Annotated in this window: 53 protein-coding genes and 1 tRNA gene (1 of these 54 only partly in view); 34 read left to right on the top strand and 20 right to left on the bottom strand. The window is 68.0% G+C overall.

Annotation, left to right across the window (positions count from 1 at the left end; all coding sequences use genetic code 11):
- The first annotated feature begins 35 nt into the window (after positions 1–35).
- The 5 genes from V7Z97_RS07900 to V7Z97_RS07920 all read left to right on the top strand — a co-directional run bounded on the left by V7Z97_RS07900 (position 36) and on the right by V7Z97_RS07920 (position 3,881).
- A complete protein-coding gene (locus V7Z97_RS07900; protein WP_334162595.1) occupies positions 36–260 on the top strand; it encodes a hypothetical protein in 225 nt (74 codons plus the stop codon).
- A 51-nt stretch (positions 261–311) separates the two neighbouring features.
- A complete protein-coding gene (locus V7Z97_RS07905) occupies positions 312–719 on the top strand; it encodes a cupin domain-containing protein (protein ID WP_334162597.1) in 408 nt (135 codons plus the stop codon).
- Positions 720–808: 89 nt separating this feature from the next.
- A complete protein-coding gene (locus V7Z97_RS07910; RefSeq protein WP_334162599.1) occupies positions 809–1,357 on the top strand; it encodes a sigma-70 family RNA polymerase sigma factor in 549 nt (182 codons plus the stop codon).
- Positions 1,354–2,076: an anti-sigma factor gene (locus V7Z97_RS07915; protein ID WP_334162601.1), complete on the top strand. Its 723-nt coding sequence runs from the start codon at positions 1,354–1,356 to the stop codon at positions 2,074–2,076. The genes V7Z97_RS07910 and V7Z97_RS07915 overlap by 4 nt, the downstream gene beginning before the upstream one ends.
- Positions 2,077–2,126: 50 nt before the next feature.
- Positions 2,127–3,881, top strand: coding sequence for a DUF885 domain-containing protein (locus V7Z97_RS07920; RefSeq protein ID WP_334162602.1), 1,755 nt, complete (start codon positions 2,127–2,129; stop codon positions 3,879–3,881).
- 3 nt (positions 3,882–3,884) lie between these two features.
- Here V7Z97_RS07920 and carA read toward each other — a convergent pair whose 3' ends face one another.
- Positions 3,885–5,057, bottom strand: a complete 1,173-nt coding sequence (gene carA, locus V7Z97_RS07925) for a glutamine-hydrolyzing carbamoyl-phosphate synthase small subunit (RefSeq protein ID WP_334162604.1) — start codon at positions 5,055–5,057, stop codon at positions 3,885–3,887.
- Between the two features lie 74 nt (positions 5,058–5,131).
- Between carA and V7Z97_RS07930 the strand changes: the two genes are divergently transcribed.
- The 10 genes from V7Z97_RS07930 (at position 5,132) to V7Z97_RS07975 (ending at position 14,681) form a co-directional block, all read left to right on the top strand.
- Entirely contained in the window at positions 5,132–5,563 is a 432-nt protein-coding gene (locus V7Z97_RS07930) for a DUF1330 domain-containing protein (protein WP_334162605.1), read from the top strand.
- A gap of 76 nt (positions 5,564–5,639) precedes the next feature.
- Positions 5,640–5,885, top strand: a complete 246-nt coding sequence (locus V7Z97_RS07935; RefSeq protein WP_334162606.1) for a DUF1272 domain-containing protein — start codon at positions 5,640–5,642, stop codon at positions 5,883–5,885.
- A gap of 33 nt (positions 5,886–5,918) precedes the next feature.
- The gene (locus tag V7Z97_RS07940) at positions 5,919–6,614 is read left to right on the top strand and encodes an HAD family hydrolase (protein ID WP_334162607.1); all 696 of its coding nucleotides are present in this window, start codon (positions 5,919–5,921) and stop codon (positions 6,612–6,614) included.
- A gap of 58 nt (positions 6,615–6,672) precedes the next feature.
- Positions 6,673–7,062, top strand: coding sequence for a hypothetical protein (locus V7Z97_RS07945; RefSeq protein ID WP_334162609.1), 390 nt, complete (start codon positions 6,673–6,675; stop codon positions 7,060–7,062).
- Positions 7,056–7,607: a hypothetical protein gene (locus V7Z97_RS07950; RefSeq protein ID WP_334162610.1), complete on the top strand. Its 552-nt coding sequence runs from the start codon at positions 7,056–7,058 to the stop codon at positions 7,605–7,607. The genes V7Z97_RS07945 and V7Z97_RS07950 overlap by 7 nt, the downstream gene beginning before the upstream one ends.
- A 10-nt stretch (positions 7,608–7,617) precedes the next feature.
- Entirely contained in the window at positions 7,618–8,499 is an 882-nt protein-coding gene (gene sigJ, locus V7Z97_RS07955) for an RNA polymerase sigma factor SigJ (RefSeq protein WP_334162612.1), read from the top strand.
- 152 nt (positions 8,500–8,651) lie between these two features.
- Positions 8,652–10,547, top strand: coding sequence for a DNA primase (gene dnaG, locus V7Z97_RS07960; RefSeq protein ID WP_334162613.1), 1,896 nt, complete (start codon positions 8,652–8,654; stop codon positions 10,545–10,547).
- Positions 10,548–10,641: 94 nt separating this feature from the next.
- Complete coding sequence (gene rpoD, locus V7Z97_RS07965) at positions 10,642–12,579, top strand: RNA polymerase sigma factor RpoD (protein WP_334162614.1); 1,938 nt, start codon at positions 10,642–10,644, stop codon at positions 12,577–12,579.
- Positions 12,580–12,770: 191 nt separating this feature from the next.
- The gene (locus tag V7Z97_RS07970) at positions 12,771–13,022 is read left to right on the top strand and encodes a type II toxin-antitoxin system RelE/ParE family toxin (RefSeq protein ID WP_334162616.1); all 252 of its coding nucleotides are present in this window, start codon (positions 12,771–12,773) and stop codon (positions 13,020–13,022) included.
- Between the two features lie 12 nt (positions 13,023–13,034).
- A complete protein-coding gene (locus V7Z97_RS07975) occupies positions 13,035–14,681 on the top strand; it encodes a M28 family metallopeptidase (RefSeq protein WP_334162618.1) in 1,647 nt (548 codons plus the stop codon).
- A 92-nt stretch (positions 14,682–14,773) separates the two neighbouring features.
- On the opposite strand, the gene V7Z97_RS07980 is transcribed toward V7Z97_RS07975, so the two are convergent.
- Positions 14,774–15,394 (bottom strand): TIGR02466 family protein, encoded by a 621-nt coding sequence (locus tag V7Z97_RS07980; RefSeq protein WP_334162619.1) that lies wholly within the window; start codon positions 15,392–15,394, stop codon positions 14,774–14,776.
- A gap of 131 nt (positions 15,395–15,525) precedes the next feature.
- On the opposite strand from V7Z97_RS07980, the gene V7Z97_RS07985 reads away from it, so the two are divergent.
- Together V7Z97_RS07985 and V7Z97_RS07990 are read left to right on the top strand one after the other, a co-directional pair.
- Entirely contained in the window at positions 15,526–16,389 is an 864-nt protein-coding gene (locus V7Z97_RS07985; protein ID WP_334162621.1) for a hypothetical protein, read from the top strand.
- Between the two features lie 75 nt (positions 16,390–16,464).
- Entirely contained in the window at positions 16,465–16,923 is a 459-nt protein-coding gene (locus tag V7Z97_RS07990) for a DUF6152 family protein (protein ID WP_334162622.1), read from the top strand.
- A 59-nt stretch (positions 16,924–16,982) separates the two neighbouring features.
- Here V7Z97_RS07990 and V7Z97_RS07995 read toward each other — a convergent pair whose 3' ends face one another.
- On the bottom strand, positions 16,983–17,462 hold the full coding sequence (locus V7Z97_RS07995; protein ID WP_334162624.1) for a hypothetical protein: 480 nt from the start codon (positions 17,460–17,462) through the stop codon (positions 16,983–16,985).
- A gap of 79 nt (positions 17,463–17,541) precedes the next feature.
- On the bottom strand, positions 17,542–17,775 hold the full coding sequence (locus tag V7Z97_RS08000; RefSeq protein WP_334162626.1) for a flagellar basal body rod C-terminal domain-containing protein: 234 nt from the start codon (positions 17,773–17,775) through the stop codon (positions 17,542–17,544).
- Between the two features lie 105 nt (positions 17,776–17,880).
- Here V7Z97_RS08000 and V7Z97_RS08005 point away from each other — a divergent pair, with 105 nt between their 5' ends.
- On the top strand, positions 17,881–18,237 hold the full coding sequence (locus tag V7Z97_RS08005) for a hypothetical protein (RefSeq protein ID WP_334162627.1): 357 nt from the start codon (positions 17,881–17,883) through the stop codon (positions 18,235–18,237).
- 9 nt (positions 18,238–18,246) lie between these two features.
- Here the strand turns inward: V7Z97_RS08005 and V7Z97_RS08010 are convergent, their stop codons facing one another.
- Positions 18,247–19,491, bottom strand: coding sequence for a serine hydrolase domain-containing protein (locus V7Z97_RS08010; RefSeq protein ID WP_334162629.1), 1,245 nt, complete (start codon positions 19,489–19,491; stop codon positions 18,247–18,249).
- Positions 19,492–19,835: 344 nt separating this feature from the next.
- Here V7Z97_RS08010 and panD point away from each other — a divergent pair, with 344 nt between their 5' ends.
- Both panD and V7Z97_RS08020 read left to right on the top strand, forming a co-directional pair.
- Positions 19,836–20,192 carry an aspartate 1-decarboxylase gene (gene panD, locus V7Z97_RS08015; RefSeq protein ID WP_334162630.1) on the top strand — a complete coding sequence of 119 codons (357 nt, stop codon included), beginning with the start codon at positions 19,836–19,838 and terminating at the stop codon, positions 20,190–20,192.
- Entirely contained in the window at positions 20,164–20,670 is a 507-nt protein-coding gene (locus V7Z97_RS08020; protein ID WP_334162632.1) for a hypothetical protein, read from the top strand. The genes panD and V7Z97_RS08020 overlap by 29 nt, the downstream gene beginning before the upstream one ends.
- On the opposite strand, the gene V7Z97_RS08025 is transcribed toward V7Z97_RS08020, so the two are convergent.
- Positions 20,667–21,407, bottom strand: coding sequence for an SIMPL domain-containing protein (locus tag V7Z97_RS08025; RefSeq protein WP_334162634.1), 741 nt, complete (start codon positions 21,405–21,407; stop codon positions 20,667–20,669). The two genes, V7Z97_RS08020 and V7Z97_RS08025, sit on opposite strands and share 4 nt — an antisense overlap.
- Positions 21,408–21,512: 105 nt before the next feature.
- Here V7Z97_RS08025 and V7Z97_RS08030 point away from each other — a divergent pair.
- Both V7Z97_RS08030 and V7Z97_RS08035 read left to right on the top strand, forming a co-directional pair.
- Positions 21,513–21,588, top strand: a tRNA-Ile gene (locus V7Z97_RS08030).
- Between the two features lie 175 nt (positions 21,589–21,763).
- Positions 21,764–23,050: a tyrosine-type recombinase/integrase gene (locus V7Z97_RS08035; RefSeq protein ID WP_334162635.1), complete on the top strand. Its 1,287-nt coding sequence runs from the start codon at positions 21,764–21,766 to the stop codon at positions 23,048–23,050.
- 131 nt (positions 23,051–23,181) lie between these two features.
- Here V7Z97_RS08035 and V7Z97_RS08040 read toward each other — a convergent pair whose 3' ends face one another.
- From V7Z97_RS08040 to V7Z97_RS08050, 3 genes are all read right to left on the bottom strand, one after another.
- Entirely contained in the window at positions 23,182–24,081 is a 900-nt protein-coding gene (locus V7Z97_RS08040) for an amidohydrolase family protein (protein ID WP_334162636.1), read from the bottom strand.
- A complete protein-coding gene (locus tag V7Z97_RS08045) occupies positions 24,081–25,103 on the bottom strand; it encodes an amidohydrolase family protein (protein WP_334162566.1) in 1,023 nt (340 codons plus the stop codon). The genes V7Z97_RS08040 and V7Z97_RS08045 overlap by 1 nt, the downstream gene beginning before the upstream one ends.
- Before the next feature lie 197 nt (positions 25,104–25,300).
- Positions 25,301–26,524 carry a LysR substrate-binding domain-containing protein gene (locus tag V7Z97_RS08050; RefSeq protein ID WP_334162638.1) on the bottom strand — a complete coding sequence of 408 codons (1,224 nt, stop codon included), beginning with the start codon at positions 26,522–26,524 and terminating at the stop codon, positions 25,301–25,303.
- 98 nt (positions 26,525–26,622) lie between these two features.
- Here V7Z97_RS08050 and V7Z97_RS08055 point away from each other — a divergent pair, with 98 nt between their 5' ends.
- The 4 genes from V7Z97_RS08055 to fahA all read left to right on the top strand — a co-directional run bounded on the left by V7Z97_RS08055 (position 26,623) and on the right by fahA (position 33,021).
- Positions 26,623–27,294 carry a 4-carboxy-4-hydroxy-2-oxoadipate aldolase/oxaloacetate decarboxylase gene (locus V7Z97_RS08055; RefSeq protein ID WP_334162639.1) on the top strand — a complete coding sequence of 224 codons (672 nt, stop codon included), beginning with the start codon at positions 26,623–26,625 and terminating at the stop codon, positions 27,292–27,294.
- Positions 27,287–28,351 carry a 4-oxalomesaconate tautomerase gene (locus V7Z97_RS08060; protein ID WP_334162641.1) on the top strand — a complete coding sequence of 355 codons (1,065 nt, stop codon included), beginning with the start codon at positions 27,287–27,289 and terminating at the stop codon, positions 28,349–28,351. Before V7Z97_RS08055 ends, V7Z97_RS08060 begins: the two co-directional genes overlap by 8 nt.
- A gap of 250 nt (positions 28,352–28,601) precedes the next feature.
- Positions 28,602–31,544, top strand: a complete 2,943-nt coding sequence (locus tag V7Z97_RS08065) for a TonB-dependent receptor plug domain-containing protein (protein ID WP_334162642.1) — start codon at positions 28,602–28,604, stop codon at positions 31,542–31,544.
- Between the two features lie 166 nt (positions 31,545–31,710).
- Entirely contained in the window at positions 31,711–33,021 is a 1,311-nt protein-coding gene (gene fahA, locus V7Z97_RS08070) for a fumarylacetoacetase (protein WP_334162643.1), read from the top strand.
- A gap of 76 nt (positions 33,022–33,097) precedes the next feature.
- Here the strand turns inward: fahA and V7Z97_RS08075 are convergent, their stop codons facing one another.
- Positions 33,098–34,138, bottom strand: coding sequence for an alpha/beta hydrolase (locus V7Z97_RS08075; protein WP_334162644.1), 1,041 nt, complete (start codon positions 34,136–34,138; stop codon positions 33,098–33,100).
- 122 nt (positions 34,139–34,260) lie between these two features.
- The gene (locus V7Z97_RS08080) at positions 34,261–35,046 is read right to left on the bottom strand and encodes a helix-turn-helix transcriptional regulator (RefSeq protein WP_334162645.1); all 786 of its coding nucleotides are present in this window, start codon (positions 35,044–35,046) and stop codon (positions 34,261–34,263) included.
- Positions 35,047–35,188: 142 nt separating this feature from the next.
- On the opposite strand from V7Z97_RS08080, the gene V7Z97_RS08085 reads away from it, so the two are divergent.
- Together V7Z97_RS08085 and V7Z97_RS08090 are read left to right on the top strand one after the other, a co-directional pair.
- Positions 35,189–36,130 carry a 3-keto-5-aminohexanoate cleavage protein gene (locus V7Z97_RS08085; RefSeq protein WP_334162646.1) on the top strand — a complete coding sequence of 314 codons (942 nt, stop codon included), beginning with the start codon at positions 35,189–35,191 and terminating at the stop codon, positions 36,128–36,130.
- An 8-nt stretch (positions 36,131–36,138) separates the two neighbouring features.
- A complete protein-coding gene (locus V7Z97_RS08090) occupies positions 36,139–37,509 on the top strand; it encodes an MFS transporter (protein WP_334162647.1) in 1,371 nt (456 codons plus the stop codon).
- A gap of 328 nt (positions 37,510–37,837) precedes the next feature.
- Here the strand turns inward: V7Z97_RS08090 and V7Z97_RS08095 are convergent, their stop codons facing one another.
- Positions 37,838–38,809, bottom strand: a complete 972-nt coding sequence (locus tag V7Z97_RS08095) for an ABC transporter substrate-binding protein (protein WP_334162648.1) — start codon at positions 38,807–38,809, stop codon at positions 37,838–37,840.
- Between the two features lie 851 nt (positions 38,810–39,660).
- Here V7Z97_RS08095 and V7Z97_RS08100 point away from each other — a divergent pair.
- A complete protein-coding gene (locus tag V7Z97_RS08100) occupies positions 39,661–39,975 on the top strand; it encodes a DUF736 domain-containing protein (RefSeq protein ID WP_334162650.1) in 315 nt (104 codons plus the stop codon).
- Positions 39,976–40,070: 95 nt separating this feature from the next.
- Here the strand turns inward: V7Z97_RS08100 and V7Z97_RS08105 are convergent, their stop codons facing one another.
- Positions 40,071–41,846, bottom strand: coding sequence for a hypothetical protein (locus V7Z97_RS08105; protein WP_334162652.1), 1,776 nt, complete (start codon positions 41,844–41,846; stop codon positions 40,071–40,073).
- Positions 41,847–42,506: 660 nt separating this feature from the next.
- A complete protein-coding gene (locus tag V7Z97_RS08110) occupies positions 42,507–42,731 on the bottom strand; it encodes a helix-turn-helix domain-containing protein (RefSeq protein ID WP_334162653.1) in 225 nt (74 codons plus the stop codon).
- An 82-nt stretch (positions 42,732–42,813) separates the two neighbouring features.
- On the opposite strand from V7Z97_RS08110, the gene V7Z97_RS08115 reads away from it, so the two are divergent.
- The 4 genes from V7Z97_RS08115 to V7Z97_RS08130 all read left to right on the top strand — a co-directional run bounded on the left by V7Z97_RS08115 (position 42,814) and on the right by V7Z97_RS08130 (position 47,580).
- Positions 42,814–43,335: an RNA polymerase sigma factor gene (locus tag V7Z97_RS08115; RefSeq protein ID WP_334162655.1), complete on the top strand. Its 522-nt coding sequence runs from the start codon at positions 42,814–42,816 to the stop codon at positions 43,333–43,335.
- Positions 43,336–44,284: 949 nt separating this feature from the next.
- Positions 44,285–44,920: a hypothetical protein gene (locus tag V7Z97_RS08120; RefSeq protein ID WP_334162657.1), complete on the top strand. Its 636-nt coding sequence runs from the start codon at positions 44,285–44,287 to the stop codon at positions 44,918–44,920.
- A 105-nt stretch (positions 44,921–45,025) separates the two neighbouring features.
- Positions 45,026–46,945, top strand: a complete 1,920-nt coding sequence (locus V7Z97_RS08125; protein WP_334162659.1) for a DUF262 domain-containing protein — start codon at positions 45,026–45,028, stop codon at positions 46,943–46,945.
- A 140-nt stretch (positions 46,946–47,085) separates the two neighbouring features.
- Complete coding sequence (locus V7Z97_RS08130) at positions 47,086–47,580, top strand: hypothetical protein (RefSeq protein WP_334162660.1); 495 nt, start codon at positions 47,086–47,088, stop codon at positions 47,578–47,580.
- Between the two features lie 165 nt (positions 47,581–47,745).
- On the opposite strand, the gene V7Z97_RS08135 is transcribed toward V7Z97_RS08130, so the two are convergent.
- From V7Z97_RS08135 to V7Z97_RS08145, 3 genes are read right to left on the bottom strand one after another with little or no spacing between them, the layout of a single operon-like run.
- Complete coding sequence (locus V7Z97_RS08135; protein WP_334162663.1) at positions 47,746–48,258, bottom strand: hypothetical protein; 513 nt, start codon at positions 48,256–48,258, stop codon at positions 47,746–47,748.
- A 19-nt stretch (positions 48,259–48,277) separates the two neighbouring features.
- Positions 48,278–49,798 carry a DUF3883 domain-containing protein gene (locus V7Z97_RS08140; protein WP_334162664.1) on the bottom strand — a complete coding sequence of 507 codons (1,521 nt, stop codon included), beginning with the start codon at positions 49,796–49,798 and terminating at the stop codon, positions 48,278–48,280.
- Positions 49,799–50,365, bottom strand: coding sequence for a hypothetical protein (locus V7Z97_RS08145; protein WP_334162666.1), 567 nt, complete (start codon positions 50,363–50,365; stop codon positions 49,799–49,801).
- A 274-nt stretch (positions 50,366–50,639) separates the two neighbouring features.
- Here V7Z97_RS08145 and V7Z97_RS08150 point away from each other — a divergent pair, with 274 nt between their 5' ends.
- On the top strand, positions 50,640–52,589 hold the full coding sequence (locus V7Z97_RS08150) for a DNA phosphorothioation-associated putative methyltransferase (RefSeq protein ID WP_334162667.1): 1,950 nt from the start codon (positions 50,640–50,642) through the stop codon (positions 52,587–52,589).
- Here the strand turns inward: V7Z97_RS08150 and V7Z97_RS08155 are convergent.
- The 3 genes in view from V7Z97_RS08155 to dndD are tightly spaced (each overlapping or abutting the next) and all read right to left on the bottom strand, a layout consistent with a single transcriptional unit that may run on beyond the window.
- Positions 52,570–53,124 (bottom strand): hypothetical protein, encoded by a 555-nt coding sequence (locus V7Z97_RS08155; protein ID WP_334162668.1) that lies wholly within the window; start codon positions 53,122–53,124, stop codon positions 52,570–52,572. The two genes, V7Z97_RS08150 and V7Z97_RS08155, sit on opposite strands and share 20 nt — an antisense overlap.
- Positions 53,111–53,503, bottom strand: coding sequence for a DNA sulfur modification protein DndE (gene dndE, locus V7Z97_RS08160; RefSeq protein ID WP_334162669.1), 393 nt, complete (start codon positions 53,501–53,503; stop codon positions 53,111–53,113). The genes V7Z97_RS08155 and dndE overlap by 14 nt, the downstream gene beginning before the upstream one ends.
- A protein-coding gene (gene dndD / locus V7Z97_RS08165) for a DNA sulfur modification protein DndD (RefSeq protein WP_334162670.1) crosses the window boundary here: on the bottom strand, positions 53,503–55,500 show its 3' portion. 6 nt of this gene lie beyond the right edge of the window; 1,998 of the gene's 2,004 nt are visible here — the last part of the coding sequence; its start codon lies off the right edge, out of view; its stop codon occupies positions 53,503–53,505. Before dndD ends, dndE begins: the two co-directional genes overlap by 1 nt.

Raw genomic sequence — 55,500 nt, forward strand, 5'->3', positions numbered from 1 at the left:
CACGCCCCGTCCTCCAGTATGGAGAGCCAGCGTCCATGTCCCTGATCGAGAAACTGCCCCTGATGAGCGACGAGGAGGTGATGAACCTGCTCGCCAACGCCCGTCGCCTGCAAACCCAGGGGGACGACAAGCAGCAAGCCGCCGCGGCCGAGCTCCTTCCCGCGCTCGAGGAAGTCGCCGCTGAGCGCCGCGCCGCGCGCCAGGAGGCCATCCAGGCCAAACGCGCTGCCGCCCGCCGACCCAAGAAGGCCGCCGCCTGACGGCCCGCGCCGGGGCGTGACGGGCGGGCCAAGCTGCGCCATCGTCGGCGCATGAAGCCCGTTCTCATCATCGCCCTGGCGCTTGCGGCCGGTCCAGCCGCCGCCCAGCCTGCCGCCGTCTCCAAGCCGATCTCCGCCCAGCAGAAGACCTTGTCGGGCCAGCCGATCACCCTGCCCCAGGGGCCGGTGGAGGTGACCTTCTCCGAGACCATCGTGCCGGTGGGCGGAGCCATCGCGCCGCACAAGCACCCCTATCCACGCTACGCCTATGTCGTCTCGGGACGGCTGAAGGTCACCAACCTGGTCACCGGAACCGCGGCGGAGGTGAAGGCCGGCGACCTCGCGATCGACGCCATCGACCAGTGGCACGAGGCTGCCGTCGTGGGAGACGAGCCCGTCCGCATGCTGGTGATCGACCAGGCGCCGCCGGGGTTCGTGAACACAGTCAGGCGGGACTAGGTCCGCAGGACCCGTCGCGTTTCAGGCCTTGCCCCGGCGCAGCCGAGCAGGCAGCTTCGCCGTCCGTCCTCCGCATCTGCGAGATCTCCTTGGCCACCGCCTCAGACACGCTTGCGCCCCTGATGGCGCGGATCGCGGCGGGCGACCGGGCGGCCCTGCGACAACTTTACGACGCCACCTCCGCGAAGCTTTTGGGCGTCTGCCTGCGTATCCTCTCCGACCGGGAGGAGTCCGAGGACGTGCTGCAGGAGGTCTATGTCACGATCTGGCGCCGGGCCGACCGCTTCGAGGCGGCGCGGGCCAGCGTCATGACCTGGATCTCGACCATCGCCCGCAACCGCGCCATCGACCGCCTGCGCGCCCGCGGCCCCCTGGCCTACGCGGAGCCGGTAGAGGGCCTGGAACTCGCCGACGGCCAGGCCAGCGTCGAGGCCCTGCTGGAGGCCGGCGACGACGCCGCCCGGCTGCAGGGCTGTCTATCCGAACTCGACGACCGCACCCAGGGGGTGATCCGCACCGCCTTCTTCGAGGGCGTCACCTACGAGGCCCTGGCCCGCCGGATGGACGCGCCGCTGGGCACGGTGAAGAGCTGGATCCGCCGCGGTCTCGCCAGGCTCAAGGGGTGCCTCGAGCGATGAGCGACGCGCCGGACCTTTCCGAAGCCGAAGTCCTGGCCGCCGAGCATGCGCTGGGCGTCCTGGCCGGCCGCGAGCGCGCCGAGGCCGAGGCGCGCATGGCCCGCGAGTCCGAATTCGCGGCCCTGGTCGACGCCTGGCGCGAGCGCCTGCAGCCGCTGGTCGACGCCGTGCCCGAGGTGGCGCCCAGGCCGGCGGTCTGGGCCGCCATCGAGCGCAGCCTGCCGGCCAACGATGACAGCGCCGGCGCCGTCCGCCGCCTGCGGTTCTGGCGCGGGGCGACAGTGGGGTCCCTCGGGCTGGCGGCGGCCAGCCTGGCCGCGGTGGTGGTCCTCGCCAACCGGCCGCCCGCGGCCGCGCCGCCGGAGCCGATGGCGCCGATGCTCAACGCCAACCTGGCGGGCCAGCCGGGGGCCCAGCCGCTGTTCGTCGCGGCCTACGACCCCATGCGCAAGGCGCTGATCGTCACCTCCCTGGTGCCGCCGGGCGCCGATCCGCTGCACGTCCACCAGCTCTGGCTGATCCCGCAGGACGGCAAGCCGCGCTCGCTGGGGATGGTGGAGCCGGGGACGTCGAAGACCATGGCCATGCCCAAGCCGATAGAGGAGCTGGTGGCCGAGGGCGCCCAACTGGCCGTCTCCGTGGAGCCTCCCGGCGGCTCGACCAACCCCGAGGGCCCGTCGGGCCCGATCGCCGCGCGCGGCCTGCTCGCCAAGATCTGACGGCGCCGTCGGCCTTGGCGGCCTGGGCCGGCGCGTGATGAAGATGGGGCATGCAGACGCCCTCGCTCACCCGCCGCGCCCTGACCGCCGCCGGCTTCGCCCTTCTCGCGACCCCGGCCGCCGCGGCCAGCGCCGCCGACGCCCGCTTCGCCCGGCTCGCCGCCCGCTACATCGACGCCCTCGCAAGGCTCTCGCCGATCGGCGCGACCACGCTCGGCGACCACCGCTTCGACGCCGAGGTGGACGACGTCTCCGCCGCAGGGCGGGCCAGGCGGCGGGCGGCGACCCAGGAGCTCCTGCAGGCGGCCGAGGCGATTCCCGCGGCCGAACTCAGCCGCGACAACCAGGTGGACCTGGCCCTGCTGAAGAACCAACTGCGCTACGACCTCTGGACCGACGAGGTGCTGCAGCCCTGGGCCTGGGATCCGCTGATCTACAACAGCGCCGCTGGCGGGGCGCTCTATAGCCTGATGGCCCGCGAATTCGCCCCGCGGCCGCAGCGGCTGCGCTCGGCCATCGCCCGGATGGAGAAGCTGCCGGGCCTGCTGGCCCAGACCCGCGCCGAGCTTGTCCCGGCCCGCGTGCCGCTGATCCACGCCGAAACGGTGTCGCGTCAGAACCCCGGGGTGATCTCCATCGTGGAGACCATGATCGCTAGCGACCTCTCGGGCCTCACGCCGGCGGAGCAGGCGCGGTTCCGGGCGGCGGAGGCCGGCCTGCGGGCGGCGGTGTCCGAGCATCAGGCCTGGATCGACAAGGCGCTGGTCCCGCAGGCCAGGGGCGACTTCCGGCTGGGCGCGAAGCTCTACGACCAGAAGCTGGCCTTCGCCCTGATGTCCCCGATGTCGCGCGCCGAGATCCGGGCGGCGGGCGAGGCCGCGCTGAAGGCCGCGCGGGCGGAGATGTACGCGCTTTCGAAGACGATCCTCGGCGCGAACGCCCCGGCCGGCGACGAGCAGAAGGTGATCGAGGCGGCGCTGGAGCTCTCCTACCGCGACCACGCCCCGCGCAACGGGGTCGTCGAGATGGCCCGCGGCTCCATCGACCAGGCCACCCGCTTCGTGCGGGAGAAGGACCTGATCACCCTGCCGGACGCGCCGGTGGACATCATCCTCATGCCGGAGTTCCAGCAGGGCGTGGCGGTGGCCTACTGCGACAGCCCGGGGCCGCTGGAGCGGCATCTGAAGACCTTCTACGCCATCTCGCCGATCCCCAAGGACTGGAGCGAGGAGCGGGCGGAGAGCTTCCTGCGCGAATACAACCGCCGCATGATCCACGACATGAACGTGCACGAGGCCATGCCCGGGCACTTCGTGCAGATCTGGCACTCCAACCGGCACCCCTCGACCCTGCGGGCGGTGCTGGGCTCAGGTCCGTTCGTGGAGGGCTGGGGCGTCTACGCCGAGGACCTGATGGCCAGGGAGGGGTTCCTCGCCGACGACCCGCTGTTCCGGCTCACCCAGCTGAAGATGCGGGTGCGCTCGATCACCAACGCCATCCTCGACCAAATGGTCCACGTGGACGGGGCGGACGAGGGCGAGGTGATGCGGTTCCTCACCGTCACCGCCTTCCAGCAGGAGCGGGAGGCGGCCGGCAAGTGGACCCGCGCCCGGGTGAGCTCGGCCCAGCTGCCCAGCTACTTCGTGGGGGTGGTCGAGCACGACGCGCTGCGCGCCGAGGCCCAGCGCCGCGCGGGTTCAGGCTTCAGCCTGAAGCGCTACCACGATCAGGTGCTGTCGTACGGATCGCCGCCGGTGCGCTATGCGCGGGCGTTGATGTTCGACGAGCCGATCGCCGAGGCTTGAGCCTCAGCCCTTCGCCTTGTCCATGTTCTCGGCGAACCGCTCGAAGAGGTAGAGGCTGTCGGTGGGGCCCGGCGAGGCCTCCGGGTGGTGCTGGACGCTGAACACCGGGCGGTCCTTGAGCGCGATGCCGGCGTTGGTGCCGTCGAACAGGCTGACGTGGGTCTCGACGACCGGGGCGGGCAGGGTGTCCCGGTCCACGGTGAAGCCGTGGTTCATGGACACGATCTCCACCTTGCCGGTGGTCAGGTCCTTCACCGGGTGGTTCGCGCCGTGGTGGCCCTGGTCCATCTTCACGGTCTTGGCGCCGAGCGCCAGCGACAGCATCTGGTGGCCCAGGCAGATGCCGAACACCGGCGTGCCGCTGTCGACGATCTTCTGGATTTCCGGCACGGCGTACTCACCGGTCGCGGCCGGATCGCCGGGGCCGTTGGAGAGCAGCACGCCGTCGGGCTTGCGCGCCAGGATCGCCTCGGCGCTGGTGCTGGCCGGCACCACGGTCGCGCGGGCGCCGACCGAGGTGAGCGCGCGCAGGATGTTGCGCTTCACGCCGTAGTCGATGACGACGACCTCGTACTTCGGCGTCTCCGCGGCCTTGGCGTAGCCCTCGGGCCAGCTCCACAGGCCCTCGTCGTAGACGAAGGGCTGCAGGCAGGAGGCGTCCTTGGCAAGGTCGAGGCCGACCAGGCCGTTCCAGGCGCGGGCCCGCTCCACCAGGGCGTCGAGGTCGAACACGCCGGTCGGGCTGTGGGCGATCACGCCGTGCGGCATGCCCGTCTCGCGGATCTTGCGGGTCAGCGCGCGGGTGTCGACGCCGGCGAGGCCCACCACGCCGCGGCGCTCCATCCAGGTCTCGAGATCGGTGTCGGCGCGCCAGTTGGCGGGCCGCGTGGGCACATCGCGGAAGATCGCGCCGCGGGCCGCGGTCTCGGCCGAGCCGGACATCTGCTCGATGTCCTGGACGTTGGTCCCGACGTTGCCGACGTGCGGGAAGGTGAAGGCCACGATCTGGGCCATGTAGGAGGGGTCCGTGAGGATCTCCTGGTAGCCGGTCATGGCGGTGTTGAAGCAGACCTCGCCCACCGCCTCGCCGACGGCGCCGACGCCGATCCCCTGGAGGATGGTCCCGTCGGCCAGGGCGAGAACGCCGGTGACGCCAGGCAGCAGGTCGCGGGTCATCGGCAGGCTCCTTGTGGGCAAACGGCCGCGTAGGTAGTGACTCGCACCGGTACGGTCAATCAGGCGGGGACCCTATGGCGCACATCGACCCGGAACGCGAGGCCTGGGAGGTCTTCAAGTCGCTGCCGCGCGACCAGCCGATCCAGATGCTCAACCTGATCCGGCTGAAGCCGAAGGCGGAGTATCCGCCGGGCCATCCGGACCATGGCAAGGATCTGAGCGGCCTCGACGCCTACCGCGCCTACGGCCGGACCACGGCGCACATCTTCAAGCGGCTGGGCGGTCGACAGGTGTGGGCCGGCAAGCCGCAGGTGATGGTGACGGGGCCGCAGTCCGAGGCCTGGGACCTGGCGTTCATCGCCGAATACCCCAACGCCGACGCCTTCATCGCCATGGTGCGCGACCCGGAATACCGCGAGCTGGTGGCGCACCGCACGGCCGGCGTCGCCGACTCCCGGCTCCTGCGGCTGGCGCCGGTGGAGCCGGGCGAAGGGTTCGGAGAATAGCGGCAGGAAAGGTGGGAAACTTGTCATTCCCGCCAGACTCTCCGTCTGGCATTGCAGCAACGACGGGAGGTTCCTGATGCTCGCCCTGCGCCCCAACTGCGAATGCTGCGACCGCGACCTGCCGCCGGAGAGCGCCGAGGCGCGGATCTGCACGTTCGAGTGCACCTTCTGCGCCGACTGCGTGGAGAACCGGCTTGAGGGGATCTGTCCCAACTGCGGCGGAAACCTCGTGCCGCGGCCGATCCGGCCGGCGCGCCTGGTTGGCAAGTTCCCGGCGTCGGCCGAGCGGGTGCTGAAGCCGCACAAGGCCTGCGCGGCCTAGGCGAGGCGGCCGGGCTCGCTTAAGAGCGCGGCCATGCGCATCACCACGGTCGGCCTCGATGCCGACGACACGCTCTGGCACAACGAGACCCTGTTCCGGCTGACCCAGGACCGGTTCCGCGCGCTGATGGCCGACGTGGCGGAGCCCGAGGTGCTGGACGCCCGGCTGGCCGAGATCGAGCGGCGCAACCTCAGGCTCTACGGCTACGGCGTGAAGGGCTTCACCCTCTCCATGCTGGAGACGGTGATGGAGCTGACCGGCGGGGAGCCGCCTGGCCGCATCATCGCCGACATCCTGGCTGCGGGCCGCGAGATGCTGAACGAGCCGGTGGAGCCGCTGCCCGGCGTCGACCAGGCCCTGGCCGAGTTGTCGGAGAGCTACCGCCTCGTGCTGATCACCAAGGGCGACCTGCTGCACCAGGAGCAGAAGCTGGCGGCCTCGGGCCTGGGCGACCTGTTCGTGGCCGTGGAGATCGTCTCGGAGAAGGACGCGGCGACCTACGAGCGGGTGTTCGCCCGGCACGGCACCGGCGCGGCCGAGGCGGTGATGTGCGGCAACTCCATGCGCTCCGACATCCTGCCGGCGCTGGAGGCCGGCGCGTTCGCGGCGCACGTGCCCTATCCGCTCACCTGGGCCCACGAGATGGCCGACGCGCCGGAAGGCCACCCCAGGTTCTGCGAACTGGCGACCATCCGCGACCTGCCCGGCTGGATCCGCTCGCTGGCCTGATGTCACAGACCTGAGCCGCGCTCCGTCCTGGGTTCGAAGAGGGCGGAGGAGGGCAGGGATGTCCCGGATCATCGCAGGGGTGCTGGCGGCGGTCTTCACGGCCAATGCGCTGGCCATGCTGTTCGCGAGCTGGTGGTGGTACGGGGCGGTTCCCGGCGTCACCGCCACCGGGCCGTACAACCCGCATTTCGTCAGGGATATCGGCGCGGCCTACCTGGTGACCGCAGCCGGGCTCGGCTGGTTCGCCTGGCGTCCGGCGCAGGGGTGGCCGGCGCTGGCGATCGGCGCGGGCTTCCTGACGCTGCACGCCGCGGTCCACGCCTACGACGCCGCCTGCGGGACCACGCCGCTGTCCGACGTCCTGCGCGACCTCGCCGGCGTCTACCTGCCGGCCCTCCTGACGCTCGCCATCGCGCTCACCACACCGAAGGAGACCTCCCCATGCTGAAAGCCATCCTCTCGCGCCAGATCGACGCCTTCGAGCGGGCCTGGGGCTATGACACCAGCTACATGCGCCACGTGCTGCGGGCGGCGCCCATGAGCTTCCTGAAGTTCAGCTTCGTGGCCCGGATGACCGACCACCGGGCGGCGCCGGCCGAGGCGCTGGCGGCGGCGGGGCTGGTGGGCACCCTGCACGAGGACTGCGGGCCCTGCGTCCAGATCGGCGTCGACATGGCCACGGCCGGCGGCGCGCGGCCGGAGGTGCTGCGGGCGATCCTGGCCGGCGACGAGGCGGCGATGAGCGACGAGGCCAGGCTGGCCTGGCGGTTCGCCCGGGCGAGCCTCGCCCGCGACCTGGAGGCGGTGGAGCCGCTGCGCGAGGAGATCGTCCGGCGCTGGGGCGACAGGGGGCTCGTGGCCGTGTCCCTCGCCCTGACCACGGCCAGGATGTACCCGACGCTCAAGTACGCCCTGGGTTACGGCAAGGCCTGCTCGAAGGTGACGGTGGGCGGCGTGGCCGCGCCGGTCGCGCACCTGCCGCTGGGGGCGTAGGCTCGCGGCCATGGACGCGGTGCTCACCGACGCCTTCGAGGCCCAGCGGCCGCGGCTGAAGCGGCTGGCCTACCGGATGCTGGGCTCCGTCTCGGAGGCCGAGGACGCGGTGCAGGACGCCTGGCTGCGCTGGACCCGGGCGGCCGAGGGCGTGACCGACCCGGCGGCCTGGCTGGTGGGGACCACCACGCGGCTGTGCATCGACCGGCTGCGGGCGGCGAAGGCGGAGCGGGCGGCCTACCGCGGCCCCTGGCTGCCCGAGCCGCTGATCGAGCCGCTGGAGGACCCGGTGGAGCGGGCCGAGGACGTGTCCGTCGCCTTCCTGCTGGCCCTGGAGCGGCTCTCGCCGCTGGAGCGGGCGGTGTTCCTGCTGCACGACGTGTTCGACGAGGACTATGCGGCCGTGGCCGAGACGCTCGGCCGGACCGAGGGCGCGGTGCGCCAGCTGGCCAGCCGGGCGCGGGAGCATGTGCGCGACGCCCGGCCGAGGTTCTCCGTGGACCGGCAGAAGGCGCTGGAGCTCGCCCAGGCCTTCGTGGCCGCCGCCGCCGGGCAGGACATGCAGGCGCTGGCGTCGCTGCTGGCCCGGGACGCGATCATGGTCACCGACGGCGGCGGCAAGCGGAAGGCGGCGCTCCGGGTGATGGTCGGCCGCGACGACATCATCCGGCTGCTGGAGGGCATCGCCTGGCGGACGGGCGGCCTTCCCGGCGTGGAGCGGTTCGAGACCGTGCGGGTCAACGGCCTGCCGGGGCTGGTGCTGCACCTGTCGGACGGCCCGGAGACCCTGGCCTTCGAACCCGGCGAGGATGGGCTGATCGCGGCGATCTACGCGGTGCGCAACCCGGAGAAGCTGGCGCACCTGACGGCGGGCGCGAGCGACGGAAGCTGACACGTCTTCGCGTACGCGCGCATGCGTAGAGGGCGCACGAGGGGGAATGGACGATGGGAAAGACCGCGTCCGGCAAGGGTGCGGTCGCTCCGGCGGAAAGTCCAAGATTCGGTGTGTGAATCTTGGGGCCCGGCCCTGCTACAATCCGCGCCGTGCGCTTCGACGAACGCTTCCTCGACGAGATCAAATCCCGCCTTCGCCCGTCCGACGTGATCGGCAAGACGGTGAAGCTGCGCAAGCAGGGGCGCGAGTACGTTGGCCTGTCGCCCTTCACCAAGGAGAAGACCCCGTCGTTCTACGTCAACGACGACAAGGGCCAGTTCTTCGACTTCTCGTCGGGCAAGACGGGCGACCTGATCACCTTCCTGCAGGAGACCCAGCGGCTGTCGTTCACCGAGGCCGTGGAGGTGCTGGCGGCGGAGGCGGGCGTGCCGCTGCCGGCCGTCGATCCGCGCGCCGTCGAGGTGGAGAAGAAGCGCCAGGGGCTCTCGGACTGGCTGGAGCTGGCGGCGCAGTGGTTCGAGGCCGAGCTGCGCCGGCCCGCGGGGCGCGACGCGCGGGCCTACCTGGAGAAGCGCGGGCTGCCGGAGACGGAGTGGGCGAGGTTCCGGCTGGGCTTCTCGCCGCCGGGACGGACCGCGCTGAAGGACTATCTGGTCACGAAGGGGGCTCGCCCGGCCGAGCTGGTCGAGGCCGGCCTGCTCATCGCGCCGGAGGAGGGGGGCAGCCCCTACGACCGGTTCCGCGACCGGATCATCTTCCCGATCGCCGACCAGCGGGGCCGCGTGGTCTCGTTCGGCGGCCGGGCGATGGATCCGCAGGCCCGCGCCAAGTACCTGAACGGCCCGGAGACGAGCGTCTTCCACAAGGGCCACAATCTCTACGGCCTGCACGAGGCCCGGAAGATCCTGGCGGCGGCGCCCGCGGGCGAGCAGCCGCCGCTGGTGGTGGTGGAAGGCTACATGGACGTGATCGCCTGCCTGCGGGCGGGCGTGCCGGCGGTGGCGCCCATGGGCACGGCGCTGGGCGAGGACCAGATGGAGATCCTCTGGCGCCACCATCCCGAGCCCACACTCTCCTTCGACGGCGACCGCGCGGGCCGGCAGGCCGCGGCGCGGACGATGGACCGGGCGCTTCCGCTGCTGAAGCCCGGCAAGAGCTTCAAGTTCGCCATCGTGGAGGGCGGCAAGGATCCCGACGAGGTGCTGCGCGAGCAAGGGCCGGCGGCGCTGAAGCAGCAGCTGTCCGACACCACCGCCTTTGCCGACGCCCTGTTCATCCGCGAGCGCGACCTGGAGCCGCTGGACACGCCGGAGCGGCGGGCCGGCTTCAAGGCGAGGCTGCGGCAGGCGGCGAACGCCATCGCCGACAAGGACCTGCAACAGGCCTATCGCGATGCGCTGCTGGAGAAATACGACGCCCTCTTCGCCGCCGTCCGGGCCGAGCGGCCGCGGGACCAGCGACAGGGGGAGGGGCGGCGGGGACCGTGGAACGGCCAGAAGGGCGGCAAGCCCTGGATCGAGCCCTCCACGCCGCAGGGCAAGGCTGCGGCGAAACGCCTCGCCCATGCCTTCGAACCGGTGGTCGCCGCGTTAGCCCACTATGCGGTGCAGGATCCGGCCGTTCTGGACGACCATCTGGAGGAGACCTTCACCGCCGGCGGGTTCGGAAATCCGGAGCTGGCGAAATTGACGAAGGAAATCATTCGGCTCCGCCTGGAAGCAGAGCACCTTGACACGGGCGCCCTACAACGCCATCTGGCCTCGTGCGGATTTAGCGCGCTGTTGACAGACATCGATCGGGCCGCTGCGACTTCGGGCGCGCCCATACTCAAAGATGATGTCTCCCTCGATGCGCGGAGATCCCAGTGGTCGCGTGGCTTCGCCGCCCTTGCACGGGTGGCGGCGCTCGATGACGCCATCGGGGCTGCGAAGGGAAACCTCCGCGGGCGTTCCGACATGGCGTCTTTGGAGCGTCTCAAGGGCGAGCGTGACGCACTGAAGCGCGCGATCAGAACGGGAACGATTTGGACGGACGACGGGTCGTAGAGTCGCACGCGGCTTAACGAACCGAACGCCGCCACCATTTTTTTGATCGGCCCGGGCCTTGCAGGAGGCGCGGCAGCCGATCTCGGAGATTTCGATGAGCACCAACACGGCCGAAGCGGAAACCCCCGAAACGACCGGCGGCGATGGGCCGCTGCTCGACCTGACGGACGCCGCGGTCAAGAAGTTCATCAAGCAGGCCAAGGCCCGCGGCTACGTCACGATGGACGAGCTGAACAAGGTGCTCCCGTCGGAGGAAGTCACCTCGGAGGCCATCGAGGACACGCTGGCCATGCTGTCCGAGATGGGCGTCAACGTCGTCGAGGCGGAAGAGGACGCCGAAGGCGGCGAAGTCGCCGTCCGCGAGGAAAGCGCCGTCGTCGAGACGACCAAGGAGCCGGCCTACGACCGGACCGACGACCCGGTTCGGATGTACCTGCGCGAGATGGGCTCGGTGGAGCTGCTCTCCCGCGAGGGCGAGATCGCCATCGCCAAGCGCATCGAGGCCGGCCGCGACACCATGATCCGCGGCCTGTGCGAGTCCGCGCTGACCTTCGAGGCCATCATGGTGTGGCGCGAGGAGCTCGGCTCGGGCCGCATCCTGCTGCGCGAGGTGATCGACCTCGAACAGACCTACGGCGGCCAGAACCAGGGCGCCGACGCCCTGCCGGTGGAAGCCACCACCGAGGCGGCCGAGGAGAAGGAAGAGGCCGAGGCCGCCGAAGGCGCCGCCGAGGGCGAGGGCGACGACGACTTCGACGACGGCGCCGGCCCGACCATCAGCGCGATGGAAGCCGAGCTGCGCGACGGCGTCATGGCCACCCTCGACGCCATCGCCGCCGAGTTCGAGAGCTTCCGCCTGCTGCAGGAGAAGCTGGTCGCCCAGCGCCTGAAGGGCCAGGACCTGTCGGACGCCGACCGCAAGACCTATGCGGCGGCGACCAGCACCATCGTCCAGCACCTCAAGACGCTGAAGCTGAACAACAACCGCATCGAGGCGCTGGTCGAGCAGCTCTATGCGATCAACAAGCGCCTGATGGGCCTGGAGGGCCGGCTGCTGCGGCTGGCCGACAGCTACGGCATCAGCCGCACCGAGTTCCTGAAGGCCTACTTCGGCCAGGAGATGCGCCCGGACTGGGGCGACCAGGTGAAGGCGCTGGGCGTCCGCTGGACCAAGTTCGCAGAGAACGACGCCAGCCAGATCGGCGAGATCCGCCAGGAGATCGCCGCGCTGGCCATGGAAACCGGCGTACCGATCGACGACTACCGCCGCATCGTCCAGACCGTGCAGAAGGGCGAGCGCGAGGCCCGGCAGGCGAAGAAGGAAATGGTCGAGGCCAACCTGCGCCTCGTGATCTCCATCGCCAAGAAGTACACCAACCGCGGCCTGCAGTTCCTGGACCTGATCCAGGAGGGCAACATCGGCCTGATGAAGGCGGTGGACAAGTTCGAGTACCGCCGCGGCTACAAGTTCTCCACCTACGCCACCTGGTGGATCCGGCAGGCGATCACCCGCTCGATCGCCGACCAGGCCCGGACCATCCGCATCCCGGTGCACATGATCGAGACGATCAACAAGATCGTCCGCACCTCGCGCCAGATGCTGCACGAGATCGGCCGCGAGCCGACCCCGGAGGAGCTGGCCGAGAAGCTGGCCATGCCGCTGGAGAAGGTGCGCAAGGTCCTGAAGATCGCCAAGGAGCCGATCAGCCTCGAGACCCCGATCGGCGACGAGGAGGACAGCCACCTGGGCGACTTCATCGAGGACAAGAACGCCGTCCTGCCGATCGATGCGGCCATCCAGTCGAACCTGCGCGAGACCACGACCCGGGTGCTGGCGTCGCTGACGCCGCGCGAGGAGCGGGTGCTGCGCATGCGCTTCGGCATCGGCATGAACACCGACCACACCCTCGAGGAGGTCGGCCAGCAGTTCAGCGTGACCCGCGAGCGGATCCGCCAGATCGAGGCCAAGGCGCTGCGCAAGCTGAAGCACCCGTCGCGGTCCAGGAAGCTGAGAAGCTTCCTCGACAGTTGATGCCGGTCGCCGTCGGACGGAGCCTCTCGAGCCATGGCCGACGGCGAAACCACGCTGAAGCTTGAAGTCACGCTCAGCGAGAGCGCTCCGCCACCTGCGGGAGCGGGCGGAGAGTCTTGGCGTCCCGGTCTCCACGGTGGCGTCCAGGCTGCTTGAACTGCAGATGTTCGACTAGGACTGGCCGCGAAGCGGTGAAGGTCGTCTTCAGCGCCAGGGCGCGTCGCGAGCCTCTGGCGCAGGCCGACTGGCTCGCGGAGCGAGCTCCCGCGGCGGCGCTGGGCGCGGCCGACCAATTCGACGCCGCGATCGAGCTTCTGCGCGACTTTCCGCTTGCGGCGCCCCTGACGGATGAGCATCACCGCGAACTGACCGTGCCGTTCGGCCGCGTCGGACCTACCTTGGTGACGATCGTGCGGGTGCTTCAGGGGCGTCAGCGGCGCTAATCGGGAATATTCATGCGTACCAGCTTCTTCGCCGCAGTGGCGGCACTCGCGTTTTGCCTGGGCTCCACCGCCGCCGCCCAGCCCGCGCCGCCGCTGTCGGACGCCGCGCGGCGGGTGCAGGCGCACATGGAGTTCCTGGCCAGCGACCTGCTGGAGGGGCGCGAGGCAGGTTCGCGGGGCTACGACATCGCCGCCGACTATGTGGCCGCCCAGTTCAAGCAGCTCGGCCTGGCGCCGGCGGGCGACGCCGGCTCCTATTTTCAGCGGGTGCCGATGGTCGCCTACCGGCCGGTGGACCAGGGCAGCCTGGTCCTGAAGCGGGGCGGGGCGGCGACGCCGCTGGTGTTCGGCGAGGACTATGTGGTCGGCCGCAATCCGCTGGCCGCCGAGACGAAGCTGTCGGCCCCGATGGTGTTCGCGGGCTACGGCGTGGTGGCGCCCGAGCACGGCCGGGACGACTACGCCGGGCTCGACGTGCGCGGGAAGATCGTGGTGGCGCTGGACGGGGCGCCCAAGGCCATCCAGACCGAGGAGCGGGCCCACTACCGCAGCGGCCGGGTGAAGCGGGCCGAGGCGGCCAGGCGCGGCGCGGTGGGCTTCCTGACGGTGAACACGCCGGAGGGCGAGAAGCTGCGCCCCTTCGCGCAGGGGGCCAAGCGCTGGCGCAGCTGGAGCATGACGTGGCAGGAGAAGGGCGGGCAGCCCTATGTGGTCGCCCCCGAGGTCCTGTCGCTGGGCGACATCAGCGTAGCGGGCGCCGCCAAGCTGTTCGCCGGCGCGCCGGCCAGCCTGGAGCAGATCTACGCCGCCGCGGAGACGCCGACGGCCGAGGTTCCGCGCTTCGCCCTGCCGGCCGTGCTGGAGACCAGTTACCGCACCGAGACCAAGCCCGTGGAGAGCCGCAACGTCGCCGCGATGCTGGAAGGCTCGGACCCGAAGCTGAGGTCGGAGGTGGTGGTGCTGTCCGCGCACCTGGACCACGTGGGCGTCGCCAACGGGACCGAGGGCGACCGGATCCACAACGGCGCGCTGGATAACGCCGGCGGGGTGGCGACCACGCTGGAGGTGGCCCGCATGGCGGTGGAGACGAAGAAGCGCCCGAAGCGCTCCATGCTGTTCCTGATGGTGACGGCCGAGGAGAAGGGCCTGGTGGGCGCGGAATACTTCGCCCGCAACCCGACCGTGCCGCTGTCCTCGCTGGTGGCCAACGTCAACCTGGACATGCCGATCCTGACCTACGACTTCACCGACGTCGTGGCGTTCGGGGCGGAGCGCTCCGCGATCGGGCCGGCGGTGCGACGGGCGGCGGGGCGGATGGGCGTGGCCCTGTCCGGCGACCCGATGCCCGACGAAGGGCTGTTCACCCGCTCGGACCACTACCGGTTCGTCGAGGTGGGGGTGCCGTCGGTGTTCCTGATGACCGGCTTCGGCAACGGCGGCGAGGCGAAGTTCCGCCGCTTCCTGAAGGACTGCTACCACAAGGCCTGCGACGACCTCTCCCAGCCGATCGACTACGAGGCCGGGGCCAAGTTCGCCCGCATCAACTACGAGATCACCCGCGAACTCACCGACGCGCGGGTGCGACCGACCTGGAACAGCGGCGACTTCTTCGGCGGACGGTTCGCCAACCCGACCGGGACGCGGGCCGCGGCGCCGTAAACCGGGCGGCGCCGTCACGCCGGATCAAGCAACTGGCGCGCCCAGTCATGGCCGCGGCGGCCGGCGAAGGCGAGGCTGGCGGGGTGTCCAGCCTAGCGCCAGCCGTAGTTGAAGCTGACCGAGATCCGTTCGGTCTTCGCCTGGTTGGCGGGGACCTCGTGGCGCAGCCAGCTCTCCCACAGGAAGACCGTGCCCGGCTGGGGCGCCAGGTAGACGAAGCTGCGCTGGGCCTCGGGGGCGTCGGCCCGGCGCGGCGGGGCGGCCATCATCATCGGCAGGCGCGGGTCCTCCAGCTTGAGCGCGCTCGCGCCGGGCGGGGTGCGTACGTAGACGGTCCCGGAGATGACGCTGTGCGGGTGGATGTGGCCGGTGTGGCCGGCGCCCGGCTTCAGGATGTTGACCCACAGGCTGTCGAGCCGCAGCCGCCCGGCGCCCAGGTCGTAGGCGAGGTCCGCGGCGAAGGCCGCGGCGTGGCGGTCGAGCTTCCTCTTCAAGTCGGCGAAGACGCTGGCCCGGCGGGGCAGGTCGTCGAGCGAGGCGTAGGAGGTGTAGCCGCCGTAGGCGTGCTCGCGGCACCAGCGCCGGCCGGCCTGGTCCTCGTCCGCCAGCATGCGGCAGGCAGCCTCCAATTCGGCATTGAAATTTTCGAACATTCGGTCTGTGGTAAGCGAGGCTTCGTAGACCGGAGTCGGGAAGAGGAGACGCAGGGCCATGCGGCGGCGCTAGTCGCCCACGGCCCGAATGTCAAAGGCCGGCGCGCTGGCGCCGTCGGTGAACCTTGGTTAGAGTCATTTCAAAATACGGTCCCGCGAGAGCAATGCCGGGACCTGGGGGAGCGGAACAGATGATCAGGACTGTGGCGGCGCTGGCCTTGGCGAGCGTGGTGATGGCCGGGCAGGCGGAAGCCCAGACGCGGCGCGCGGCGCCGGCGGCGGCGGCCTACAAGGCCCCCCGCGGCCCCGACAAGATCCACCCCGACCTGAACGGCGTCTGGCAGGTGATGAACACCGCCGGCTGGGACATCGAGCCCCACGCGGCGCGCGCCGCGCTGCAGTTCCGCCCGGGCCCGGTGACGCCGGTCCCGGCCAAGGAGGTGGTGGCGCTGGGCGCGGTGGGCGCGGTGCCGGCCGGCCTGGGCGTCGTCGAGGGCGGCGAGATCCCGTACACGGACGAGGCCCGCAAAATCCGCGACGAGAACCGCGCCGACTACCTGAAGCGCGATCCGGAGGTGAAGTGCTACCTGCCCGGCGTGCCGCGGGCCAACTACATGCACCTGCCGTTCCAGATCTTCCAGTCCGACAAGTCGATGCTGATCGCCTACGAGTACGCGGGCGCGGTGCGCAACATCCTGTTCGACGATCCCGGCCCGCCGCCGGTGGACAGCTGGATGGGCCAGTCGGTGGCCAAGTGGGAGGGCGACACCCTGGTCGTCACCGTCACCGGCCAGCTGGACCGCACCTGGTTCGACCGCGCGGGCAACCACCACTCGGCCGAGATGGTGGTCGTGGAGCGCTGGACGCCGACCAGCCCGAGCACCATGCGCTACGAGGCGACGATCACCGACCCGTCGACCTTCACCCGGCCGTGGAAGATGAGCATGAACCTCTACAAGCGGGTCGGCGAGGACGCCCGGCTGCAGCAGTTCAAGTGCGTCGAGTTCGTCGAGGAGCTGATGTACGGCCACCTGCGGAAAGAGCCGCTGAAGTGATAGGATTTCCGCAGGGCGAGACCCCGCGGGACGCGTGAGCATTTTGAAGTCATCATCCGGCGCTGGAGGCGCACCATGAATTTCCGTCGCTTTGTTCTCCCCACCCTGATCGCCGCCGCCGTGGCCGGCGCGGGCGTCGTCGGCGTCCAGCAGGCGCAGGCGCACCACGCCTTCGCCGCGGAGTTCGACGGCAAGGCCCCCGTGCTGCTGCGCGGCAAGGTCACGAAGGTGGAGTGGATCAACCCGCACGCCTGGGTGCACCTGGCGGCCGTCACGCCCGACGGCAAGACCCAGGCCTGGATGGTCGAGGGCGGCACGCCCAACACCCTGCTGCGCTCGGGCATCGACCGCAATTCGCTCAAGCCCGGCACCGAGATCGTGGTCCGCGGCTACCAGTCCAAGGACAAGGCCTGCACGCCGGTCTGCAAGGCCAACGGCCGCGACGTGACCTTCCCGGACGGCCGCAAGCTGTTCATGGGCTCCTCGGGCACCGGCGCGCCGAAGGACGGCTCGGACCCCACCGACCGGCGCTAGGCCCGGCCGAACGACGCAACGAGGCCCCGGAGGCGACTCCGGGGCCTTTTCGCTGCGCGTCAGTTCTTCGGCAGCGGCGTTTCGGCCTCGACAGGTCCGACGACGAACTTGGCGTGGCAGGCGACGCAGGTCTGGTAGAGCGCCGCGCCGGTCTCGAAGGCGGCGGCCTTGTCCATCCGCATGGCCGCGTCCTTGGCGGCCAGCGCCTTGACGGTCATGTCACGGGCGTAGGCGTTCCACTCGGCCACCGGCTCGCGGGGGCGGCCGGGCAGCATCAGCAGGTTGCCGGCCTCGGCCACCGTGGCGGCGCCGTCCTCGACCACCTTCCAGCCCTCCGGCGTGGTCGGCGAGAGGTCGCGCTCGCCCTGCTCGGTGACCTCGGTGCCGGAGCCGCGCCAGAAGGCGAAGGCGGCCGGGTCGATGACGTGGAGCATCAGCTCGGCCATGTCCATGCGGGTGTCGTAGGCGGGCTGCGCCTCCCGGTTCGAGCAGGCGGCGAGCGCGAGCGCGCAGGCGGCGAGCGGCAGCAGTCGGCGCATGAGATCTGTTCCCCCGAAGACGGGCGCGTGGACCGCGCTCCGGCGGGGATTTTGCGCCCTGGCGGCGCTGCGGTCCAGCCTAGCGGCGGTCGGAACGTACCTGAATTTCGAGAAGCGAGCGCCACATCTCGTCGGCGAACCTCACGACCTGCACATTGGCGGTGAAGGCGTGCTTCGCCTCGACCATCTCCACGGTCTCGCGGACCATGTCGACGGATGGGTCGGCGCCCAGCCGCGCCACCTTGTGGGCCGAGGCGGCGAAGCGGTTTCCGGCGGTCATCAGGCCCACGCGGGCGGTGGCGAGCACGTCCATGGACGCAAGGATGGCCCGGACGCGGTTAAGGCATCGCGTGGAGAGATGGTGAACGCCAGGGCCCCGCGTCCTGCGCTATGCTGGCGGCCAGCAAGGAGGCTCTGCATGAGACCCTGGATCATCGGCCTGGCCGCCGCGCTCGCCTGCGGCGCCGCCCAGGCCCAGCCGGCCGGCCAGAACCCGCCGCGCACCACCATCCTGTGCCTGGAGCCCAGCGGGCGCAGCATCCCCGCGATCTGCCACGTGCCGGCCAGCCGGCTCGACCCGTCCGAGTTCATCTGCCAGTGCTTCGGCGGCGGGATGCGGACCGTGGTCCCGATCTGCCCCGACGGCGTCGACCCGCCGCCCGAAAGCGCCGCCCTGGAGCGGGCGCGTCGGGACGGGGTGAGGAAGGGCAGCCTGGTCGGCGCGACCTTCCAGGGCAGGCCGATCTGCGTCGCGCCCCGTGGGATGGGGCGCTAGGCCGGCCGCCTACCCGGCAAGCGCGCCGTAGACCAACTGCTGGAACATGGGCAGGGCCATGCGGCCGGTTGGGCGGTCCTGGTTGGCCATCTGGGTGACCGCCTCGGGGCCGAGCGGCATGGAATCCTGGATCAGGTAGATGGCCACCAGGTCGTTCTCCGGATCGGCCTGCCACCAGGTGCCGAAGGCGCCCGGCCAGCCGAACGAGCCTTCCGCGCCGGCGCCGAAGAAGCCCAGGTTGGCCGGGTCGAGGATCATGGAGACGCCGAGGCCGAAGCCCTGGGCGGTCCAGAACGGCATGCCGAGGAAGGGGATCTGCCGTTGGGCCTCGGTGAGGCGGTTCCTGGTCATCAGCTCGACGGTCTCGGGCTTCAGGAGGCGGACGCCGTCCACCTCGCCCTTGCCCAGCAGCATGCGCGCGAACTTCAGGTAGTCGTCGGCCTTGGAGATCAGGCCGCCGCCGCCGGCCTCGAAGGCCTCGGGCGCGTCCGCGTGCGGGAAGGAGACGTCCTTCAGCCCGCCGGGGTCCAGCCGGTAGAGCCGGGCCAGCCGGTCGCGCTTCTCCGGCGCCAGCCAGAAGCCGGTCTCGGTCATGCCGAGCGGGCCGAAGATCCGCTGCTGGAGCACCTCGCCCAGCGGCTTGCCTTCGATGCGCGCGACCAGGAAGCCCAGCACCTCGGTGGCGTGACTGTAGTGGAAGCGCTCGCCCGGCGGGTAGGAGAGGGGCAGGGACCCCAGCGCCGCCATCCACTGGTCGGGGGTAAGCGGCGTGCCGAGCGGCGGACCCAGCCGCGCCTCGTGGGCGTGGGCGATCGGGCCCTGGGAGGTGAAGGCGTAGGCGAGGCCCGAGCGGTGGGTGAAGAGGTCCTCCACCGTGATGTCGCGCGGGGCGGGATAGGTGTCCTCCACCGGCCCGGTGGCGTCCTTCAGCACCTGCATGTCCGAGAACTCGGGCAGCCACTTCGTGATCGGGTCCTCGAGGCGGAGCTTGCCCTCCTCCATGAGCATGAGGGCGGCGACCGAGGTCACCGGCTTGGTCATGGAGGCGATGCGGAAGAGGGTGTCGCGCTCCATCGGCTTGCCGCCGGCGATGTCGCGACGGCCCACCGTGTTGACCTGGGCGACCTCGCCCTTGCGCCACAGCAGGGTGACCGCGCCCGACAGCGAGCCCTGGTCCACGAACCCCTGCAGAGCGGCGGGGATCTGCGCCAGTCCTTCCGGCCTGAATCCGCCCGGAGCCTCGTCGCCGTACATCCGCATCCTCCCTGATCGCTGTTCAGGCGAGCATGCGCAGGGGTGACGCGGGGGCGTCAAGCGCCTCCGGCCCGGCGGCGCGCCGGACCCTCGCGTGCTGCGCCGCAGCGGGGGAGGGGGTGAAGACGGCGCGCGGACGCCGCGACCAGCCCCCCGGTCCGTGCCCAACGCCTTGTGGGCGCTGGGATAGCGTTATCAGCGGGAGATTTCGCTTCCGCAGCGTCAGCGCTGCTGCGTCGCGGCATTGAACCGCCGCGCCGTCATGCGTATATGGCCGGCGTCGGGGAAAGACTGGGCGTCGCCGCAGTCGCATCCCGGCAGCCAGAAGAGGACGCTCCGCGCCCATGCTGCTCACCCTGATGAAGGCCAAGCTGCACCGCGCAACGGTGACCCAGGCCGACCTGGACTACGAGGGCTCCATCGCCATCGACCGGGACCTGCTGGACGCCTCCGGCATCCTGCCGCACGAGCAGGTGGACGTGCTGAACATCACCACCGGCGCGCGGTTCACCACCTACGCCATCGAGGCGCCGCGCGGCTCGAAGGTGATCGGCGTGAACGGCGCCGCCGCGCGCCTGGTCCAGAAGGGCGACAAGGTCATCGTCGTGACCTATGGCATGCTGCCGGCCGAGGAGGCCCGCAACTATGCCCCGACTGTCGTGTTGCTGGACGATGGCAACGAGATCAAGAAGGCCGCCTGAGGCCGTCTTCGCCCCGACCCGGGCCGCCGCCCTGGCGGCCCTGCTGCTGACCGCCGCCTGCGCGCCCGGCGCCCCCCAGGGGACCGACAAGGCGGCGCTGGACGAGGCGGTGTCCCGCGCCGTGGGCGACCCCAACACCTGCGTGATGATCGCCGAGCGCGACAGCGGCAAGGTCGTCTACCGCTACAACACCGCCACCACCTGCGCGCGCACCCTGCCGGCCTGCGACGGCCCCGGCGAGCGCACGCTGAAGGACCTGCTCGAGCAGACCGTGAAGGATGGCGAGGCGCGCAACCTCTCCTGCGACACCGCCGCCGACGGCTCGCGCGGCGTCAGCTGGTCGGCCGGCCCGGTGCCGGGCCGGCCCCTGGTCTACGCCGCGGTCATGGAGGGAAACCGGGTGTTCCCCGGCCTGATGATGACCGACCGGCTCTCGCGCGCCTGGACGAAAGCCGGCCTGAGCCCCGCGGCGCCCTAGCGGCCCAGCTCGTAGAGGCCGGTGACGTCCACCCGCACCTTCAGTTCGCCCGGCGAGACGGCGGTGTCGGCCGACTCCTTGCGGAACGAGGCCATGGCGGCCATCGGCATGGGCGGCGGGACCGGGTAGGAGGCCGCGCCCTCAGACAGGGTGACCAGCCGCACCACGCGATGGCCGGTGGCGCGGGCATAGAGGTCGGCCTTGGCGGCCAGCGCCTTCACGGCCTGCTCGCGGGCGGCGTTCTCAGCGGCGGTGGGATCGTCGAGGCCGAAGCTGATTCCGTGCACCTGGTTGGCGCCGGCGTTCACTGTGGCGTCCACCGCCTGACCCAGCCGCTTCAGGTCGCGAACCTTCACCGTCACCTGGTTCGACGCCTGGTAGCCGATCAGCTTCGGCGGCAGGTTCTCCACGTACTGGTAGCGGGGCGACAGGTTGAGGTTCGAGGTCTGGATGTCGCGCTCGGCGATGCCGCCGCGCTTCAGCGCCGCCAGCACGGCGTTCATGCGCGTGGCGTTGGCCTGCATGGCGGCCTGGGCAGTGTCGCCCTCGGTCATGACCCCCAGCGAAATGGTGGCCATGTCGGGCGCGATCTCGGTCTCGCCGTAGGCGGCCAGGTTGAGGGTGGTGGCGCGGAACATGCTCTCGGCGGCCGGCGGCGCGGCCTGGGCCAGCGCCTGGGGCGCGGCGGCCGTGGCGAAGAGGGCGGCGAGCGCCGCGGCGCGGATCAGGGTCTTCATCGAAGTCTCCGGCAGTGGGACAGGCCCCAGGGTCGCAAGCTCAAGCTGAACGCAGCCTTTAAGCCCCGTGCAGCCCATGGTAACCGCCGGGACAGTGCGCTGCAGGGGCCTGTAGCTCAATGGTTAGAGCCGGCCGCTCATAACGGTCTGGTTGCAGGTTCGAGTCCTGCCGGGCCCACCAGCGCATGTTTCCAATTGCACGATATCTCCCGAATTACCGCGAAAAATCGCAGCAAAGTCAATGCGATAATCTGCGACGGTTTTCGAAATTTCCGTACGCAGTTCGGCCAAATACGAGACTATGTGTTGGTACTTCTGTTGGTACCGACCTGAGCGCTCGAGCGTAGTACCAACAGATGCGCCTCGACGATCGACAGATCCGAAAGCTGGAGCCGGCGGCCAAGCCCCGGAAATATGCGGACGGCGACGGGCTCTATCTGCACGTCATGCCTTCCGGCGCGAAGCTCTGGCGCTTCGCGTATCGCTACCAGGGACGACAGAAGCTACTCGCCCTGGGCGCTTATCCGGAGGTCACGCTGGAGGCGGCGCGAGACGCGCGGCTCGAGGCGAGGCGGCTGCTGCGGCAGAGCGAAGACCCAGCTGCGCTGCGCCGGGCCGAGAAGCGCGAGGCAAAGCTCGCGGCGGCGAACACCTTCGCGGCCGTGGCCGAGGAGTGGTTCGAGAACAACCAGCCAAAGTGGGTGGACACCTACTCCAGCCGTCTGCGGTCGCGGCTGGACGCGGACCTGCTGCCCCGCCTGGGCGCGCGGCCCATCGCCGAGATCCTGCCGATAGAGGTGCTGGAGGTGGTGCGGGCGATCGAGCGCCGGGGCGCCGTCGAGATGGCGCGCCGCGTGCTGCAGATGGCCAGCGGCATCTTCCGGTACGGTGTGGCCACGTCGCGCTGCCTGCGCGATCCCACGGTCGATCTGCGGGGAGCCTTGCGGGCCAGAGGCGCCGTGAAGCACCGCGCAGCCCTGCCGGCGGCCGAGCTGCCGGAGTTCCTGGCGCGGCTGGAGGCCTACTACGGCGACCCTGTGACCCGGCTGGCGCTGAAGTTCCTGATCCTCACCTTCGTGCGCACCTCCGAGCTGCGCTTTGCGCAGTGGACCGAGTTCGAGGGCGTGGGCGGCCCCGACGCGCTCTGGCGGATTCCGGCCGAGCGGATGAAAATGCGCCGGCCGCACCTAGTGCCGCTCGCCCCGCAGGCCGTGGCTGTGCTGCGCGAACTGAAGCGGTTCAGCGGGCGCAGCCCCTTCGTGCTGCCGGCGCCGACCAACCTGGGTGTGATCTCCGAGAACACCATGATCTTCGCCCTGTACCGGTTGGGCTATCACGGCCGCGCCACCGTGCATGGCTTCCGCTCGATGGCGTCGACGGTGCTCAACGAGCACCAGTTCAATAGGGACTGGATCGAGGCCCAGCTCGCCCACGTCGATGACAGTGTGCGCGGCATCTACAACGCCGCCGAATGGCTGCCAGGCCGACGGAGGATGATGCTCTGGTGGGCGGACTTCGTGGATGACGCGCGAGAGCGGGGACGGAGCTACTCGGACGCTGTGCCGGTGGCCGATCCCTTCGCGGGTCTCGACACCCTTCGCCTTCCTCCGCCCCCGCGACGTCCACGCCTAGCAGCGTCCTAGCCTCGGCCGTGGGGCCGGCAGGCGGCCCGGGAGGGGAGCTCAGCCAGGGTCCAGGGTTCGCGCGGCCCCCAGCGGAAGGTTGGCGGCGGCAATCGACCACCTCGAGCAGGTCGGAGCTCTCGCTACTGGGCTCATTCCGGCCAGTAGAGGCGCATTGGGTTGGCCACCAACAGTCGGTGTTGATGCTCTTCGTTCGGGGCGATCCGCGGGATCATGTTCACCAGCGCGCCGTCATCGGGCATGTGGCCGACCATGCTGAGATTCGGATGGGGCCAATCGGTGCCCCAAAGAACTCGATCCGGAAAGCGCTCGATCACGCGCTGAGCAAAGGCGACGACGTCGTCATAGCTTGGCGGTCCTGACCTGGAGAGACGTTCCGGGCAAGTGACCTTCGACCAGACATTGGGGTTCTCTTCCATGAAGCGCAGGAAGAGGCCAAATTCTGGCCCGTCGACGGATTTGGTGACATCGGGGCGGCCCATGTGATCGACCACGACCGTCGTAGGCAGCGACGTGAAGAAGTCCCACTTCTCGGCCAGGTCCGGGGCCTCGAAATAGATCACTACATGCCAGCCGAGCTTGGCGATCTTCTCGATGATCCTGCGGTAGTAGGCGTCTGGCTTGGGATCGGCGAGGCGCTTGACGTAGTTGAAGCGCACGCCGCGAACGCCGGCTTCGTGCATCCGAGCCAGTTCGTCGTCGCTGATATCGGGGGCAACCGAAGCCACCCCCCGCGCCCGGTCGTGGGAATGGACCAGCGCATCGATCATGGCCCGGTTGTCGGTTCCGTGGGCGGTCGCCTGGACGACGACATTGCGGGAAAAGCCAAGATGATCGCGAAGGGCGTAAAGCTGGTCGCGACCCGCGTCGCACGGGGTGTATTTGCGCTCGGGCGCATAGGGGAATTGCTCGCCCGGACCAAAGACATGGCAGTGTGCGTCAACCGCGCCGGGCGGCGGAACGAAGCCCGGCTTGGAAGGGCTGGGATCAAAGCACAGCCAGTCGGCATCCATCGTGAAGGTCTTGGCCACTATCGGCCCTGGGCCTTCAGGATGGCGTCGAGCCGCGGATAGACCCGCCGCGCATTGCCCTCGAACACCTTGCGCTTGTCGGCGTCGGAGATCGGCAGGGCGTCGATGTAGCGCTTGGTGTCGTCGAAGAAGTGGCCGGTCTCCGGATCGATCCCGCGTACCGCGCCGACCATCTCCGACCCGAACAGGATGTTGTCGACGTCGATCACCCGGAACAGCAGGTCGATGCCCGGCTGGTGGTAGACGCAGGTGTCGAAGAACACGTTCCTCATCACGTGCTCCCGCAGCGGCGGCCGCTTCAGCATGTCGGCCAGGCCCCGGTAGCGGCCCCAGTGGTAGGGCACGGCGCCGCCGCCGTGCGGGATGATGAACCGCAGGGTCGGGAAGTCCCGGAAGAGGTCGCCCTCGAGGAACTGCATGAAGGCGGTGGTGTCGGCATTGATGTAGTGGGCGCCGGTGGCGTGGAAGTTGTGGTTGCAGGACCCCGAGACGTGGACCATGGCCGGCACGTCCAGCTCGACCATCTTCTCGAAGAACGGATACCAGGAGCGCGCGGTCAGCGGGTCGCTCGTCCAGTGGCCGCCGGACGGGTCGGGGTTCAGGTTGCAGCCGACGAAGCCCAGTTCGGTGACGCAGCGCTCCAGCTCGGCGATGGAGTTGGCGATCGGGGCGCCCGGCGACTGCGGCAGCTGGCAGACGCCGACGAAGGTCTCGGGGAACAGGTCGACCACCCGCTTGATCAGATCGTTGCAGCGCCGGGTCCAGGCCTGGCTGACCGCCTCGTCGCCGATGTGGTGGGCCATGGTCGAGGCGCGCGGCGAGAAGATGGTCATGTCCGCGCCGCGTTCGCGGATCAGGCGCAGCTGGTTCTTCTCGATGGTCTCGCGGATCTCGTCGTCGGAGATTTCGGGATAGGCGGGATCGATGTCGCCGCCGGCCTTGAAGGCGGCCTTCTGGGCGTCGCGCCAGGCGTCGTGCGGCGCGGGCGCGGTGGTGTAGTGGCCGTGGCAGTCGATGATCATGAAGCTTCCTTCCCCTGCGCGGCGAGGGGGGCGCGCGCCTCAGCTTCAAGGGTGTCGGGCAGGGGCGGGGCGGGATTTCCGACACGCCGCTGCGCGGCCGGCCTCGCCGAACCGATGAACGCGAAGACGGGCTCATTGATCATGGCGGTGACCTAATCCCCACCCATGCCAAGTGTTAAATTGGTTTGCCTGACCAGCTATTGAGTTTGTGGATGTTTGGTCTTGGCGACCTGCGCCTTCAATTCATCGAGGAAAGCCTGCTGCAGCCGGGTGGGCTGCCAGTCCTGGCGCAGAGTTAGGCCGATGCTTCGTTCCGATCCGCTTATGGGGCCGCCGACACGGGTCAGCAGGCCAGCCCGCTCCTCAATGCGGAACTGGTCGGGCGAAAGCACGGTCAGCCAGTCGTCGGCCAGCAGGAGACCGCGGATGGCGATCACCGATCCGCATTCCACAGCCACGGGCGGGGGCGCGACGCCGGCGGTCTCGAACATGGCCCGCCAGCGTGCATGTAGCGGCGCGCCCGGCGAGGCCATCACCCAGCGATGGGCGGCCAGTTGGTCGATGGTGGCGCCGCCCCCGGACAACGGATGGCCGGTGCGACACACGACATGGAGCCGATCGTCGAACAGGGGGTGCTGGACGACCTTGGGTGCGAGAAGCGGATCGCGCAGCGCCCCAATGAGGCAGTCGATCTCCCCGTTGCACAGACCCGCCAGCAGCTCTGCGTACGGCCCCTCGACCACTCTGACCCGGGCCAGGGGAAACGCCCGGGCGAACCGCGCCAAGGTGGCAGGCAGCAGGGCCGCGCGCGCCAGAGGCATGGCGCCGACCACCACGCGGCCGGCGCCGCCGGCCGAGAGCGCCTCGATCTCGTCCAGGGCCGACTGCAGTTCGGAGATCGCCAGGCGGGCGGGGCGCAGGAAGCGGCGCGCGGCCGGGGTGGCGCGCACCATGCGGCCCTCACGCGACAGCAGCGCCACGCCCAGCATCATTTCCAGGTCACGGACGGCGTTGTGCAGGGCCGGTTGCGACACGCCCGTGGCGGCGGCCGCGGCGGCGTAGCCGCCCATGCGGTCGACCGCCGTCACGGCGCGGAGCTGAGTCATGGTCAGATGGCGGGCGACCGGACCCAGGGCGGGCAGTCGTTTTACGCGCCGGGCCTGGCGCGAAGCGTCGTCGAGCAGGGCCACGGCCCGCTCGACCCGGCCCGCCAGGATCGCGCCCGCCGGCGTCGCGGACGCGCCGCCCGCATGGCGGTCGAACAGCCGCCGCCCGATCCTGGCCTCCAGCTTGCCCAACCCCTGGGTGAGGGCGGGCTGAGACAGATTGACGGCCAGGGCCGCCGCGCTGATCCCGCCCATCCCCGCTACTGCGGCGGCGGCTTCCAGGTGGCGCAGATTGAGGTCAAACGGCGAGATCATCCAGGCGACCTATAATCAAATCCTATGGCGCTGTCGGCAAATCGACTTTGCACGCTCGACGCGCCGGGATGATCTCTCGGCGGCAGCGGGAGAGTGGAATGGCGATCGTGAACACCAGGGTCGAACGCGCCGACGCGGCCGTCATCGACGGACTGGCCCGGACCGGCGTCGCGACGGTCCACGAGTCCCAGGGGCGCACCGGCCTGTTGGGTCATCGGCTACGGCCGATCTATTCAGGCGCGCGCATCGCGGGCTCGGCGGTCACCATTTCGGCCCCGCCCGGCGACAACTGGATGATCCACGTCGCCGTCGAACAGCTCCAGCCCGGCGACGTCCTCGTCCTGGCTCCGACATCGCCGTGCCTGGACGGCTATTTCGGCGAACTGCTGGCCACCTCGGCCCAGGCCCGCGGATGCCGAGGCCTGGTCATCGACGCCGGCGTACGCGACGTGCGGGATCTGACCGAGATGAGATTCCCGGTCTGGTCCCGCGCCGTGTTCGCCCAAGGCACCGTCAAGGAGACACTGGGCTCCGTGAATGTGGCGATCGTCTGCGCCGGGGGGCTGGTCAACGCCGGCGACGTCATCGTCGCCGATGACGACGGGGTCTGCGTGGTGCCCCGCCTCCGCGCCGCCGAGGTGCTCAAAGCCAGCGAGGTGCGGGAAGCCAACGAGGCCGCCAAGCGCGCCCGACTGGCGGACGGCGAACTGGGTCTGGACATCTACGCCATGCGTGAGCGCCTGGCGGCGAAGGGTCTGAAATATGTCTGACGGCGCCGGATCGGGCGTCCGCGCCATGTGGATGCGCGGGGGCGCTTCCAAGGGAGGCTACTTCCTGGCCGAGGACCTGCCCCCCGAGGTCGCCGCGCGCGACGCCTTTCTGCTGCGCGTGATGGGCTCACCCGATCCTCACCAGATCGACGGCCTGGGGGCCGGCGATCCGCTGACCTCCAAGGTCGCTGTGGTTCGCAAGTCCGGGAGGCCCGGGGTGGACGTCGACTATCTGTTCCTGCAGGTCTTCGTCGACGAGCCGATCGTCACCGACACCCAGAACTGCGGCAACATCCTCGCCGGCGTCGGTCCCTTCGCCATCGAGCGGGGCCTGGTCGCGCCGACCGGGGACCTGACCTCGGTGACCATCTTCATGGAGAACACCAGCCAGGTGGCGGTGGCCTCGGTCGAGACGCCGAACGGCCGAGTGCGCTACGATGGTGATGTCAGGATCGACGGCGTGCCGGGCGCGGCCGCCGGCATCCCGCTGGCCTTCCGCGACACGGCCGGTTCGGTCTGTGGCGCGCTGCTGCCGACGGGCCGCGCCGTTGACATGATCGACGGCGTGGCCTGCACCCTGATCGACAACGGCATGCCCTGCGTCCTGCTCTTGGCCGAGGACGTGGGCGCGACGGGTTATGAGAGCCGCGAAACCCTCGACGCGGACAACGCCCTGAAGTCGCGGATCGAAACCATTCGCCTGATCGCCGGCCCACTGATGAACCTTGGCGACGTCGCCGAGAAGTCGGTGCCTAAGATGATGCTGGTGGCGCCGGCGCGTCACGGTGGCGCGATCACCGTTCGCTCCTTCATTCCCAAGCGCGCCCACGCCTCGATCGGAGTGTTCGGCGCGGTCAGCGTGGCCAGCGCCTGCCTCATCGCTGGCTCGCCGGCAGCGCGGGTCGCCACGGTGAGCGGCGTCTCGCCCTACCGCCTTTCCATCGAACATGCGTCGGGCGCCACCATTTGCGTGGTCGAGGCGGAGAAGGGGCAGGTCACCGGCGCCGCCATGGTTCGAACGGCGCGGAAGCTGTTCGACGGCCTGGTGTTCGGCTGAAGCCCCTTCGCCTGGACAGCGCGAGCCGGGAAGACTCCGGAGGCGGCGCGCGGCTCCGGCTTCAGGAACCGCTTTCGGCCGACAGCTCAACCGGCGCGTTTCCCTCGCGGCCGGCTGTCTCTTGGGCGGGATACAGACGTCTTCCAGGCCTTCGCCTATGTGCAGGGCGTGGGCTCGGGATCGTGGATCTCGAGCGGGTTCGCCAGGACCGCGGCCGACACAACATCAAGTCCAAAAGAACGGGGGGATCATGCGCGATCACGTCAATCTTAGCCTGCTGACCTTGGCGATGGGCAGCATCGCAATACCCGCTGCGGCGCAAGAGGCCGCAGCGGTCGCCCCACAGGATTCCCCACCGGGCCAGAGCGCCAGCTCGGGAGACCAGTCGGCTGAGAGTTCAGCGGTTGAAGAGATCGTCGTCACCGGCAGCCGACTGTCCGCTTCCGGCTTCACCCAGCCAACCCCCGTTACGGTGATCGGCGCGGATTTGGTGCGGCAGCGCGCCAGCGCCAACCTGGCTGAGACGCTGACCGAACTGCCAGCGTTTCGCAATTCCAACGGGTCCAACCAATCGCAGCGCACCAGCACCAACATCACGGGTGCGCAGAACACCGTCGATCTTCGCGGGTTGGGCCCCGCGCGCACCCTCGTCTTGGTGAATGGCCGTCGCCACGTCCCGACGAACGCGACGGGGACCGTCGACCTGTCGATGATCCCCTCCAGCTTGGTTGAGCGCGTCGACATCGTGACGGGCGGCGCTTCCGCCGCCTATGGCTCCGACGCGGTTGCGGGCGTCGCTAACGTGGTGCTGAAGGAGCGGACCAACGGAGTCGAAGTCGGTGTCCTGGGCGGGATTTCCGGCGAGGGGGACAACCGCGAGTTCCAGGCCAATCTGGCCTATGGCAAGAATTTCGCCGACGGACGGGGCCGGTTCCTCCTTGGCGGTGAATACGCCAAAAGCAAAGGCATCGGCACGATCTACAGCCGCGACTGGGGCCAGGTCGAGCCCGGCAACAGCGCCACGCCGATCTCCTTCGGCGCCAATCGGCCGGCCGGAACGCCCGCGTTCGGATTTCTGCCCAATGTAGAATATGCGACGCTGACCAAAGGAAGCGTCATCAACGCGGCGCGCACTGCGACCGGCGCAGCGGTAACCTCACTCAACCAGATCGCCTTCAACCCAGACGGGTCGCTCTACACACTCGTGCGCGGCACGGTCTACAGCTCGCTCATGGCCGGGGTGACCACCAACTATGGAGCGACCCCGCTCAGCAACTATCCGCTGCGCGTGCCGCAGGACCGCGCGGTGTTCTTTGGCAGCGCCGGCTACGACCTCGCCGAGAATGTCGAGATCTTCGGCGAAGCCGAATACGGCAGGTTCAAGATCAACACCTTCTCCAACTTCCACCAGTCGGCGCGTTTCACAATTCTCAGCACCAACCCGTTCATCCCGGCCGAGTTGCGCCCGCGTCTCGCCGCAGCCAATGTAGCGGAATTCGACATCGGCCGGCTGGATAGCGATTGGGGCGGGCTGGCGTTGCGCGGCGAAATCGAGTCGCAGCGTTTTGTGGGCGGCCTCCGCGGCAAGGTGTTCGGCGATTGGGCGTGGGAGATCTACGCGCAGGATGGCCAGACCGATCTCCACGACGAACGCTTCGCCGCCAGGGAGGCGAACCTGTCGGCCGCCGTCTACGCGGTCACCGACGCAAACGGCCAGGTGGTTTGCGGGCCGCTGGCCACGAACCCGAACTTCGCCCCCAACCGCCTGACTGCTCTCGTCAAACCTGCCAACGTCCTGCCCGGGTGCGTGCCGTTCAACCCGTTCGGGCAGCAGAACAGCCAGGCGGCGATCGACTACGTTACCGGCACGGAATACACCGACACGAAGATCACGCAGCGCGTCTACGCCGCCACCCTCGCGGGATCGCCCTTCTCGAACTGGGCCGGCCCGATCGAACTCGCCGTCGGGGGTGAGATCCGGAAAGAGAGCATCGACAACGTCGCCGACCCCCTGCAGGTCCAGGGCATCTATCAGTCCGGCAACCAGCGCAACTGGAGCGGCAGCACCTCGGTGAAGGAGGGCTTCGTCGAGGTCGGCGCGCCCCTGGCGCGCGACGTCAGATTCGTCAAGGCGCTCGACTTGAACGGCGCGGTGCGCCGCACGGACTACCGCCTGTCGGGGGCGGTCACCACCTGGAAGGTCGGGGCGACGTGGGACGTCTCGGACGAACTGCGGTTCCGGGCCACCAGGTCGCGCGACATCCGGGCGCCGAGCCTCAGCGAACTCTTCCTGCAAAGCGGCACGGTCGCGTCCGGGACGACCATCACCAACCCGTTCAATGGCGTGAGCGGCAGGCTGCCCACGACCTCGAACGGCTTCACCGGGTTGCGGCCCGAGAGCGCCAACACCCTCACCGCCGGCGTCGTTTGGCAGGCCCCGGACACCTTCTTGCCGGGGCTGCGGGTGTCGGTGGACTACTACAGCATCAAGGTCGATGACCTGATCTCGACCGTATCCGGAAGCTTGATCAGCACGGTTGGCACCCAGATCCTGCAACGGTGCTTCGCGGGGCAGCAGGACTCCTGCGCGCTGATCACCTTCGACAATACCGCGTATGGGATCGCGAACGTCAACCTGACCAACTACAATCAGGCGTCGCTCGAGACCGACGGCATCGACTTTGAAGCGTCCTACCGTGCTCCCGTCGGCAGCGGCAACCTGACCGTGCGGGCTCTTGCCAACAACACGCGGCACTTCAAGCGCGTCGACAACCCGGCGGCCGATGGCCCCGCGATCGACTATGCGGGCACAAGCGTTCTGGGGGGATCGCCGAAGTGGACCGGCAATCTGTTCGTCAGTTACCGGCAGGGCGGCTTCGATGCGGGCGTTCAGGTCAAGGCGTTCACCGGCATCAAGTACAGCCCTGATTACGTCGGCCCCGACGAGGACGAGTACGATCCGGCCGCCCCAAACAGCATCAACATCAGCCGTTTCCCCGCCATGGCGTACCTGAATCTGAACGCGTCCTACGAGTTTGACGTGGGAGATCACCGCATGCAGGTGTTCGGCATCGTCAACAACGCGCTCAACAGCGATCCGCCGGTGCTCGCGACCGCCGCCTTGAATAGCGGGGGTAACCCCTACGATTTCGTCGGCGTGAACTTCCGGGCTGGGTTCCGGATCAACTGGTGATCCTTCCGAACCACCGCGGCGGGCGGCGTCGTCGCCCGCCGCGGTGTGGCTCACCTACGCTCTGACGCAACGCGGTCGTGTCGATCGCGGTCAGCGAAACCAGGCCGGGACTGCCGCTGACTCACACGGAGCGGGCCGTCGACGAGGCCACGAAGGGATCTGATTAATGTCCGTCTTGCCCGATGAGACCCACGCGTCTCAACTGACGAGCTGGGTCGAGGGCGCCGATGGGCACCCGGACTTTCCGATCCAGAACCTGCCCTTGTGCATCTTCTCGACCGCCGAAAGCCCCCCGCGGGCCGGCGTCGCGATCGGACCGATGCTTCTGGATCTTGCCGCTGTGGCGGACGCAGGGCTCGTCGGCGGTGAAGATGCGCGGATCCTGCGGACCGCTGCGGGAAGGACGCTGAACAGCTTCTTCGCGATGTCGGCCGCGCAGCGGCTGAGGTTCCGTCACATCCTCTCGCAGCTGCTGTGCGCGGGCGCAGATCCGCCCCCCATGCTGCGCGAGGCGGTTGTCGACGCCGCTACGGCAAGGCTGCACCTGCCCGTCGATGTCGGCGACTACAGCGATTTCTTCGCGGGAATTCACCACGCGGCCACGGCCGGCAGGATGTTCCGCCCGGACAATCCGCTCTTGCCCAACTACAAGCACGTGCCGATCGCCTATCACGGCCGCAGTTCGTCGGTTTGCGTATCGGGCCATCCCGTCGTGCGACCCGTGGGTCAGCGCGCGGCGCACGGGGCCACCGAGCCGGACTATGGCGCCAGCAACCGCCTAGATTACGAGCTGGAGCTCGCGATCTGGGTCCGCGGCGGGAATGCGCTGGGAACAACGATTCCGATCGAACGGGCGGGCGCGGAGATTGTCGGCTTCGGCCTCCTCAACGACTGGTCCGCGCGGGACATACAGGCGTGGGAAACGCAGCCGCTCGGCCCGTTTCTGGGCAAGAACTTCCTGACGACGGTGTCTCCGTTCGTCGTGACGGCGGAGGCGCTGGCGCCATTCCGCTCGCCGCAGCCTCCGCGGGCACAGGGCGATCCCGCTCCGCTCCCGTATCTCCAGGACGCGGAGGATCAATCCCATGGGGCCTTCGACATTCAGCTCGAGGTCTTGCTGCGCACAGCGGAGATGCGCCGGTCCGGCCTGGCGCCGCACCGGCTGGCCCGCAGCAGCGGCCTGGACCTGTACTGGACGCCCGCCCAGATGATCGCCCATCACAGTTCGAACGGCTGCAACCTGCGGCCGGGCGACCTGTTCGGCTCTGGCACCGTCTCCGGTCCCGGGCCCGACGGGCATGGCAGCTTGCTGGAACTGACGTCAGGCGGCCGCAACCCCGCCGTACTTCCGAACGGCGAAACGCGCACCTTCCTGGAGGACGGGGACGAGGTCATTCTCACGGGATGGTGCGAGCGGGAGGGTTTCGCGCGCATCGGCCTGGGCGAAGCCAAGGGCCTGGTGGTGACTCGGGGCTGAACCGGTCGGTGTTTGGGAGGCATCGCCCCAACGGCGTGCCGCCTCCGCCCGGCCACACCCAACCGCCGCCGCGCGCCTACTTCGCTTTTCGGCGATCCAGGCCGTTCTGATGCAGGAACTCCGCCAGGAGGTCGGCGACCGCTGCGTTGTTGAGATCGGCGAAGGGGATATGCGTGTTGCCGTGCAGGCCCCTTGCGGGGAGGTGCAGCAGCTCCGCCTTTCCGCCCCGCGCATTCACCAGCCGAACAAACGCCTCGGACTGCTTGTAGGCGGCGCTCCAGGTCGCCGACTTCTCGATGTTGTCACCCCAGACCAGCTGGATGGGTATGCGGGTGAGCTTCTGGAATTCGGCGTCACTCACATATGCGGGCCCGTATGGACCCGGCGCGACGCCGCGATTTTCGCTTTCGGGCAGCACGAAACCAGGGTTCTCATACGCCACGATCGCGGCGGCCATATCCGACTTGATGGCGGTCAGCATCGCGCGCAGACCGCCCGCCGAATTGGTCACCAGGACGGAGGGGCCGATGCGCGCAAGCGCTTCAGCGGCCGCGTCGCTTTCGAGCTGCGCGTTGGCCACCGTATCGAACTCGTCATAGCGGGCGCGCATCGCCTGCTGCAGAGCCGTCGGGTCGTCCGTTGGAAACTGCACGCCGGCGAACCACTGGCCCGGCGCATCGCCAAAGCGCCAGGCGATGAAACTGCCTTCGTCGCGGCCAGGCACGGCGCGGTACGTGTAATCTTCGCACCCGTAGTTCGCGCGCCCCACGCGCGGGCCGTCCCAGACATAGACGGGGAAGCCGCGGCGCAGGAAGATGTCCCGATAGCCTTCACCGCCGTCCCAGCGCCGCTCCCAGACCGCCGCGCTCGAACTGTGCCACAGGAACAAGGACGTCGAGCGCGGCCTGGACGGAATCTGGAATTCGACGTGGCCATGATCGCAGGAGAGTGACTTAGCCCCTTCGCGCCGCACGGCTCCGCCGGCTTCGAACGAGCCCTGGCGATCGAGCACGATTGGTGGTGAGTCGCCTCTCAGCGGTCCCGCGGCGGAGACGCCGGACGCCGCGAAGAGAGCCAGAGGTAGCGTCGCTCCGGCGAGGGAGGCGGAGATTTTCATGCTGTCCCGGCGTCGAGACGAATCAGGCCACGGGCCACTTCTTCCATTGTGCGCAGACTATCAGGTCACCGCGCGACGGTCTGTCCCCACTCCAGGGGACAACCGGGTTCGGCTCCGGCGGTCTAGTGCATTATGAGATGTGCAAGCTGGAAGGCCGTGGAGATCTGAAGCCGCTGGAATGCGCGCTTGCGATAGGTCTGCACCGAACCGATGCCGATACCGAGATCGAGCGCTGTGGCTTCGGAGGTCATCCCGAGCGCCGTACGCGCGCAGACTTGGCGTTCCCTCGGCGTCAGGGCTGGAAACTTGTCTTGAAACCGATCCTCAAGCACCTGCGTGCTCACCGTGTCGGGCCGCGCCGCGGACCTCAGCTTGCTCGCCTGGCGCGCCGCCAGAGGCAGCAGCAACAGGCTCAGGTTCGCCAGGTCGCTCAGCTCGACATCGCTGAAGGCGCCCGATGGCGCGCGCCGGGCCACGTTCATGATCAGCCACCGGTCCGCCACCCGGTGGACGAACGACACCCGTTCGACGATCGCCGCCTCTTCGAAGAACGGCCGACGATACTCCGCCTCGTCTATGTCCTCAGGACCGACTCGAAGCACGACGATGGGGCCGCCCTCGGTCGCGGCCTCGATAGCCTGGGCGACGGGATCGCGGCGGAAGTAGTGATCCATGTAATCGCCGATCCGGTCGGCGAGCACGCTCTCCGTCTTGTGGGCGATGAGGTTCGGGCGCCCGGCCGGTTTGGCGCGTTCCGATACGTAGAAGCGGTCGATGGGCGCAATTGAGCTGATGGCGCGGTCCATGCGCTGTTCAGGGGCGTCTGCATCCAGAGCCCCGATGAATTCGCGGTAGGCGTCGATGACGCCTCCGGTGAGGGTCGCTTGGTCGAGATGCCTTATCTGCAAGTCGCTTACTCCCCAACAAGGCCTTTGCGGCTTCTGAATCTGCGGCTTCGCCGGCGAGGCAAGAGGCGTGTCCCCCGCCCGGTAGACAGACGATATGCGACTTCCGCGCTATCCCGCCAGCAAGTTACGGCAGGGGATCCAGATGGACACGAAGAAGAAGGTTATCGTCGTCGCGGCGATCAACGGCGGCATGCAGCACGATCGCGAAGGCGCGAAGGTGCCGATCACGCCCGCCGAGATCGCCGAGGACGCCTATCAGGTGTGGAAGGCAGGCGCTTCCGTGGTCCACGTTCATGCGCGTGACTCGGAGGGCAAGAACTCGGGCGACAAGAAGATCTACGCCGAGATCATCGAGCGCATCCGCGACAAGTGCGACATCCTCGTCCAAACCACGAACGGCATCGGCATCCGCTACGATAAGGCCACGGGTGGCTACATCTGGCCGAAGGACGAAGAGCGCCTTGGCTTGCTGGACCTGCAGCCTCGTCAGGACTTGTTCGGTATCGCCTGCGCGTCCGGTGATTTCTACAATCCCGAGGGCGGCTACATGGTCGAGACGCCCTATGTGAACTCGCTCGAACTCGTCACCCAGACGATGAAGACCGTGCTCGCCATGGGTTCGATCGTCGAGTGGGAGGTGCCGCATGCCGCGGTGCTGCACAGGATGCTCCGCGTCGCAGCGAAGGGCGCGTTCGACCCGATGTCGTCTCGGCTCTGGATCCTGCACGGCTCGGGGTTCGGCAATAGCCCGCCGCTCGCCCCGCACATCATCTTCTCGGTGCAGGAGGGGCGTCGCCTCTACCCCAACTCGCTCTGGGGAACGACCGCGACCGGCAAGGATCAGTTCTGGGTGTGCAATCTTGGCCTTTCGATGAACTGTGATTCGGTCCGCGTGGGCTTCGAGGACAATATCTATCTCCCCAATGGCAATGCAGCGAAGACGAACGCGGACCTTGTCGACGCGATCGTCAACATCGCCGCCATCTGGGGGCGTGAACCCGCTACGACAGCGGAGGCTCGCAAGACCTTCCAATTGCAGCCCGTCCCCGCGCCCGGGTCGAACACAGCGACCGCTGGAGCGTAGGGGCTGACATGGTGAGCGAGCCGCGGGACATGCCCAACCGACCGGTGGAGATCGGTCGCGCCATCGATGAGAAATCCTGGGGGGGCTATCAGACCTGGGTTGTCGCGCTGGTCTCGCTCGCCGTGGTGATGGATGGACTGGACAACCGGCTGCTCCCGCTGGCCATCCCGGTCCTGATCAAGGAATGGGGCGTTACGCGCGACGCGTTCGCGCTGGCCACGTCGCTCGGACTGCTGGGCATGGTGCTTGGCACCATGGTCGGTGGGTTGCTCGGCGACAAATGGGGCCGGCGGCCGACAATCATTGGCAGTGTCCTGCTCTTCGGCGTCGCCACCCTCGCCAACGCATTCGTCAACCACGTTGCTTCGATGACAGCGATGCGCCTCGTCGCGGGGCTGGGCCTGGGCGCCCTGATGCCCGCCGCCGCGGCGATGTTCGCCGAGTTCTCGCCGACGCGTCGCCGCGCTCTGGTCGTCACGCTTGGCATGGTCTGTGTCCCGCTGGGCGGCACGCTTTCCGGCGTGCTGGGCGCCGCGGTGCTACCGACATGGGGCTGGCGGTCACTGTTCGTGGTCGGCGGCTTGGCGGCGATCCTGATTGGCCTGATCCAGCTCTTCGCCCTGCCCGAATCGCCCCGCTATCTCTTGCGCGGCTCAGCCACGCGCGATCAGCTCATGGCGCTGCTCCGTCGAATGGGGCATCGCTTGGATGACGACGTCCAAATCACGGGCGACGCCGCCGGAACGGCTGGCGGCGCGAAGGCGAGCGTGTTGCAGCTCTTCAGCAAGGAATATGTTCGCGACACACTGGGTCTGTGTTTCGCGTTCTTCGCGATCTTCATCTGCCTTTACATGGAATCCCAGTGGATGCCGACCATCCTCTCGGAGGCGGGCTACAGCCTGCAGGTCGCCAGCATCGCCTCCGGCAGCCTTGCCTTTGGCGGCATGTTCGCCAGCATCCTGGGCGTCGCGGCGGTAGCGCGTTTTGGCTCGCGGGTCGGGCTGATGGGCATGGCCGCCGCCGGCGTCCTGGTTACGCTGGCGCTCACCCAATATCCGACCGACCCATCGCGGAGCGCGGCGCCGCTTCTAATCCTGCTGACGATCACGGGGTTTCTGGTCGGTGGATTGCAGATCATGATCTATTCCGTGGCGACCCACGTTTACCCGACGTCGCTCCGCGCAACGGGAATAGGCACGGCGGTCGGCTTCGGGCGGGTCGGGTCCGTGATCAGTCCATTCATCGCAACGGCGGCGCTGGGCGCTGGCGGTTGGGGTACATTCTTCGTGTCCTTGGCAGTGGGCCTGTCGATCACCTTTGCTGCGCTTGGAGTCATCAGCCGGCATACGCCCCCGCCTAGGCGCCGCGCGGCTCAATAGGGGGTTCGGCCTGTCGCGAACCTTAGGTTTGCGCTGGAGCCAATGTCATCGGGCCGGCAGATGACGATGGCGGCGTGGAGACGGCGCCTAGCGAGGCGGCGGACGGCCCTCTTCGAGCTTGCTCGTCGGTCGCTGGACGGGATCTCGCTTCGACCTCTGCCGAGAATGGATGCGGGCCCGCCAGGGTCTGCGGGCGGCGCATCGCCGGCGCGGTCCTCGTCCGCCAGTTGGAGCCTCCACCCACGATACCCCCTGTTCCGGAGCGTGGACCAAGACGGCGCCTCTCACTCGATAGGCTGATCGGTCTCGACGCCCAAGACGCGCCGGCCTAGCGAGGTCGGGCGCGCGCCTCGTCGTAGACGGTGCGGTCGATCAGCCTGGCCAGCTCGTCGCGGGAGCGCGGCGCGCGCTGCTGTAGCGCAGCCAGCCAAATCTCCTCGTCGACCATGACGTCGAGCATGTCGTCAGGGAAGTTGGCGGTGAAGGCGTGATGCCTCCACGACGCGGCCACCTCCTCGAGCGAATATCCGCCGGCTGCCGCAACAAGCTCCTGGGCGCGGCGGGGATCACGGTTCATAGCATCGGTGGTGTCGATCAGTTCCCGAACGAATTGGACGATCTGCGCGCGTTTCGCCGGATCGCTCAGGGTGGCCGCAGTCGTGTTGAGGTTGAAAAGCTCGCGATAGACGCCTTGACCTGGGAGCTCGACGGCGTCGGACCCGAGCGCGCGCATCGCGTTCTCACTGTGCGGCTCCCAGATCGAGATCGCGTCCACCTCGCCGTTCTTCAGAGCATCGACCATCGCCTTGTATGGCATGACATCTACGACGGTGACGTCCGCGAAGGTCATGCCCCCACGCGCCAGCATGAGATGGAGGAAGTAGCCCGAAGAGGATTGGATCGAGGTCGCAATACGCTTGCCCCTGAGATCGGCGACCGTCGAAATGCCTGCCGATCTGCGGCCGACGATCCGATACATTCCTTCCGCGACCGTGAGGATGATCCGAAGATCCGCGCGTTCGACCGGCGCGCGTAGGACCTGAGTCTCGGCATTGGTGGCGAGATCAGGCGGGTTACCTGTGCCGATGAGCGTTGCGATGCCCCCTTGTTGCACCTTGGCGCCAACCGGGTAGAGCCGTTCCACGGTAAGGTGAACCGGTCCCACTTCCACGACGCCAAGAGCGCCGTGCACGGCGAGCGGCGGCAGCATCACTTTGTCGCGCGATGTGGAGCAGCCCGAGAGAAGCAGCGCCGAGGTCGCCAGAACAATTGCAGCCGTCGTCCGCTGTGAACGTCGCATTCTCTTCCTCCGCTTCCAGCTAGAGTCGCAGCCCTGTCCGCTTCCGCCGAGCCTCCGGTCATCTCCAGCTTCCATTCCGGTCACAAACCTAGTCGCTTCGGAACGTAACAGGCGCCCCAACTTCGGGGCGGAGGCCCAGCGTCTTTCAGGTGCGGTCCCGGCCGAGCCCGCCCCAATGGGCGGCGGCGTTCACAACCGGCCCTGGCCCAAGGGCTTCGATGCATCCACGGCTGCGTCCGTCCGCCGAACCCCAATATCAGGCGACAAGATCCGGGTCTGTCTCCACGGCGGGATACAAGCGCAGGCCCCGCTGAACGCCGCGGCCGTAGGGCCGGGTGGACTGTCAAGTGTAGTCAGGCCAAGTCAATCTACGTTCGCTCATGGCCAATCTCGAGGCGTCGCCGCCGTACGTCGGAGGAGGATCGGCCATAAGGGTGGTTACGGTCGCGAGGTCGTGCGGACCGCCTTTGCGAGGGAGCATCGGCCAAGCGAAATAGATTCGAGCGCGGCAATCGACCCGCTGTCGACTTGGGCCTGACCCTTGCCTGTGGCCGAAAGCGCTTGCGGGCCGGCTTCACTGATCGGCCCATCCATTGGCGCGATGGCATCACGCTCCTAGCCGTTGGTGAACGACACTCGGCTGTCGGCAGGTGGACGTCGGCTGCTCCCGGGTCCGGCCTCACGGCCTCTCTCTGGCTGGATCTGTCCAGGGCGCGGACGCCCGCGCAACGTGGTCACGTCCTCCGCTCCGCTTCGGGCCCTGCGGGCTGCGCGGCCTCCTTGCGCCTCCGGCCTGGGATCGCCGTCGAGGCCGCAATCGGGCGGCCCGGCAGGCAGACAGGAGACTTCACATGGCCACCATCGGCGCCTTCACCAAGCAAGCGGACGGCTCCTACGCCGGCGCGATCAAGACACTCACCCTGAACGTCAAGGCCGCGGCTTTCCGGCCCAACGAGGCCAAGGCCGACGACAAGGCCCCGGACTTCCGGATCTTCGCCGGCTCCACCGAGTTCGGCGCGGCCTGGAAGAAGACCAGCCGCGAGAACCGGGACTACCTCTCGTGCAAGCTCGACGACCCCAGCTTCCCGGTCCCGCTCTACGCGAGCCTGGTGGACGCTGACGAGGGCTACGTCCTCATCTGGTCCCGCAGCCGCAGCACCGACTGATCTCCCGCCGGCGGCGCCTTCGGGCGCCGCCGGTTCATTCCTCGCGGGTGACGAAGGGCGCGGCCTTGCGGCCGCGCCTTTCGCTGTGCTGCGCCTCAGGCCCAGACCCTGTTCAGGATCTGGGCGGCGATGGCCGCCTTGTCGGCGGGGAGGAACCGTCCGTAGTGCTGGGCGACCATCTCCGGGGTGTCCTGGATGGCGTAGCTCGCCTGCTCATAGGACCCGGTCTGCTTCAGGATATGGGTGGCGAGGACGTCCCTCACGCAGTGGGGCCCGTGGGGCAGCAGCCCCGCGACCGCACCCCGACCGGTGTAGGGATTGAAGATGCCGTAGCGCTGGATCGCGGTCCGCCACGCCTCGTAGAAGGTGGCCTGGTTGTAGGCCGCATCGCTGCTGGAGCGCTTCGCCGACTTCACGAACAGCGTGCCGGGGTCCTGGGCGGGTCCGATCAGCCGCGGCCGGTGCGTGGCGAGGTACTGCTCCAGGGCCTCGTACAGACCGGCGAGGTCAGGAAGCACTAGGCGGAACGGCTGCCGCCCGAAGAACGACGAGTGGGCGTTCTTGAAGGCGTTCAGGGGCACGAAGACTTCCCATCCGCCGTCGCGGTCGCTCCAGCGGAGTTCGCCCCGCAGCAGATCGGTGAGCTGCCGCTCTGTCCGCGGCGGCTGTCCTCGGGGCGTGACCAGCAGCTGGCGCAGGTTCTTCTGGCGGAACCCCAGATGCAGGCCGAGCCGGATCATCAGGAAGGCCCTCGACGCCTCCGCCGCGGCGACGGGATAGCGGCGGGGGCAGGGGGCCCGCCGCAGCACCTCGTCTGCGATCTTCCGGTACTCGGCGACGGGGCTGTCGGCTTCCAGGACGGGCAGGATGGGCTCGAAGGGATCGTGGTGGACGCGCGCCACGCGCTCCACCTCCTTCACCCGCGCCAGGGCGTAGCGGTAGAGGGTCGCGCAGGCGCCGCTCCAGTCGGACTGCGCCCTCTCGACGTCGGCGTCGCTGACCAGATGCGGCACCGGGCGGAGGTGGCCCGCCATGTGGCCCGACTGAGTGAGCCATCCGGTCTCCGGGTGGGTGAAGGCCGCGGCGTTCGCGAGCATGTCGGCCTCCCACCGCGTGTAGAAGCCGCGCCGGGTCTCACGCCAGCGCAGGTACCAGTCCCAGACGCGGGGAAACACGAGCAGCGACAGGGAGAGGGTTGCCATCGGCGCGCCCAGGCCGCGGACGGCTCCGGCCGCCGGCGCGTGGAGGGCGCCCAGCATCAGCCCCAGGTGATCCGTCTTCTGGCGCGCGGTGACAGCGCTCCAGACGCCGCGCCGCTTGAAGCCGATCCCGGTGAGCGTCGCGGTCTTGAAGCCGAGGAGCTCACGCATCTCCTGCATGAGGAGGTCCGAGGCGACCAGATCCCGGCCGCGCGGACCCGTCCGCAGGCGCGGTCCGTCCGGCGCGTCGACGAGCCCGGGGAAGCGGATCGCGAACCGGTGCTGCAGGGCCTTCGCCTGATAGGTCCGATAGTCGGTCGAGCCCGAGATGATCACGCGGCGGACCCAGGCCAGGGTCTCAGCCTGGTCGCCGGGCGGCCGATCGCGGAAGTCGTCCGGCAGGTGCCAGGCCAGTCGGCGCGCCTCCTTGCGGTCGAGCACGCCCTCCAGCCGGTCCTTCACCGCCCGCGCCGAGATCGGCAGCTTCGACGCGAAGTAGTCCTCGGGGAGCCGCCAGCGCCGTTCGAGCAGGTTGAGGATCTCCAGCGATCTCGCGTGCGAAGGGGCCTTGGTGCTGAGCCGCCAGCTTCGCAGGGTCGTGGTGTCTACCCGTATCCCCTTGGCGAGCAGCGCCCGGGAGAGCCCGTACGGTGTGTCGCCGTGCCGACGCATGTGCAGGTCCAGCGCCGCGTGAAACTCGGGAGGGTCGTCCCAAGTCTCGCTGCTGGGCCTTGGGAATTCGGTAGGGGCTTTCAGCTTGGAGCCCCGGCGCTTCGGATTGGCGGAGGTCCTCGAGGCTCGGGCCGGGACCTCCGCCTCCGCTCCGTCCGCACCTGGCCGGCTCTCTCGTCGCATCCGCCCCTCCTCGTGAAGGCGGCGTCTTCGGTCCTGACACCGGAGACCTGAAGCCGCGCTCGCCCGGTGAGACGCGTGACGACGCCATCCACCCTGGGGGCGGAGCGGCTCACGGATGATCTGCATACGTCCGTCGAGAACGCGACGGGGCACAACACCCGCATATGGCAAGATAAAGGGCGCGGGACCTGAGGGTCCTTAGCGCCTGTGGGTGTTGAGGAATTCGCGGGACCTATGGCGAGCCCTGGTCCCGCGCCGGACGAAAACACCAGCAACATCAACGGCGATCGCGGGACCATCCGCTGACACGCCGCTTCGTTCACGAAGGGGAAGAGGCTTTCGCGACACGCCGAGCCCGCGCCGGCCGGTGGGAGCGGGTCAGGGCTGCGGCCGCCATGCCGCATCGCGCAGCGGCGGCGAAGCCGGCCTTGACGCGCTCGCAGAGCCGGCCGGCACGCTCGCGCGACGAGCGGAAGCTCAGGTGCGCTCTTTCGGCTCAATCTGCAGGAGGAGGGCGGGTTCGATATCTAGCGCTAGGGCGAGCCTGCCGAGCGCCTTCACGCTCGGGTTCCTCTGGCCGCGCTCCAGGTCGCTGACGTACGAGCGATCCATATCGGCCCGGGCGGCGAGCTCTTCTTGGGTCAGCCCGCGTTGACGTCGCCACGCCTTCACGTTCCTCCCCAGGAGCTTGACCACGTCCATCGCCGTAGGTGGCGCGAACCGCAGCCGTTGATCTGTAGGCTAATCGTGTCATTTTGCGGGCTCACGGTACGGCTCCAAGCGCATGTTCCGCCTGAAGACTCGATCAACTACCCCTCCGCTTCGAGCGGACGAGCCGTCGCTGGAGCTGCTTTATCGACGGCACTTCTCTTGGCTGCTCCGCGCGGTCAGGCGGAGGTTCGGGAGCGAACAGGCAGAAGATCTGGTCCAGGAGACGTACGCGCGCGTCGCGGCATCTCAGCAGAGAGGGATCGAGAACCCCAAGGCCTACCTGATGCAGGTCGCCACCCGGATCGCGATCGATCAGGAGCGCCGGCGTGTCGTCCGCAGCGATCTGCTCGGTCCCTCGAACGGTATCAGCGACGTAGCCGACGGAGCCGCCCAGGCCGAACTGCTCCTGCTCAAGCAGGTCATCCTGGGGCTGCCTCCGCACCTCAGAGAGACCTTCCTGTTGAGCAGAGTGGCGGGTCTCACCTACGAGGAGATCGCGACCCGCCTTGGAATCGCCGTGAAAACAGTCGAGTGGCGGATGACGAAGGCACTCAGAGTTCTTAGCCGCGATCTTGAACTTGACCGCCGGTCTTGACGTTTTGCGGAATACTTGGAACGGTGGATAGGGGGATCTCGCCGAACCTAGCCGCTGCTGGTCCGCTAGCCTGATTGGCGGTAAGTTCGAGCGCGGAGTGAAGTGAGCTCGGCGAGCCGGGTTGATTAGCATGAGCCGGACCCAGAGCGCCCCCTGCAACGAAGGCGAGGGACAGGTTCTCTCCAAGGTCGAGATTTCGTCAGGAGGCGAGTCGATTGTCTTGCCGGTGGGAGGACGTTGTCGAGTGCCTAGTCTCCATGAACCTATAGGCCTTCACCTACAACAAGCGCGCTATTCGGCTTTGGCCGCCCAGGGGCAGGGATGAATTGTGCGCGCCATCGAGCGCGCCCTATCCCGCCGGGGCGAGGCGATTGGGATCAATGGGAGCGGCGCCCAGCGCCGCGCCGGTTTGCTCGACGACATGTTCGAACAGGAGGCGGGCTGCCGCGCGACGCTCCGTGCCCATTCGCGGTCCTAGACGTCCTACGGAAGATGGTGCCTCTCCGGCAGCGGAAAGCCGCTGAACTGATGGTAGGCCACAGCAACTTCGGCAAACTGGTATCAGCAGCGCTGCTTGCCGCAACCCAGAGCTTGCGGAGAGCAGACAAAGGCGCAGGGACGCAGAGACCAGAGACATCACCCGGAACCAAGCGGCCAGGCTGGAGCGTGAGCGCGCAGACCTTCAGGTGCAGATCAAGGCGGTGGAGGAGGCCTACAGTGTCGGTAACTTGCATCTCGCCGTCGCAAGCTCAGCTCGCCAGAGTGCTCGACAATGCCGAGGCGCAGGGTGGCTGGCGCCCCAAGCAGGGGCATTTGGGGCGAGCTCAGGCAAGGCCCGCAGTGTTGCACAAACTCCGGCCAGTCGTCGTAAGCTGTCCCCGAGACGTTCGGACTGAGCAGGAGGGGGACGCTGTCTGAGAGCGAGGTGCTAATACGCCGCGAAGAGGTCGTGCGAATCCATCTGGATCGACTGGAGGAGCTGCTAGCGGCTCCCCGGCCAGGCCCTTCAGAAGCCGTGCAGGCGAGCCTCTCCCTTCGGCTTCTTGCCGATGGCGCGCTGAATCAGGTCGCGCACGCGCGAGGCAGGGCGCTGAAAGTCGATGCGCCCGACCTGAGCGGCGTCCCTGTGGAGACGGCCCTACTCGTCTCCTGCGGCGGCTACGTTCTGGGCGGGCAGGCGATGAACGCTCACTACACCTACCGTGAACCAGGTTCGAACAGCCCCTATCGAGCCCAGTACGAACGCCAGCTTGCCGCGTCGCCAACGCAGCTTCCATTCACCAGTCACAAATTCGGCCGCTTCCTGCGCGCGCCGTGTATGGCGCTCCTCGGGCGGCCCCTTTGTCGCGAAGAGGTACTGAGGTACGTCGCCAACCGGTGTGGCGGCGCGCATCACTCTGACGACACGGTGGCGTTTAAAGAGATCGAGCACCTGCTCACGGACCTCGGCCAAGCCTTGACGGCTATGAGGACCGGCCTATCGGCGGTCTTCGCTGAGACCTTAGGGACGGCCTGGTTCATCCTGCAATCTGCCGATGTCCGAGCGTTACGGCAGGAGCTGCAAGGGGCGAGAGGCGAAACTTGATGGGCGCTAGCTTCGGCTAGTCGCTAGCCTAGGTTGCGTTCGTCGTGGCAGTCTCTGGCCACGCGCGCTCGGATAACAGGACGGGCTCAGGTCGCCGGGGGGATTATGCAGACTTTCAATACGCTCTGCCGTGGGCGCTATTACATCATTCCAGAGAACCAACGCGGCTTCAGCTGGACGGTCCGAGAGTTCGACGACCTCGTCAATGACCTGACTTTGACCGGTAATCACTCCCATTACATGGGTCCCCTGATTGTATCTCGCACCGATACGGATGATTTCAACGACGATAACTTCGAGCCCACGATCGAATACACTCTTGAAGATGGGCAGCAACGGGTCACAACCCTCTTCATCCTTGCGAATGAAATCCGACTTCGTCTGAAGGCGCTTGCAGGGGCCGAAACGCTGGACAGCCAGGACCTGGAAAGGCTGATCTTCTACAAGCTCGGCACGCTCCGTCGCAGGTTGCAGAACCGGAACCCTGCACTCGACCAATACCTCTCATACGTGCTGACCGGAGCACCGGCGCCGCCGGCAGATCGGACGCCGCCCATGCGGGCGATGGATGCGGTCAAGCGGCGGGCGCAAGAGTTCGTAGCCGAGCTCGACGAAGCGGCCCTGGTCGTCTGGAAGGCGAGGGTGCAAAATCAGGCGAAGCTGATCCTGGTCGATCTCGCCAGTGAGAACATCAACCGCTACTTGGCCTTTGACGCCATAAACTCACGCGGCCTGCCGCTAAGCGAGTTCGATAAGGTCAAGAACTTCTGCATCTTGGTGAGCTCCACGCGCTTACTTGGCATCCAAGCGGATGACGCGTGGTATGCCGCAATAAGCCGACTGGATGCTGCCGGCCTTACGAGCCGAGGCGACGAAGCCAGCTTCATCACGGAACTTTACAATACCTTCCACAATGAGTCTGTCAGCCAGCAAGGGGTGCACGACGCGTTCGTAAAGCGCTATCGCGCGCTGCTCTCTGCCTCAGACCCTGTGCTGGAGGCGGACTTCCGGCTCTTCATCGAGCTCTGGGAGCCCTATGCCCGGTCGTTTGGATTTATCGCCTCACGCAATCGACGCCTTTACTATGGGACGCTTTGCACCAACGTGGCAGGCACATGGCTAGATCGCCTCGACAACATGGATCTGGCGACGATCACACGACCGATGCTGGTCGCGTCGCACATGCGCATGAGTGGCGCTGACTTCGAGGCCGTGGCGCGCGCATGCGAGATCTATACGTTCAGGGTTTATGGCGTGGTGCGGCGGCGGAAGGATCGCAACGGCGCGACGCACACGGAAATTGCCAACGCGGTACTCCGGTCGAACCGAACATCAGCCTGGGTTCAGCAGAGCCTCTGCGCGCTCCTCGAGCGTGACGCCCCGATGAGGCTCGTTCTCAACAATCTGGCGAACGGAGAGCCAAAGTACGCCTACGACTCGCGGATGCCGGGCTGGAGCCTCTGCTATTACTTCCTTTACGAGTACGAGATTGCGAACTCGCCGACGGGCGTTGCTCCGCTGCCTTGGGCGACCTCGGTGGAGCAAAAGGCAAACACGCAGGAGCACATCCTTCCGCAGTCACACCGAGATGGAGGATGGTGGCAGGCGCACTGGCCGGACGAAGCCCGCGCTGACAAGTTCAAGCATCGCCTCGGCAACCTGGTGCTAACTTCCAACAATGCCGCTTTGGCGCGAAAGCCGATCGACCAGAAGCTCGATGGTCCGGGCGCGCATTATTATAACGCTCCCAATGCAACCAACTCCGAAAAGCGCATCCGACTATTCACTACTGGCGGCGACTGGACGGAGAGCAGCATCCTGCAGCGTGAGATCGAACTACTGGAATTTGCGGCGGGGCGCTGGGCGGTGCCCTGCTGCATCGACAACGGCACTTTGAATCTGCCCGATGAGTTCGTTGATGAACACGACCAACCGGTGTCGATCACGATCAATGAGGTGAATTGCGTGCCGCTGCCGACGGCCCCAGCCGCAGGACCAGCTGACGAAGCAACTGACGAAGATTAGACGCAGCGCTTTTTCAGGTCACGCCTGTGGTAAGACCCAAGAGCTATCGCGCAGGAGCAGGTTGTCGCTGCGCTACTAGGGCTTCGATTCCGCAGCGAAGGCTGGCTGGCCCTGCCTGATGTGCGAAATAGGTAAGGAAGATGGATCTGAGCGTCCGGAGCGACCGTGAGATCGCGCAATGGATCTTCAATTACGAAGAGAAGAGTGCCACGGACCAGCCGCTGTACCACCGGTTGCTAGAGGAGCGCGCCCGCCGCGGGGCGCTCAAGAACAAGCTCGACATCGAGACGTCGCTCGCCGGTCTGCGGGAGGCGGCGGTGAAGCAGGGGTGCACCACCTACGGCGCTCTCGCCGCCGCGAGCAACGTACCGTGGGCGACGGCTCACCGCGCAATGAGCGGCGCGGGCGGCCACCTGGATCAGCTACTTGACGTCTGTCACGCGCGAGGCCTGCCGCTGCTGACCGCTCTCTGCGTGAACCAAGGCGGTCTCGAGACAGGAGAATTGGATCTCTACGCCCTGCGAGGCTTCTGCGCCGGGGCCCGTCGACTTGGCTACAAGTTTGCCGATGATCTCACCTTTCACCATGAGCAGCGGGACGCAAGCTGGGCCTGGGGGCGCACACTACCGGGCTGAAGCTTACAATTTGGGGAGGTCGAGGCGGGTTCGCTGTGGGCCTGATAAACCTCGACTGGCACGATCGCCTGGGCGCAGAGCCTCCCGAAGGTCTGGTGAATTGCCGGACCTCGAAGCCTGCGCGGGGTGACGGGTCCAATTTTCTGCCAGGCGGAAGCCGTAGCCTTAGGCGAGCAAGGTCCATCCGTCGCGGTATGCCGAGCGCCAGGCGTGGAAGGCGGCGCCGGAGATGGAGCGGCCGCCCGGACGATCGATCTTGTCCTTGATCATCATGCTGTTCTGGGACGCTGCGAGCGCTTCATCGCCGCCGTAGTAGTGGAGGTGCGCGTCAAGCGCGGTGTGTCGGGCGGAACCCGGGACGACCCACACCTCATAGGCGCCGGCAGCAATGTCCGTTTCTTGTCGCCCGCCGGGGGGCATGAAGATGATGATGACATCTTCATCTCGGAGGTCCCGGAAGACCGTCGGGGCGCCAAGCCGGATGTGACGCTTCGCGCGCGCATGCTTGACGCTGACCATCACCTCACGGTCCTCGCGGCTGGCCTTCAGGTCATAGAGCCGGTGATTGCGTGTGACCGCGTTGAGGTTGGTCACGGCCCAGCCGAGCTCGGTGAGCAGGCGTGCAGCCTCCGCCTCGGCGAGATCGCCGATCGCAGCGGTGTCATTCCGTCGAGCCATCGGGTCTCTCCCCTCCCACTTACGCCGCCGCCTTGGATTTTGCCTGCGCCACCGGCTTCGCGGCGTTGGCCACCCCCTGACTCGAGGTGGGCGCTGCCGAGTAGGAGAGCGGGCGCAGGTCGCATGCTTCTGAGAGGTCGCCGGTGAGTCGGTAAACTTGCGGCCTGTCACTGAAGTTGAAGATCCGTAAGAGGACGTAGGCGGCCCCAAGCTGTTGCGACGCGCGGATCTCGTTGGCGGAGACCACGAAGGGCGAGTTGATGCCCTGGTTCGTCGTTTTCACTTCGACGTAGAGCGGCGACCCATCGCTTGCCGAACATTCGATGTCGTAGCCTAGACCGTCGCCGATCGTCTCAGAGACCCAGGCCACCTTCTCGGCAAGGTCGGCGCGCCCTTTGTCCCTCAGGTCCTTCTTGAGGAACTCCACCGCCCATTCTTCTCCGGCGCGCCCAAGGGCGCGATTGCGCTCATCTTGGGCGGCGAAATCCACCTTGCAGCCGCGCCGGTCGCGTCGAACGTCGCCCAGCTTCGCCGCGGGAGGCGGCGGAACCTCGAGATCCTGAGCATCGGGGATCTGCAGTGGCGCGGCCGGCAGGCCGCCGAAGCTGTCAGGGTGGTCGTCGAGCCAATCCGTCACCACAGCGGTGAGCAGCGTCTGCTTGTTCCCGAGCGCCGGAAAGCCCCTCAACACGGGGAGGCCAAGGCCCTCCACGATAGCGCTGATGTTGCTGAGCTTGCGGCCGATTGCGCCTTCATTGCGCCGCGGCGCCAGCCGCGCTAGCGCCTGTTGAAGATAGCTTCGGCGCTCATAGCCCTTCCGCTGCTGGGACGCCCACATCGCAAAGTACAGCTCGACGATGAATTCGACCTCTTCAACGCTCCAATCATTCGGGTCTCGAGCTACCCCATCGACGTCAAAGCCCAGCCGCGAGAGATGCCGCGCCGCGCCAGACTCGCCGCCCGAGAGATCGTGTGGGGTGAGCGCGCCGACTTCGGGAAATTGAAAGCGGAAGGCGATGCCCACGATCGCCTTGCTCGGGTATTCGTGACCCTCGTACCTCGCCACGTAACCCCGCGACGGTCCAAAGCGGTACGTAGCCCTTAACTGCTTTTCAGTGACCCGCCTGCATTCGGCCATAGCAGCGAACACCGCCTTGCGGCTCGTAAGCCGCCTGTAATTCCGGTCCGCCGAGCCGCCGCCCGCGGGCGTTCGCGAGGGCCGACTGGCGGTTCCGTCACGAACGGGCCGTACACCCGTCTCCTCGCGAAAGCGGATGTACTGCCGCAGCCTCACTCGAACGTTCGGGTCGAGTTCGTGCCGTTTGCCTCCTCGGCGGAGCACGAAGTTTCTCCCATCCGGTCCAGTGCGACCCGGCGCGTCGGCGATTTCGGCCTCTAGGGCTCGCAGCTCGGCAAGCGTCAGGCTGCGGATCTGGAATGCTTTCTCCAAGCGCGTGGCTGTGGAGACATAGGACGAGAGGGCGGCGCCCTCTTGCTGCAGCTCCGTCCGCACCCACTCGCGGAAACGCTGGTCTGGCATTCAATCCCCCCGGATCGCTTCTCGGACGAGTTCCCGGACTTCGCCGTCTCGCCCTTTCGCGTGCACCTTAAAGCCAAGCCCGCCCGACTGCGAAGCGAGCAGGCCGGGCATCTGACGCGCAAGATCTCGCACCACCTCTTCTACGCGGCGAAGGCCTTGAGCCTCGCTGTTCAGCCACCGATTGAAGAACATGACGTCGAGGAGGGAGGAGTCGACGAAGTCCACCTCCTGTCGATAGCCGGCCACCCAGCGCAGCTGCGGGCACCGATCGAAGGCGCGTCGGGCCAGGCGCCGTCGGCCTGCAAAGCATGCGCCCAAGTAGAGGCCGCGCAGCGAAGGGCCGCACGCGGCGAGAAGGTCCGCAAGTCTGTTCGGCGAGAGCCGCTCCCCGCTATGAAAGACCAGCTCTCCCGTTTCGTCGCCGTGGCAGCCGAGGTAGAGGACCTGCGCCCGCTCTCGGCTCGTGAGGCGCGCAGCAACCTCTTCCAGGCCGGCCGGAGACGCCGCCATCTCGTATTCGAAGCCGTCTGGGCCCATGCCGTAGGCGGCGCAGAGGTTCTCGAACATGGGGCGGACCGACAGGTTGCACCGTCGCGCCCAGCGGCTCTCGACGACGGCGATCCGTGTCCATTTGGCCCGCTCTTCCGCGGTGCGACCTGGATGAAATGGCAGGATATTGCTGGGGAGCCGACGATGCGGGGCGCTTTGGGTCATGAGGCTAAGCTGATGGCCGACTACGTCAGGATCGGACGTGTCGTTGCGGTCGTTGCGATCGGAGCGCCATCTTGAGGGCGGCGGCTACACAAGCCTTGCCAACCGAAGGTGAGGAGGCTCAGGAGGAATGGACCGAACGCCTGAAGCTTCTGCGGCGGAGGTCGGCAAGCGCGTGGGCGAGGCTCGCTACCTGCATCGTGATGGGTTGAACGAGCTCTCGCCCAAGGATCGTCGTCGCATTTTGGACGCAGAGGACGTCTGCGGCGCTAGCAACTGGAACGTGGTCAAACTGCGCGGTGAGGGCGCGGTTTCGCTGCTCACCTACGAGGATTTTGAGCGGCCATTTCCTCGATTGCTCGAGAGCCTGACCGTTGACCTCGAACAGACGCGGGTGACCCGGCGCAGCTACTGGGATCGCGCGAACCCGCCGGTTCTGCATCGCAAAGAGCTGCTGCTGCCGCGCGATGATCCCCGGCGTCCCCGCTATGCCGCGCTTACGGCGCAGCTCGAAGCCCGTGGCTTGCTGCAGGCGAGCCGGCGCATTGGCACCCTGCGCGGGTGGCAGAGCCGGCTGGCGGCCGCCGGCATCTCGGTTGTCGGTCATGATGTTCGGGCGGCTAGCTCGGAACCGCCGCCGGTGATCTATCGCCATCGGGCGGCGATCGCCCGCGACGGCCTGTCGGCGCCGGTTCAAGCGCTGATCGAGCGCGGCGTTCTGACGTCAGAGACCTCGGTCTTCGACTATGGCTGCGGCCTGGGATCTGATGTCGCAGGCCTGCGCCGGCTCGGGATCTCCGCGAACGGGTGGGATCCATACTTCGCGCCGGACGCTCCCCGCGTGGCCGCCGACGTGGTCAATCTCGGCTTCGTGCTGAACGTGATCGAGTGCGCCGAGGAACGTCGTGAAGCGCTGAGCGCCGCTTATGGTCTCGCCCGACGCTGCCTGGCCGTGGCCGTGATCAGCGCGTCCAGCGCGAGAATGGAAATGTGCCGCCCGTACCGCGACGGGTTCGTGACCTCGCGCGGAACGTTCCAGAAGTACTTCACCTGGCGCGAGCTGAAGGACCTGATCGAGAGCGCGCTTGGGTCCGAGGCGCACGCCGTCGGGCCTCGCATGTTCTTCGTCTTCAAGGACGCCCTGGCGGAGCAGGCGTTTCTACTCGCCAGGATCACGCGCGTGGCGGCCGCCGGGGACCTGCAGGTTAGGGCTAAGAGCGAGGTGGCGAAGGCGCGCCTCGAGTCCTTGCGTCCTGAGTTTCTGGGCCTGCAGGAGCTCATCGAGCAACTTGGACGATGGCCCGCGGACGACGAGATCGCAGCCGACCTGCAGGCTGGCCTTATCGCCAAGGCGGGATCGATCAGGCGCGCTCTGCAGCTCGCTCGGGACGTTATAGACCTGCAGCACGTCGAAGCGGCCGCCAAACGCCGACGCGACGACCTTTGCGTCTACTTCGCCCTGAACGCCTTCGATGGCCGGGCGCCCTACAAGCGCTTGCCCCCCAGCCTGCAGCGCGACGTTCGAGCGCTCTTCGGCGACTACGTGAGCGCCTTGGCCGCGGGACGGGAGCTCCTCTTCAGCGCGGGACAGTCAGAGCGGATCGAGAGCGCCATCGAGGACGTCGCAGGCGCGGGGCTGGGCTTCATCGAAGCGGAAGAGGGCTTCTGGGCTCATGCCGCCTTGATCGAACGGTTGCCGTCGACTCTGCGCGTGCTGGTCGGTTGTGCGGAGCGCTGCAATGGCGGCTTGGGCTCGGCGCACGTGGTGAAGATCCACCTGCGCAGCCGCAAGGTGTCGCTGCTCCGCTATCCGGGGTTCGACACCTCGCCGATCCCGAGGCTGAAAACGCGCGTGAAGATCGATCTTGCCCGGCGCGGCGTGCGGGAGTTCGATCACTGGGGAGAGGATCAACGGCTCCTCTTCAAGTCGCAGCTGATGGCCCCTGATCAACCCGGGTATGCGGAACAGGCGGCGTTCGACGAGGGGCTGCGGCGCAAGGGTTTGGACCGGCTCGGCTTGCGGGCGACCAGCCAGGAGCTGCGCGCCGCCCTGCAGCCGGCTACGGGCGCCGCGCCCTGAGCCCCGCCAGATCAAGTCTCCGCGGCACAGGCCGGAGCCGCGATCGGTCTACATGGACAATGGATCCTGCCATCTCCGGCCCGACGCTCACGTGTATCGGACGATCGTCGCCGTAGATGTAGAGACGGTCGAAGGGCAGGGCGGAGGCGATGTAGTCCGCTAGGCTCCACGCGGATACGCCTGGCGCGGAGAGGTCGACCGCCTGGCCTCCCCGGGGGCAGATGAGCGCGCCTGATGCGCGCCGCTCGTAGCCGGCGTGCTGGTCAAGCGCAGGCGCGACGCCTGCTCGGATCTGGCGGATCAGCTTGGCGCCCGCGAAGCCATAGGTCAGCCGAGGCGCGCCAAACTCGGCAAGGACTGGCTCGAGGATCTGCTCGCACAGCCGCCGAATCGCCGCGTATGTCGCCGCTTCCTGAGGCACATTCTCGACCTGGGTGCGCCGCCAGGCTTCCGAGCACGTGCAGAAATCACGAAAGGTGAAGTGCTCGCTCGCCGCCGTGTCGAGCGCTGGAGGCGGCGGGTCAGGCGGCCGCACGCCGCTCTTCGACCTTTCGTGCGAGCCCGCCGATCGAGCGGATGCTGCGGTCCGCCGCTAGATAACCAAGGCCCCGATGCAGATGCAGCCGGAACTGCTCGGCGAGCGTGGCGTCGTCCAGGCGGAGGCCGTCACGCGCGCAGCGCTGCTTCACGAGCGCAAGATAGAGCTCGTGATGCGGTCCGCCGAACACCCGCCAGGCGATCTCCACAGCGGCTTCACCCTTGAACAGCCTGAGCGGCGGCCTGGTGGGCTCGGCGAGGGAGGCGCAGAGCGCCCAACGGCAAAGTACGTTCCAGTGCTCAATGCCGGTGTGACGTTTCAGGCGGATAAGCTGCTCGCGGCCTTGCTCGTCGATGCGGACCGTTTCGATCGCCACTATGCGGCCTCCAGGGTGTCGGCTTCAGCGAACGCATAGCCGGGCCGCACCTGGCTGCCCCGCAGCTCGGCATCGTAGCTGATGGTGAAACTGCGGGAGAGCCAGGGTTCCAGCTGAGCATAAAGCTTGCCGTCAATCTCCTCGTCCGTCGAAAGCAGGATCACCTGCTTGCCGGCGCGGCCGAAGTAGCGCTCCACAAGCCGTCCCCGGTGCTTGGAGTCGAGTCTGCCGAGCGGCGTGTCGATGACTGTGGGGGCCGCCTGACCCGAGGCCTTGGCCAATGCCCAGAGCAGGGCCACGGCGAAGAGCTGGCGCTCGCCCGCCGAGAGCTGCTCGGGCGGGATGGCGTCCCAGCCGCCCCCCCGCAGCTCAATCGCGAAGGTCTCAGGATTGATGCGGACATCGACGATGAGATCGTCCTTGCGCAGGAGTTCCCGAAGCGCTTCCAGGATCAGGGTCTCGATGCGATGGACGTGGTGGCGCACCACCTCGCGGCGGAACCGCTCCAGGGTGCTGCGGGCCCGACTGGCGTGCTCGATCGTCCGTTGGGCGTCCTCAGCCTGCAGCCTGTGCTGCACGTGCCGGTCGAGGGTGCCCTGGTATGCGGCGCGGGCGGCAGCCACGGCGCGCTGACAGCCTTCATCCTCGCGGGCGGCGTCGGCGAGTTCGTCCTCCGCCGCGTTGAAAGCGGCTTCCGCTTGCTCGACGGCCGCCAGCGCCGGCGCGATCGCCTCTGGCGCAGGGATCGACGCCAGCTTGCGCTCGAGCGTGTCCATTTGGCTTTCAAGCGCCTCCAGTTCCTCTAGGAGTTCATCGCGCGTTCGAGCCGACGCCGACAGGCTGTCGGTGAGCAGCAGATCAAGCTGGCCGAGCGCCAGCGGGGGCAGGTTCAGATAGGCTGAAGCCGAGGCGATCTCCATCAGCACCGCCCGATCCTGTTCGAAGTAGGAGGTGACCCGCTCGAGCAAGGCCGGATCCGCCCCCAATCCGCCAATCAGATCGAGGGTCCTTTGATCTCGATCGTCCAGGTGGCGCAGGACTGTCCGTGTCTCTTGCGCCGAGACCTCGCGCGTCGCCTGCTCGGCCACCTCGGCGAGTAAACCTGGGATGAGCAGCAGAGGCGCACAGTCTGCAGCCCAGGCCCTGAGGGACTTCTCTAGGCCCTCGATGGCGTTGCCGACCTGCGTTCTCGCCTCGCTGATCGACTCCCGCGATCGGAACAGCTCGCCGCCTTCTGACGCGAAGGCCTGGCGAGCTCGCTCGAGCTGAGCCTCTCGACGGTCGCGCAGCTTCTTCGCGGCGCCTCGCTTGGCATAGGCGACCTGAGCGGCGTCTTCGGCCGCGTGAACCGCCGCTTCCGCCGCAGCAATCGCGTCGCGAGCGACCTTGTTGACGGCCGCCGCCTTCTTGCGGCGCTCCAGGACTTCCAGGTCGACGGTCAGCCGCTCCACAATGTCCAGGCCGAGCAGGGCGTTGACGGCGGTGGCGATCACCTCGGCGGAGCGGTGCAGGTCGGCGAACTGTTCGATGCGTTCACCATCGAAGAAGAACAGCGGCGCAATCCGCGGCGGCAGCATGTCTTCGACGAACTCGCCCCATTGCTCCGTGAGCACGCGGTCGAACTTGCCATCGACGACGACCTCGAAGACCTCCTTCAAGGCGGTCTTCTGTACGGACCAGGCCCGGCGGATGACGAACACCTGCTCTTGTCCGGCGACGACACGGCGGAACTTGGCCTGGACCTCGGCGCCCTCTTCGGCGGGAACGGCGCGGTTTATGGCGCGCCGCAGGTAGTCCTCGTAGCTCCCGCCGCCGCGGAGATGGCTCAGCGCCTGACGCCCGAAGAACGCCAGCTGCAAGCCTTCCAGGAAGGTCGTCTTACCGGACCCGTTCTGGGCGCCCACCAGGATGATGGGCCGCTCCGGACCCTCGGGGGTGAGATTGAACTGCTGCCGCCCGCGATAGACGCCGAAGTTGTGCAGGACGAGCTCGTCAAG

The organism is Phenylobacterium sp. (assembly GCF_036821595.1).
GTDB lineage: Bacteria > Pseudomonadota > Alphaproteobacteria > Caulobacterales > Caulobacteraceae > Phenylobacterium.

What these genes read in the sequence shown, in the direction of transcription:
- V7Z97_RS07900 (WP_334162595.1), top strand. Translation starts at nt 36, where the DNA reads ATGTCCCTGATCGAGAAACTGCCCCTGATGAGCGACGAGGAGGTGATG.
- V7Z97_RS07905 (WP_334162597.1), top strand. Translation starts at nt 312, where the DNA reads ATGAAGCCCGTTCTCATCATCGCCCTGGCGCTTGCGGCCGGTCCAGCC.
- V7Z97_RS07915 (WP_334162601.1), top strand. Translation starts at nt 1,354, where the DNA reads ATGAGCGACGCGCCGGACCTTTCCGAAGCCGAAGTCCTGGCCGCCGAG.
- V7Z97_RS07920 (WP_334162602.1), top strand. Translation starts at nt 2,127, where the DNA reads ATGCAGACGCCCTCGCTCACCCGCCGCGCCCTGACCGCCGCCGGCTTC.
- carA (WP_334162604.1), bottom strand. Translation starts at nt 5,057, where the DNA reads ATGACCCGCGACCTGCTGCCTGGCGTCACCGGCGTTCTCGCCCTGGCC.
- V7Z97_RS07930 (WP_334162605.1), top strand. Translation starts at nt 5,132, where the DNA reads ATGGCGCACATCGACCCGGAACGCGAGGCCTGGGAGGTCTTCAAGTCG.
- V7Z97_RS07935 (WP_334162606.1), top strand. Translation starts at nt 5,640, where the DNA reads ATGCTCGCCCTGCGCCCCAACTGCGAATGCTGCGACCGCGACCTGCCG.
- V7Z97_RS07940 (WP_334162607.1), top strand. Translation starts at nt 5,919, where the DNA reads ATGCGCATCACCACGGTCGGCCTCGATGCCGACGACACGCTCTGGCAC.
- V7Z97_RS07945 (WP_334162609.1), top strand. Translation starts at nt 6,673, where the DNA reads ATGTCCCGGATCATCGCAGGGGTGCTGGCGGCGGTCTTCACGGCCAAT.
- V7Z97_RS07950 (WP_334162610.1), top strand. Translation starts at nt 7,056, where the DNA reads ATGCTGAAAGCCATCCTCTCGCGCCAGATCGACGCCTTCGAGCGGGCC.
- sigJ (WP_334162612.1), top strand. Translation starts at nt 7,618, where the DNA reads ATGGACGCGGTGCTCACCGACGCCTTCGAGGCCCAGCGGCCGCGGCTG.
- rpoD (WP_334162614.1), top strand. Translation starts at nt 10,642, where the DNA reads ATGAGCACCAACACGGCCGAAGCGGAAACCCCCGAAACGACCGGCGGC.
- V7Z97_RS07975 (WP_334162618.1), top strand. Translation starts at nt 13,035, where the DNA reads ATGCGTACCAGCTTCTTCGCCGCAGTGGCGGCACTCGCGTTTTGCCTG.
- V7Z97_RS07980 (WP_334162619.1), bottom strand. Translation starts at nt 15,394, where the DNA reads ATGGCCCTGCGTCTCCTCTTCCCGACTCCGGTCTACGAAGCCTCGCTT.
- V7Z97_RS07985 (WP_334162621.1), top strand. Translation starts at nt 15,526, where the DNA reads ATGATCAGGACTGTGGCGGCGCTGGCCTTGGCGAGCGTGGTGATGGCC.
- V7Z97_RS07990 (WP_334162622.1), top strand. Translation starts at nt 16,465, where the DNA reads ATGAATTTCCGTCGCTTTGTTCTCCCCACCCTGATCGCCGCCGCCGTG.
- V7Z97_RS07995 (WP_334162624.1), bottom strand. Translation starts at nt 17,462, where the DNA reads ATGCGCCGACTGCTGCCGCTCGCCGCCTGCGCGCTCGCGCTCGCCGCC.
- V7Z97_RS08000 (WP_334162626.1), bottom strand. Translation starts at nt 17,775, where the DNA reads ATGGACGTGCTCGCCACCGCCCGCGTGGGCCTGATGACCGCCGGAAAC.
- V7Z97_RS08005 (WP_334162627.1), top strand. Translation starts at nt 17,881, where the DNA reads ATGAGACCCTGGATCATCGGCCTGGCCGCCGCGCTCGCCTGCGGCGCC.
- V7Z97_RS08010 (WP_334162629.1), bottom strand. Translation starts at nt 19,491, where the DNA reads ATGTACGGCGACGAGGCTCCGGGCGGATTCAGGCCGGAAGGACTGGCG.
- panD (WP_334162630.1), top strand. Translation starts at nt 19,836, where the DNA reads ATGCTGCTCACCCTGATGAAGGCCAAGCTGCACCGCGCAACGGTGACC.
- V7Z97_RS08020 (WP_334162632.1), top strand. Translation starts at nt 20,164, where the DNA reads ATGGCAACGAGATCAAGAAGGCCGCCTGAGGCCGTCTTCGCCCCGACC.
- V7Z97_RS08025 (WP_334162634.1), bottom strand. Translation starts at nt 21,407, where the DNA reads ATGAAGACCCTGATCCGCGCCGCGGCGCTCGCCGCCCTCTTCGCCACG.
- V7Z97_RS08035 (WP_334162635.1), top strand. Translation starts at nt 21,764, where the DNA reads ATGCGCCTCGACGATCGACAGATCCGAAAGCTGGAGCCGGCGGCCAAG.
- V7Z97_RS08045 (WP_334162566.1), bottom strand. Translation starts at nt 25,103, where the DNA reads ATGATCATCGACTGCCACGGCCACTACACCACCGCGCCCGCGCCGCAC.
- V7Z97_RS08050 (WP_334162638.1), bottom strand. Translation starts at nt 26,524, where the DNA reads ATGATCTCGCCGTTTGACCTCAATCTGCGCCACCTGGAAGCCGCCGCC.
- V7Z97_RS08055 (WP_334162639.1), top strand. Translation starts at nt 26,623, where the DNA reads ATGGCGATCGTGAACACCAGGGTCGAACGCGCCGACGCGGCCGTCATC.
- V7Z97_RS08060 (WP_334162641.1), top strand. Translation starts at nt 27,287, where the DNA reads ATGTCTGACGGCGCCGGATCGGGCGTCCGCGCCATGTGGATGCGCGGG.
- V7Z97_RS08065 (WP_334162642.1), top strand. Translation starts at nt 28,602, where the DNA reads ATGCGCGATCACGTCAATCTTAGCCTGCTGACCTTGGCGATGGGCAGC.
- fahA (WP_334162643.1), top strand. Translation starts at nt 31,711, where the DNA reads ATGTCCGTCTTGCCCGATGAGACCCACGCGTCTCAACTGACGAGCTGG.
- V7Z97_RS08075 (WP_334162644.1), bottom strand. Translation starts at nt 34,138, where the DNA reads ATGAAAATCTCCGCCTCCCTCGCCGGAGCGACGCTACCTCTGGCTCTC.
- V7Z97_RS08085 (WP_334162646.1), top strand. Translation starts at nt 35,189, where the DNA reads ATGGACACGAAGAAGAAGGTTATCGTCGTCGCGGCGATCAACGGCGGC.
- V7Z97_RS08090 (WP_334162647.1), top strand. Translation starts at nt 36,139, where the DNA reads ATGGTGAGCGAGCCGCGGGACATGCCCAACCGACCGGTGGAGATCGGT.
- V7Z97_RS08095 (WP_334162648.1), bottom strand. Translation starts at nt 38,809, where the DNA reads ATGCGACGTTCACAGCGGACGACGGCTGCAATTGTTCTGGCGACCTCG.
- V7Z97_RS08100 (WP_334162650.1), top strand. Translation starts at nt 39,661, where the DNA reads ATGGCCACCATCGGCGCCTTCACCAAGCAAGCGGACGGCTCCTACGCC.
- V7Z97_RS08105 (WP_334162652.1), bottom strand. Translation starts at nt 41,846, where the DNA reads ATGCGTCGGCACGGCGACACACCGTACGGGCTCTCCCGGGCGCTGCTC.
- V7Z97_RS08110 (WP_334162653.1), bottom strand. Translation starts at nt 42,731, where the DNA reads ATGGACGTGGTCAAGCTCCTGGGGAGGAACGTGAAGGCGTGGCGACGT.
- V7Z97_RS08115 (WP_334162655.1), top strand. Translation starts at nt 42,814, where the DNA reads ATGTTCCGCCTGAAGACTCGATCAACTACCCCTCCGCTTCGAGCGGAC.
- V7Z97_RS08125 (WP_334162659.1), top strand. Translation starts at nt 45,026, where the DNA reads ATGCAGACTTTCAATACGCTCTGCCGTGGGCGCTATTACATCATTCCA.
- V7Z97_RS08130 (WP_334162660.1), top strand. Translation starts at nt 47,086, where the DNA reads ATGGATCTGAGCGTCCGGAGCGACCGTGAGATCGCGCAATGGATCTTC.
- V7Z97_RS08135 (WP_334162663.1), bottom strand. Translation starts at nt 48,258, where the DNA reads ATGGCTCGACGGAATGACACCGCTGCGATCGGCGATCTCGCCGAGGCG.
- V7Z97_RS08140 (WP_334162664.1), bottom strand. Translation starts at nt 49,798, where the DNA reads ATGCCAGACCAGCGTTTCCGCGAGTGGGTGCGGACGGAGCTGCAGCAA.
- V7Z97_RS08145 (WP_334162666.1), bottom strand. Translation starts at nt 50,365, where the DNA reads ATGTTCGAGAACCTCTGCGCCGCCTACGGCATGGGCCCAGACGGCTTC.
- V7Z97_RS08150 (WP_334162667.1), top strand. Translation starts at nt 50,640, where the DNA reads ATGGACCGAACGCCTGAAGCTTCTGCGGCGGAGGTCGGCAAGCGCGTG.